A 48736-nucleotide genomic window follows, 5' to 3' on the forward strand; every position below is an offset into this window, starting at 1 on the left:
CTTGCCCGGCGCGCGTGGCGCCGCGCCGGCGTTGGCCGCCGGCACCGACGCCGGGGACTGGCTGGCCTATGGCCATACCTGGGCCGGCACCAAGTGGTCGCCGCTCGCGCAGTTGACCCCGGCCAATGTCAGCGGACTCAAGCAGGTCTGGCGGATGGACACCGGCGACAGCCGCCGCCCGGGGGACCCGGAAGAAATCACTTATGAACTCACCCCGATCAAGGTCGGCGATACGCTCTATGCCTGCACCCCGCACAATATCGTGCTGGCGCTCGACGCCGAAACCGGGGCAGTGCGCTGGCGCTATGATCCGCACATGCAGGTGCCCAGCCATGTTCAGCACCTGACCTGCCGGGGCGTATCGTATCACGATGCCAACTGGCCCGGCGCCACGCGCAGCGCCGATGGATCGTGCCCGCAGCGGATCATCATGGCCACGGCCGATGCCCGCCTGATCGCGCTCGACGCGCATACCGGGCGGCTGTGCCCCGGCTTTGGCAAGGGTGGCGCCGTCAACCTTGCCGTCACCGGCCCCGGCCTCAAGCCGGGCTGGTTCCAGTTCACCTCGGCCCCGCTGGTAACGCGCGGCCTCGTCGTGGTGGGCGGGGCGATCTATGACAACGCGTCGATCCATATGCCCTCGGGCGCGATCCAGGCTTTTGACATCGCCACCGGCAAGCCGGTGTGGGCGTTCGATCCCGGCCGGCCGGAAGACACCGCTCCCCTCGGGCCGAACCATCCCCCCGTGCCCTCCACCCCCAACAGCTGGAGCACGGCGGCGGCCGATGAAGACCTTGGCCTCATCTACCTGCCGATGGGCATGGGCGCGATCGACCAGTGGGGCGGCAACCGCCCGCCCAATACCGAGCGCTTTGCCACCTCGATTCTGGCGCTCGACATCAAGACCGGCAAGGCGCGCTGGGTGTTCCAGACCGTGCACCACGATCTGTGGGACATGGACGTACCGGCCCAGCCCGCGCTGGTTGACCTGACCATTCCCGGCAAGGGCCGCGTGCCCGCGCTGGTGCAATCGACCAAGACCGGCAACATCTTCGTGCTCGATCGCCGCACCGGCTTGCCCGTCCAGCCGGTACACGAAATGCGCGTGCCCGGCGGCGCAGCGCCAGGCGATTTCACCTCGCCCACCCAGCCGATTTCGGCAATCTCGCTGATGCCGCCGCGCATTCGCGAGGCAGACATGTGGGGCGCCACGCTGTTTGACCAGATGGCCTGCCGCATCGCCTTTCGCCGCTATCGCCACGAAGGGCCGTTCACCCCGCCCTCGACCCGCGGCACATTGGTGTTTCCCGGCAATTTCGGGGTGATGGACTGGGGCGGCCTCGCCATCGATCCGGTGCGCCAGGTGGCTTTTGCCCATCCCAACTACATGGCCTTTGTCGATCGCCTGATCCCGCAGCGGCCGGGCGCAGGCAATGGCAAGGACGGGCCGGCGGGTGCATCCGATCGCGGCGGTTCGGCCGAACATGGCTTCAATCCCAACGCCGGCGCGCCGTTCGCCGTGTCGATGGGGCCATTCCTCTCGCGCCTTGGCCTGCCGTGCCAATCGCCGCCGTGGGGCTATGTCGCCGGGATCGATCTTGTCACCGGCAAGGTGGCGTGGCGCCATGCCAACGGCACGATCCGTGATGAAACGCCGCTGCCCATTCCGCTCAAGCTGGGCGTGCCCTCGCTCGGCGGGCCGATGATGACCGGCGGCGGGCTCTCGTTCATGGCCGCCTCGCTCGACTATTACCTGCGCGCCTATGACACCACCACCGGCCGCGTGCTGTGGCGCGCACGGCTGCCCGCTGGGGCCCAGGCCACGCCGATGACCTATCGCTCTCCGGCCAGCGGGCGGCAGTTCGTGGTGGTGGTGGCCGGCGGCCACGGTTCGCTGGGCACACGGCTGGGCGATTCCATCATTGCCTATGCCCTGCCCAAATCCTGATCTCGCCTGAAAGGGCAGCTTGCCGGGCGGGGCGGTAATGGTGCTTTGCTCGGCCATGTCGATCACTGCCCTGCCCCGCCCGCTCGTTGTCCTTGGCCTTGCCGGCATTGCGCCGCAGGCGTTCTGCCTGCTGATGGTGCTCCATGGTGGCGAGGATCGCTGGACCGCGCTGGCCGCCGCCTGCTGCTATGCCGCGCTGATCCTGTCGTTTCTGGGAGGATTGTGGTGGATGGCCGGCATGCTGGCCGGGGTGAAGGAAGCCTGGTTCCACGTCTTGGCCGTGGTGCCCAGCCTGATCGGCTGGGCCATGCTGCTGCCCTGGTGCGTCGGCGCCCCTTGGCCACGGCCGGAACTGATGACGCTTGGCCTGCTGATCCTGGCCAGCCCGCTGGCAGACCGCGCGCTGGCGCGGCACGTGCAGTGGCCGGCAGGATGGCAGAGGCTGCGGTTGATGATGGCAACCGGGCTGGGGCTGCTGACAATGGCGATCGGGCTGTTGGCCTGACCGCATCCCGGATCGCGGCGCTGTTCAGGCCGGCTCTTCGTCCACGCGGTCTGTGGGATAGGCGCCCAGCGTTCCCAGCAGCACCGCAGCGGCAACAAAGCAGGCGATGCCGCCGAAAATTGCGCCGTCATAACTTTTCGTCAGGTCGAACGACCAGCCCGCCAGCGGCGCGCCCAGGGCTGCGCCCAGCGAAAAGCAGGACATGAGCAGGCCATAGATCGCGCCATAGGCCCGCATCCCGAAATAGCGGCTCGTCAGGTAGGCAACCAGATCGGTCTCGGCACCGGCGGCAAACCCCAGCAGCAGGATCGCCAAGGCCGTCATCGGCAGCGAAGGCCCTGCCAGGAACAGCAGCGCCAAGGCAGCGGCGGGCATCAGCAGGACGCAGCGCGCCACCAGGGTGCCCGGCAGCAGATCGAGCAGCAGGCCAATCACCACGCGCCCGACGATGACCGAAATCCCAAGCGATCCTGCCATCTTGGCGGCAAGGCCAGGGGTAAGACCGTGGTCAGCCAGGAACGGCACGAGATGAACGGTCGCGCCCGACTGGGCCACGATCAGAAGGAACACGCCGATGGCAATCTGCCAGAACTGGCGCGAGCGCAGTGCCTGCTGGCGCGTCAGGCCAGAACGGGGGTGCGGCACGGCGTCGCTGCGCCCTGACGGGCCTTCGCGCAGGCCGGCCGCGACCACTGGCATGACCACCAGCACGACCACGCCCGCCATCGCCAGATAGCCGCCGCGCGGCCCCCAGGTGGCGATGATCGCGGCCAGCAGCGGCGGCGCCGTCAGCGCGACAAGCCCAGTGCCCAGCAGCGTGAGGCCCAATGCCAGCCCGCGCCCGCGATCGAACAGTAGTGCGATCGGGCGCGTCCACGTGATCGGCGTTGTGCCAACCCCCAGAAATGCCAACGCGATCCAGGCCGCATAGAAAGCCGGCAGCGAGCCGAGCGCAGCGGCCAGCAAGGCAAAGCCGACGGCAAGGCCTGCCAGCGACACGAGCGCGATGCGGCGCACGCCGAGCCGGTCGATCGCCGTTCCCAGAAACGGCGAGAGCAGGATTGCGCCCAGGCTGAGGCAGGTCATGCCCAGCCCGATCTGGCCGCGCGACCAGCCGTAGGCGGCGGAGAGCGGCGCAATGAACAGGCCGAAACTGTAGAACGGCAGCCCGGTGGTACCCACGCCCACGCCAAGCGCGGCAGCCAGCACGCTGCTCCACCCGCGGCGAAATTCCGACAGAGCCGATGGCGTTGCCGTCACCTGCGGTTTTGCTGCAACGCGCTGATCCATGTACCGCCTGCTCCTGTGCCGTTTGCCAGCTGATCCTAGGAAAATGTTGCCGCAACGCAACATCACCTACGCGCGGCTGATCGCCAGTCGGAGAGTCTTGCGCAAGCATCGGGCCTTCGCGCCGCTGATAGGGCCTATTCATCGGTGAAACGCTGCCAAGGCGTCACAACGAGAAAGACGAGGACAACATGAGGACTGCACTCTCCTTCAAGGGCCTCCTGCTGACAGGGGCCGGGCTTGCCATCCTGACGGCGAGCCCTTCGGCCTATGCCCAGAACGCCAGCGCCGCGCAGGACGAAGCCGCGAGCGACGGCCTGCAGGTGATCACCGTGACCGCGCAGCGCCGCAGCGAGAACCTGCAGGCCACCCCGGTCGCCGTCACCGCCTTTACCGGCGATTCCCTCAAGACCATGCAGGTCAGCTCGGTCCTCGACATGGCCCAGCATGTGCCCAACGTCTCGTTCACGTCGGCCTTGGCCAGTTCATCGAGCGTGGCGGCCTTCATCCGTGGCGCGGGCCAGGCCAACGCCGGCTTCGCCTTCACGGATTCGGCGGTCGGCTTCTATGTCGACGATGTCTATCACGCGCGCCTTTCCGGCACGAACCTGCTGTTCAACGACATCGACCGGATCGAGGTTCTGCGCGGACCGCAGGGCACGCTCTATGGCCGCAACAACCTGACCGGCGCGGTCAAGGTCGTGCGCAAGCAGGCCGACGGCACCACGTTCGGCTCGGCCGAGGGCAGCTATGGCAGCCGCGACTACAACGACCAGAAGGCTACCTTCTCCACCGCGATCGCCCCCGACAAGCTGGCCGTGATTGTCTCGGGCTTCCACCAGTACAAGGGCGACTACTATGATGCGCCCGCGATCGGCGGGAAGCGCGGCAAGGACGAACAATATGGCGCGCGTGTTGGCCTGGCCTGGATCGGCGACGGTCCGTTCAGCGCGAAGGCCAATGTATCCTACACCCATGAAAAGGGCGACGGCGCCGCGCAGATCAACTTCACCGAAGGGCTCAAGGAAACCGGCGGCGCCTTTGGCACCTATATCAGCCCGATCCCGTCTTCCAGTTTCAACGAGCAGATCAATGCCGACCTGACGCTGGGCTATGACTTTGACAATGGCCTCAAACTCAAGGCGATCACCGGCTACATCCGCGGCGACGATCGCTTCCGCTTCGACGTCTATGGCGGGCAGGTCGATGCCACCACCGGCGCCTACACCGCGGGCTTTGACCGCCGCAGCGACATGATCAACCACCAGTTCAGCCAGGAACTGCAGCTCTCGGGCGATGTCGGCGGGAACGTCCAGTTCATTCTCGGTGGCTATTACTTCCACGAGACCATCCGCCAGGTCTTCAACGACACCGTGCTGGGCTACCAGGTCCTGCCCGACACGATTCACCAGGTCACCAACAGCTATGCCGGCTTTGGCCAGGCGACCTGGCGCTTTGCCCCGCGGTTCTCGCTGACCTTGGGCGGCCGCTACACCCGCGAAACCAAGGACATCGACGCCACGCTGTCCAACGGCCTGTTCCTCCCCAGCCAGACGCTGACCGCCGTTGGCGGGCACCTGTCGTTCACGAACTTCAGCCCGAAGGGCGAGATCGATTTCCAGGCAACCCGGGACATCTTCATTTACGCCAGCATCTCGCGCGGCTTCCAGAGCGGCGGCTTCAACGCCTCGGTCGTTGCCAACCCGACGCTGTTCAACACGCCCTATGGCGCCGAGACGGTGACCGCTTATGAGGCGGGGATGAAGAGCGAATTCTTCGACCATCACCTGCGTGTCAACGCGGACTGGTTCGTCAATCGCTTTGGCGAAATTCAGACCAACACCTACATCGGCACTTCGGTGGTAACGCAGAACGCAGGCACGGCGCTGGTCCATGGCCCCGAACTGGAAGTGACGGCCGAGCCGGTCCACGGCCTCACGCTGTTCGGCAACGGATCGCTGACGCTGGACAAGTACCTCAAGCTCAACGCCAATACCGCCGCCGCGCGCGCCAACGCCGATGCCCTGCCGCGTGTGTCGAAGTGGCAATACAACATCGGCTTCAACGCGCGCCATAGCCTGGGCGGCGAGGGTATGGGGACGCTGCACGCGTCGAGCAGCCTGGCCTATCGCAGTTCCTACAACGTGGACCCGGGCCTTGTCGCGATTTCGCAGATGCCGGCACAGACGCTGCTCAATGCCGCAGTCGGCTGGACCTCGGACAACGGCAAGCTGGACGTGACGCTGTCGGCCGACAACCTCACCAACAATCGCTTCTACGTCACCGGCTCCAACTATGGCATCAACCGCAAGTCGCGCCTGCAAAACGAGCCGCGCCTGGTCAAGATCGCGGTATCCTACAAGCTCTAGTTCGCACCTTATCGACCATGCCCTTCCGTCTGTGCCCACGCGGACGGAAGGGCGTGACGCTGGGCGTCTGGTCTCAGATACCCTGGCCGCCATCGAGCGGGATCACTGCCCCGTTGACCATCGCTGCAGCGGGTGAACACAGGTACGCGGCCAGCGCCGCCACCTCTTCACGGGTAACCAGCCGCCCGGCCGGTACGCGCGCTTCCAGGCGGGCCATCAGCGCCGCCGCGCCTTCCGCGCCCAGGGCATTGCCACGCAACATCGGGGTGTCGACCGGGCCGGGGGCAATGGCGTTGATCCGCTGCCCCTTGGCGCCCGCCTCGGTAGCGAGCCCGCGGACCAGGGTCTCGACGCCTGCCTTCGCCACTGAATAGGCCAGCGAGAGTGGCGTCGGTCGGCTGGCCAGGGTGGAGCTGAACAGCGCGACCGAGCCGTGGCGCGACAGCAGCGGAAACAGGAACCGGCAGGCCAGGTAGGCGCTGTGCAGATTGGCGGCGAGATGGTCGTGCCACAGATCGGGCGACAGTTCGGCAAAGGGCAGGTTCGGACGATACCACCCAGCGGCGTGAACCACCGCATCGATCTGCCCGTGGCGCGCCGCAAGCGTTGCGGCCAGCCCCTCCCACGCGCGGGGATCACGCACGTCGCAAAGGTGGGCGCGCATGTCTTCTGCCCCGCCCGGGCGGATCTGGTCGGCGCGCTCGACAGTATAGCCATCGGCGCTGAAGCGCTCGACGATCGCGCTACCCAGCCCCCCGGCAGCGCCGGTCACCAGGGCCACGCGCGCGGCGCCAGGCGCGCTCATACCGCTGCGGCCCCGGAGACGAGCGAGCGCAGGAACTGCGCGGCTTCGTCCTCGCTGACCACGTCGGCGTACTTGGCGTTCATGTCGAACAGGTTGGCCTCGTGCGGGTCGGGATGCCGATCGCCACAGGCCTCTGCCACCACGGCGGTGCGAAAACCGTGCGACATGGCATCGACGCAACTGGCCCGCACGCAGCCCGATGTCGTCAGCCCGGTGAGGATCACGGAATCGATGCCTGCCGCCGTTAGCGTGGATGCGAGCGAGGTGGCGAAGAAGGCGCTGGGATACTGTTTCGAGACCACCAGTTCGTCGGCGCAGGGGATCAGCCCGGGACCGAACGCGGCAGTGGGGCTGCCCTTGAGGAAATTGCGCAAGGGCACTGCCTTTTCAAAGAAGCGCCCGCCGTCCAAGCCACCGGCCTGATAGACCACGTTGGTCAAAACCACCGGAACGCCCGCCGCGCGGGCGAGCGCACGCAGGCGCAGCGCGGATTCCAGCGCGGCTTCCACGGGCGCGTACAGCAGGTTGCCCGGCTCGAAATAGGCCTGGCAGAAATCGATCAGGATCAGCGCCGGACGGTGGCCAAATCCCACGCGATTGTCATAGGCTTTCCGATAGTTGGCCATCAGATCATCATTGTCGCGCATCGGCGTGCCTTTCCTTCGTGCATGCAGGCCATTGCAAAGCCTTGGCGATTCACCTTCAAGCTAGCATCCGGCCGGGGTGCGCCCGGTTTCCCGCCCGGCCTATCCGACTGGTGGTCATCGCGGGCGACCCGATCGACACCACGGCCACAAAGGTAGGTATTCGTCCCGTTGCACCCCATTGGGGTTCGGTCCCGGTTTCAGCAGAGAGTTGCACCATGGAATACGATTACGTCCCGCTGCCGCAGCGCAAGCCCCTGATCTGGCCGAACGGGGCCCGCGTCGCGCTGATCCTGACTTTCAACCTGGAAACGTGGGACCTTACCAAGGACACCGACAAGCCCTACTACGCCGGTGGCCCGTCGATCCTGCCCGACACCCTGCCCGGCAATACGCCCGACTTCCCCAACTATACCTGGCGCGAATATGGCCAGCGCGTGGGCATCTGGCGGCTGATCGAGCTGTTCGACGAAATGGGCGTCAAGGCCAGCTGCACCACCAATGCCGTCACGTTCGAACGCCGCAAAGCGATGACCGATGCGGTGCTCGAACGCGGGTGGGAGCTGCTGACGCACAACTGGGAACAGGGCGAGTTGCTCACCAGCTTTGCGCAAGCACCCGAGAAAGAACGCGAAATCGTGCTGCGCAGCCTGGCGCAGTTCGAAAACTATGTCGGGCGCAAGTCGAAGGGCTGGCTCTCCTCGTCGCTGCGCGGCACGATGCAGACTGCCGATATCCTCGCCGAATATGGCTGCACCTTTTACTGCGACATCATGAACGACGATCAGCCGTTCCTGCTGCGCACCCCGCACGGCCCGATCGTTTCGGTACCCTATTCCAACGAGATCAACGACTTTACGTTCATCACCCGCAAGAACTACACCACCGACCAGTTCCGCGATGCACTGATCGAGGAACTGGACGTGCTCTATGCCGAGGGTGCCAAAACCGGGCGGATCATGAACGTGGGCCTGCACCCCCACGTATCGGGCCGTGCGCACCGCGTGCGCGCGCTGCGGGAGTTCATCGCGCACGCCAAGTCATTGCCCGGCGTGTGGTGGGCCACCCGCGAGGAAATCGCCGAATGGTATCTCGCCAATCATGAAAGCCACATTCCTGGTCAGTTGACGCGCGGCGCCTGAGGCTGGGCGAGCGACAAAAAAGGGGGCGGCATTCACGATGCCGCCCCCTTTTTTCATCAGGCTCACGCCTGGTCAGGCGTGACCCATGACCTCGTTGCTGAGCGCGTGGCTGATCGCGTCGGCGGTCGCCTTCATGTCGGCCAGATAGAGGTTGATCCCCTCGGACAGCTTCATCGCCGCCACGAAGAATGCCAGCGTCATCGCCCCTTCGAAGCGGCCGTTGCGGAAGATCGGCACGGCGATCGACGACGTCTTTCCCGGTGTCAGGTTATGATAGTTGCGCCCCTGCACGGCATAGCCATCTGCCCGGATGCGTTCGACATCGAGGCCGACTTCCGCCGTTGCCAGGTAATTGAGGTCGATGTCCTGCGACACACGCATGAAGCGCAGGATCATCTCGCGCTCCTCGTCCGGCGCAAAGGCCATCGAGACCTTGCCAGACGCGCTGTCGAGGATCGGCAGGGTAAAGCCGGGATAATAGTGCTCGAACGTGAGCGACGAGTTGGAATGCGTGGAATCGCGCAGCATCATCTCGCGCCCCACCCGCACGGCGATCGACACGGGCCAACCGAACCGGCGCGTCAACTCGACAATGTGCGGCCGCGCGGCACGAACCAGCGCATCGTCCTGCTGGTATCCGGTGGCCAGCGTCTGCACCAGCATCGTCGCACGGTAGCGCTTGCGCGCCGGCTCCTGCTCGATCAGCCCTTCATACAGCAGCGTCTGCACGATCCGGCAGGCGGTGGCGTATGGCACCTCCGACGCCTTGGCGATCTCCATCATGTTGAGCGAACCTGCCCGGTTGATCGCGCGCAGCGCCGCGATCGAGCGGGTGATGGACCGAATCGGAACGCCTTTTTCCATGTGACCAATTTCCCCACGTCTTTGACCCGGATCAAAGAGTGACGAGAAAATGACGTTTCACCGATTTTATCAAGGTTTTATCCGACAGGCGGATAAATCAGCCTCACGCCACGCCCAGATAGGGCCGTCCTGCACGGCGCCTAGACGGATGGCCGCGCCCATCGGCGTTCGAATTCGCGCACCTCGTCCATCCCGATCAATGCGGAAAATTCCCTGAAATCAAACAGTCCCTCAGGGTCTCCGGCGCCGGTGTCCTTGAGCGCGCGCAGCACGGTCTCCATCGCCTGCGCCGCAGCCAGACTGGTCAGCGAGGGGTAGATCGCAAAGGCGAAGCCGAGCTTTGCCAGCAGCGTCGGCTCCAGCATCGGGCTGGCCCCGCCGTTTGCCATGTTGACCATGCAGGGCAGCGGCAGTTCGGCGCAGACCCTTGCCATTTCCTCTTCATCGAACAGCGCTTCGGGAAAGAGCACGTCGGCCCCGGCCTCGGCATAGGCGCGCAGCCGCCGCAGCACCCCTTGCTCGCCTTCGGACTGGCGGGCGTCGGTGCGGGCAATCACCACGAAATCGCGGCTGTGCCGTGCCGCACAGGCAACCTTGATGCGCTCGACCATATCCTCCACCGGCACGATCCGCTTGTCGGGCATATGCCCGCATTTCTTGGGAAACTCCTGATCCTCAAGCTGGATCGCAGTGACCCCGGCAGCCTCGTAGCCGCGCACCGTGTGATGCACGTTGATAAGGCCGCCATAGCCGGTATCACCATCGGCAATGACAGCCGCGGTGCTGGTGCGCACAAGGGTCTCCATCCGGTCGCGCATCTGCGTATAGGTCGCGATGCCGGCGTCGGGCAGGCCAAAAGCCGAGGCAGTCAGCCAGTAGCCGGTGCCGTAGACAAACTCGAAACCGACCTTTCGCGCGATCACGGCAGCGATCATGTCCTGCACGCCGGGCACCATGAAGAAGCGGCCCTCGGCCAGGCGCGCACGCAAAAGAGGGTCCGCCATCGAACTTGCCTGCCTTTTCCATCGACCCCGAACTGTAGGGCCCGTTGCCAACGGCGTTCGCATGCGCGGCTGCGCGCGCCGCCGCTTGCCCCAAAAATCGCCGACAGGCGGTGAGCCAGCCGCCCGGGCCAGGCCTCTCCAGCGCTGCCAAGTGGTTGGAAAAAAACGCGTGCTGATCGCCTAACCGGCAGGTGGATAGAGTGCCCGCGTCCTGCTCCTGGCACCGTGGTCGCGTTCATAACCGCCGGGTGTTCACCGGCTCCTGCGATGGGTCGGTGCTGATCGGAGAATGCGGAAATGACAGGGCATAATCGCTGCCAGGTGGCCATCGCCGGTGCCGGACCCGTCGGCACGGTCATGGCGACTCTGCTGGCGCAGGAAGGTATCTCGGTAATCGTGCTCGAGACGGGCGCCGACTGCGCGCAAGACTTGCGCGCATCCACCTTTCATCCCCCGACGCTCGAGATGCTCGACCGCATCGGCATCACCCGAATGCTGCTCGATCGTGGCTTGAAAGCACCGGTGTTCCACTGGCGCGACCGCGCCAGCGGCGAAGTGATCGCGTTCGACCTTTCCGAGATCGCCGACGTCACGCGCTATCCCTTCCGTATCCAGTGCGAACAGTATCATCTCTCGCGCGCACTGGCGGAAGGTCTTGCCCAGCTGCCGCACGCCGACATCCGCTTCAACAGCCGCCTTTTGACATTCCGCCAGGACGAGGCCGGGGTCGACCTGTGGGTAGAAACCATGACCGGCGTCGAGACGATCCGCGCCGATTACCTGATCGGCGCCGACGGGGCGAATTCGATCGTGCGCAAGTGGCTGGGCATCGAATTCGATGGCTTCACCTATCCCGAGCGCTTCCTGACATTGTCCACCGAGGTGGAGCTGGCAGACTACCTGCCCAACCTCGCCTACGTGAACTACGTCAGCGACCCCGCCGAGTGGCTGGTGCTGCTGCGTGTGCCCTCGCTGTGGCGGGTGCTGGTGCCGGTCAACGGCGATGTGGACGAGACGACGCTGCGCTCGGACGCCAACAAGAACGCCATTTTTGACCGCATCACCGGCGACGGCGCGAGCGTGGAAACCCGACACCGCACACTGTACCGGGTGCACCAGCGCGTCGCCAAGTCGTTCCGCGAAGGCCGCGTGATGCTGATCGGCGACAGCGCCCACCTCAACAACCCGCTCGGCGGCTTCGGCATGAATTCGGGCATCCACGATGCGTTCAACCTGTTCGACAAGCTGGCGCCGGCGATCACCGGCAACACCAGTGCCGAGGCAGGCCTGGCGCTGTTCGACCGCCAGCGCCGCACGGTGACGCACACGTTCACCCAGACGCAGACCCGCCAGAACATGGAATTCATCCGCGGCAACCAGGACAATGCGCATGAAGCCCGTCGCCGCGCCATGCTCGATATCCTGGCCGATGACGACAAGCGCCGCGCCTACATGCTGCGCCAGGCCATGTTCGAAAGCCTCGACCTCGCCGCGCAGATCGCGTGACGGCGTGGTGACTACAGGAGACCTGCCAAAATGACCGACGTACTGGGCTGGCGCGCACTGTTCGGCGTGGTCGCGCCCTCGACCAACACCGTCGTCCAACCCGATATGGAGCGGATGCGCCCCGATGGCGTGACCAACCACGTCTCGCGCATCTGGGTGGAAGACCCCTACGCCCTCACCAACGAGGACTTCATCGCCGGCACCACTGCGATCGCGCAAAACACCCTCGATGCGGTGCGATCGGTAATGACCTGCAAGCCCGACTACCTCGTGCTCGGCATGTCGGCCGTCACCTTCTACGGCGGCGTCGATGGCGCACGGGCATGGAAGGCGCAGGTTCAGGAGGTGGCGGGCGTGGGCGCGTCCACCGGCGCGGAATCGGTTGCCGCCGCGCTCCATGCCTATGGCGCAAAATCGGTGAGCTTCGTCTCGCCCTATTATCCTGTCGCCAATGCCGAAGTCCGCCGGTTTCTCGAGGAAAGCGGCTTTGCGGTGAAGCGTGATGTCCCGCTGCAATGCCGCCGCTGGACCGATATCGCCAAAGTCACGCCCGATCGGCTCGACGCTGTCATCGACCATCTCGATGGCGACGACGTGGATGCCATCGTGCAGGTGGGCACCAACCTGTCGATGGTCGACATCGCCGCGCGACACGAGGCACGGTTGGGCAAGCCGGTAATCGCGATCAACACTGCGACCTATTGGCACGCGCTCCGCAGCTTTGGGATCAAGGACCGCATTTCCGGCCTGGGGCGGCTGCTGGCGGAATTTTAGGCCGGCACAATGTCGATCCGCGCCGGCATGCGGTAAGGCTGGCGCATGGTCGACTGGGTGATCCACTCCACCGGCCCGGCCAGTTCGATCCGCACGTCAGGGGCGAACAGCCGGGCGAGCATGCGATGAACCATCAACCGGGCGATATTGCGGCCCGGGCACAGGTGGATGCCGCCGCCAAAGGTGGCGTCATAGCGCCGCATCCGCTCCAGCCTATATGTGCCGGGGTCTTCAAAAATATCGGGATCGCGATTGCCTGCCGCCCACAGCATGGCAATCGCGGTTCCGGCCGGCACCAGCACGTCGTCGAACACGAAGTCTTCCAGCGCATAGCGGTGTGTCACGATGACCGGGGACGACATCCGCAGGCCCTCATCGATCGCGGCGCCAACCCGCTGCGGGTCTGCCCGCACCTCTGCCGCCGCAGCGGGATGGCGGAGTAGCTGATATGTGGCGTTGGCGGCAGCGAGCGCGGCGGTATGGAACCCGTCGATCAGATTGGCGGCCAGCGACAGCGCCACGCTTTCCGGCTTGCCTTCAATCGTGATCGCGTCGAACTCCGCCGCCATGGTGGCGAGCAGCGGATTGTTGCCTTCGGCCAATGTCCGTTCGATCGCCGTGGCCATCAGCGACAGATAGGCGCCGATGGCCGCGTTGGCCTCAACCGTCTCGGCAGCGGTGCGCACGAGGAAAAAGAACGGCGTCATCGCGCGCACCTGCTCGACGACCTGGCGCTGCTCCGATGGCGTAAGGCCGATCAGCGCGCCCCAGAATCCCGCGGTTACCTGTTCGGTGAAGTCGAACCCGAAATCGATCTCGCCCGCCCCGGCAACCTCGGCCAGGACCTTGTCCACCACGCCGCGCACCAGCTCGTCGAACGCGGCCACCTGCTTCATGCCGAATGGCTTGGCCAGCAATTGGCGGGTCGGGCCGTGGAGCGGCGGATTGGCGGTGAACACCTGATTGAAGAGGATGCGGCCAAAGTTCGACACATCGGGCTGGTCGTGCTCGGCCCGATCGTCCCCCGCCTCTTCCATCGCCCGCTCGGCAAGCGCCCGAAGCGGCATGTTGCCCACCGCCGGAAGCGCGGCGATCTTGCGCAGATCTTCGCCACGAAACACGACGATGCGCTTGCTACCCGCCTTGAACAGCCGTTCGGCAGTTCCGAACAGCGCGGCGAAATCCTCGGAAAAACCCGCGTCGAAAGGATGGGGCAGGTCCGCAAGGTCGCTGATCGACCGGCGCGAGACGTCGCCCTGCAATGGTTGCGCTGACATGGAACACTGTCCCGGACAAGCAAGCCCCGGGGCGATGGGCGCGCCGGAACCGAACGTGGAAGGATGGTTGGATGATCCGCGCCCGCCCCGGCCCGCCAGGGTCGAAGCAGGGGCGCTGGAAGGCGCTCAGCCGCGCTCGCCGGTAAACGAGAACGCGCCGAACGGGCCGGCCGAAACGCTGCCGTTCAGGCTGGTTTCGGCCACGGTGCCATCGAACGTGAGCGAGAGCGGCATCGGATTGGTGATGTCGATCTTCCAACGCGCCTTATCGCCGGTGATCTTGCCGTCCTGGATGGGGTGTGGCGCGCCATCTGCATCGGTGGCGGTGCCGGTCAGGCTATCCCCCGAAACCGTGAAGGTGGTCACACTTTTCATCGGCCCCATCGGCGAGTTGACGATGATGTTCCATGTTCCGGCAACAGACATAGATATTCCTTCCCTGGCTCGCCGCGCGGTGGACGCCTGCCCTCCGGCAAGCGGTGTGCCTGTTGCCGCACGCTACCGCAAAATTTCATATAGTAAATACTATTCTTTGTTGGTGCGGCAGATTTCGCCCATGGCGACGCGCGCCAGGCGTTCCGCATCGAGAATCCAGATCACGCGATAGCCCAGCCGCACCATGCCGGCCTGCTCCAGCGTGCCCAGAATGGCATTGGCAGTCTGCCGTCCCATGCCGCAGGTGCCGGCAAGTTCGTCCTGGGTCATCGCCACCGGGGCATCGTCACCCGCGCTTGATGCGAGCAGCACCTTGGCCACCCTGGCGGCGCGCGGCAGGCTGAGGAGATCCTGAATGTGGCTGATCGCCTGGCGCTGATGCGTGCAGGCCAGCCGGCCGATATGCCGCCACAATTCGGGTTGCTGTGCGGCAATCTCCGCAATCGCGGCAAGCGGTATCCGGGCAACCTGGCAAGCCCCTTGCGCGATCGCGTCCTGCTGGCGGGGCGCGGCATCGATGGTCGAGACTTCGCCGAACCACATGCCCTCGGCGGCGAGCAGTAGCAGGCAGCCGACGCCGCCCGGGCTCCACGCGATCAGGCGAACGCGGCCCTGCAGCATGGCGTACAGCCCGTCGGGCGCATCGCCCTGGCGATAGACCGCCTCGCCATCCTTGACCCGGCGCACCTGCGCGGCGGCGGCCAGCTGCGCCTGGATCGGATCGGCCAGGCTCGCAAACCATTCGCTCTTGCCCTGCATGGCCGCAAGGAACTGCGCTTCCTTTGTCATTCGATCATCCTCGGGCCACAAGGAATGTCGGCCAATCGACAAAGCGGCCAGCCGGTCTGTGGCATCCTTGCGGCAATAACCACTGGAGAGACGCATGACCCTGAACGCCACGCAAGCCCCTGATTCCGTGGAAGCGGCGGAACGCCAGATTCGGATCGACCTGGCCGCGGCCTATCGGCTCGTCGCCCATTTCGGCTGGGACGACCTGATCTTCACCCATCTGTCCGCGCGCATCCCCGGCCCAGAGCATCATTTCCTGATCAACCCATACGACCTGATGTTCGAGGAAGTCACCGCGTCCAGCCTCGTGAAGATCGATGTCGATGGCAATCCGGTGAGCCCGACGCCGCACCCGGTCAATCCCGCCGGCTTCACGATCCATTCGGCGATCCACATGGCGCGCGAGGACGCGGCCGCGGTGATGCATCTTCACACCCCGCATGGCCAGGCTGTTTCGGCCATGGAGGGCGGGCTGCTGCCCCACAACCAGACCGCGATGATCGCCGGCAGCGGCCTGGCCTATCATGAATATGAAGGGCTGGCGGTGGATCTGGCGGAGCGGGAACGCCTGGTGGCTGATCTGGGAGACGCCAACCTGATGATCCTGCGCAACCATGGCACACTGGTGGTCGGCAAGAGCGTCGCTGCCTGCTTCCTGCGTCTCTATTTCCTTGAGCGCGCCTGCGAGGCGCAGGTCCTGATGCTGTCGGCCGGTCGCGATGCGCTGCATGCTCCGCCACCCGAAACGCTGTCCAAGGTCGCGCTGCAATCATCGCCTGCCGGCATGGGCCTGGTGGCAGAGCGGCTGGCATGGCCGGCGCTGCTGCGCAAGCTCGACCGTATCGATCCCAGCTACCGCGACTGACGGAAGAGCTGGTGCGCGGGCCAGGCCGCGCACCAGCTCTTGGTCATGATCAGGCGGTCGCGGCGTCTGCGGATGCCGACTGCTTGATCAGCGAGCGCGTCGTCGTTACGGCCTGGAACGCGGCCATGCCCATCAGATTGACGTCGGTGGCCACGGTCACGATCTGGAAGCCTTTCGCCGCCATTTCCGCGGCATAGGCGGCCGTTCCGTTCTGGATGCCAGCGACAAGATTGCGCGCACGCACGGCCGCGATCACGCGATCGTAGATGGCCAGGATTTCCGGCTCCTGACGATCGAGCACGGGCGCGAGCCCCATCGCCAGGCCAAGGTCGCTCGGCCCCACATAGGCGCCACTGATGCCCGGCACATCGAGGATCGCCTCCAGATTCTCCACCGCCTCGACCGTCTCGATCTGTGGCAGAACCAGGACATTGGCATTGGCGATCCCCTGATAGGGCGACGCCGCCCCATAGAAACCGGCGCGAACCGGCCCGTTGGAGCGGGCACCCTGCGGCGCATAGAGGCAGGCATCCACCAGCGCTCGCGCCTGCTCGGCATTGTTGACCATCGGGCAGATGATGCCCCATGCGCCCGCGTCCAGGATCTTGCCGATGATGCCCGGCTCGTTCCACGGCACGCGCGCCAGCGGCACCGGGCCGCGGCCATGCAGGGCCTGCAGGCTCTCTACTGCCGAACGATAGTCATGCAGCCCGTGCTGCAGATCGATCGTCAGGCTATCCCAGCCGGTCTGCGCCATGATCTCGGCAACATAGCTGTCAGGTGCCAGCAGCCACCCGTTGACGCAGACTTCGCCGCGCTTGAGGCGTTCGATAAGCGGGTTTGCCATAATTCCTCTCCAGTTTTTTGTGTGCTCAGAAATAGGTCCGGATCGATCCGACGACGTCGAACGCGCCATCGATCACGTGCAGCACCCGCCACTTGTCGAAAGTGAGGCACGGATGAGAGATGCCGAAGCCGATCATGTCGCCCACCCGCAGCGGGGAATCGCGCGGGATATCGAGAAACCCGTGCTGGTCGTTGAGTGCGATGACCTGATGGTCTGGCGTGAGCGCCTGCGGCGCCGACATGTCTGCGCTGGGGCGATGCCAAAGTTCCGGCTTGGGCATCTCGTCAAAGCCGACATCGCGCTTGCCCATGGTGACGATCGCGCGGCCGGGCTCTGGCATGGATTGCACATAGGCCCAGACGCGCAAGGCCGGGCTTGGCGCATCCTCGGCCAGCAGTTCGGGCGCCCGCATGTTCAGCAGGGAGAACAGGAACGTGTACAGGCCCGAGTCGTGCGTGATGTAGCAGCCGCTGCGCAGCAGCGTGGTAGTGCGGCGCTGCAACCGGGCGGCGTTGAACGCGGTAACGACCAGATCGAAAAAGCCCGATCCCCCCGCGCTCAGCAGCACATCGTCCGAGGCGAACAGCCCTTCCCGGTCACACGCCTGTGCAAGCACCACAACCTGGCCCAGGAAGGCGTTCACGGCGTCGAGCGTGGATTCCAGGTCCGCCTTGCGGATAATACCTTCAAAGCCTTCGACCCCGGCAAGTTCGAGGTACGGCGAGGCCGCCACCGCCCGCGCGACGGCAAGGCCCTGCTCCACCGTTCGGCATCCGGTGCGCCCGCCATCAAAGCCCATTTCGATCAGCACCGGCAGCGCACGACGACCGCCTTTCCCGGCTGCGACGGCGGCGAGCTGTGTGACCAGATCGAGCGAATCGACCAGCGAATAGATGGCAAGCTCAGGGTCCCGCTCAAGCTGATCCAGCACATAGGCGATGCCGCTGCGCCCGATCAGCTGGTTCGCCACAAAGATGCGCCGATGCCCGGCCGCCACGGCAACGGCGATCTGGTGGGGTGTCGATACCGTAATCCCCCACGCGCCATCGCGCATCTGCAGGTCGAACAGCGCCGGGGCGAGCGTGGTCTTGCCGTGCGGGGCCAGCGCCACGCCGTGCTCGGCCGCAAAGCTCCGCATCCAGCGGCTGTTGCGCTCCAGGCTGTCTCCGTCCAGCACCGCGACCGGCAGGGGAAGGTCTTCCCGCAAGAGATTCCAGCGCTTGCCCGCCACGTCTGCCAGCGGGATCGGTCCGCCGCCCCCCGGCACCCCCTTGTCCCAGGGCATGAGCGTGCCCGACAGATCACCATCGAAGCGCAGCGGTTTCTGCTCTGCGCCGCTCATGGATGCACCGCGACAACGGCCTCGATTTCGACCGTGATGTTCCCCGGCAGCGAGCCCACGCCCACCGCCGATCGCGCGTGGCGGCCAGCCTCCTCGCCGAACACCGCGCACATCAGGTCCGAGCAGCCGTCGATCACACGCGAATGCAGCACGAAGTCCGGCGTCGCATTGACCATGCCGAACAGGCGCACCACGCGCCGGACGCGATCGAGCGAGCCGAGTTCCTGACGTATGACGGCAAGCAGCGAAAGGCCCACCAGCCGGGCATGCTCGCGCGCTTCGTCCGCAGAAACGTCGGCACCGACCTTGCCAAAGCGGTAGCCGGCCGCATCGCGCGGGCCTTGCCCGGAAAGATAGAGCAAGCCGCCATCGAGCAGGGCAGGCGCAAAGTTGGCGATGGAGGGGATCGCCGGCGGCAGCACGAGGCCGAGTTCCTCCAGGCGGGCTTCGGGTGAAAGCGATTGGGTCATGCGGCGCTGCCTTCCAAGAATTTGCGCCCGAAGGCGCCCAGGTCAGCCTCCCCGTTGGGGAAGGCAATAAGCTCAACCGCGCGCCCATCGGGATCGCGGACCGAGAAATAGCGGACGCCGAACATCTCGTCGGGCTGGTCCGCCACGCCGATGCGCACATCGGCCAGCGCCGCGAACGCGGCATCGATATCGTCCACGGTGAGCGCAGGCGTGATGGTATCGGTGCCAGCCTTGGCCTCGCGCTGCTCCAGTTCCAGCAGCAGTTGCCCGATCATACCCTTTGCGTTCGGCACCGCCTCGGCCCTGCCGTCGTGGATCACCGCCATGCCCAGGCGATCGCGATAAAAGGCCGTGGTCACCGCCACGTCGGCCACGACGAGCGCGAGATGCGACAATCCCCTGATCCGAAAATGCCCGCCGCCGGCGGCTGTTGCCGCGGGTGCTTCTGGCTCCGCCATGCCCATCTTCCTTCTCCTGTCCGCACCGGACGAACCATCATATCCGCAGACCATTCAATCTGTATAGCTTTCACTATATTTTTTATCTGTCAATCCGCGCGTGGACGCCCTACCAAGGCTTGGGGGCACCTCTGTCAGGGATGCGCCGCTTGCGAGAGTCTCCGCGCAGGCGGCACGCCGGCCCCATTTGGGCGGGGGTGCCATTGCCGTCGGTTCAGAGAGGAAGACGAATGCGGAAGACGAAGGAAAAGATTGTCCTTGTGACGGGTGGCGCAAGCGGCATCGGCGCTGCCATCGCGCGCGCTGCTGCCGCGCAGGGACACAGGGTGCTGATCGCCGACATCGATGTTGCCGGCGCGGACCGCGTTGCCCAGGACATCGGCGAGCGCGCGCAAAGCGTCGCGCTCGACATTACCTCGGACGCGCAATGGTCTGCGGCGCTCGACCTGGCATGGGCGCAGTACGGCCGGCTCGACGTGCTGATCAACAACGCGGCGATCGTGCGGACCGGCTACGTTCGCAACGTGGCGATGGACGATCATGCGCTGACACTCGAAGTCAATGCCATGGGGCCAATGCGCGGCATGGTCGCCACGTTGCCGCGCTTTCGGGAACAGGGGCATGGACACTTCGTCACGGTGTGCAGCATGACCGCGTTCCTGCCCTTCCCCGGGCTCGCCAGCTATGCCGCGGCAAAGTTCGCGCTGCGCGCTTTCCACCTTGGCCTGGCCATGGAAGAGCGGGATTCGCCGCTGAACTTCACGATCGTCCACCCCACATCGACAGAAACGCCCATGCTGGAGGCAGAGGCGGCCAGCGACGAAGTGCCCATGGCATTCCTCTCTGACGCGGTTAGTGCCGACTATGTCGCGCAAGTGGTGCTGGAGGCGATGCGCCGGCGCAAGCTGGAGGTGTTCATGCCCGCAGACCGCGCCAAGTTCGTGCGGCGGCTGGGTGGCAATGCGGCCGAACTGCTGAAGATTGCCGGCCAGGCTGAGCAGTTGGGCGCACATAACCTGGCGGAGCGCCGCAAGGGCAAGAGCGAAGCGGCCTGAAACAGCGTGCCTCGGCCCGCGTGCGCGGACCGAGGCACCTTCTGCAACGATGATCGGTCAGGGCAAGCCGGCGCCGGCCACGTCCATTCGCACGGCATAGACCCGGGCCGTCCGCACGTCGCGCGCGATCGCCGGCGTCCTGCTGTCGGCGGTGAGGATGAACAGGGTGCGCCGGTCCTCACCGCCGAACACGCAGGCGATCGCTTCCTGCTCGGTCGCGATGCGATCGACCACTTCGCCGTCCCGACGCAGGCACAGCACTTCGCGCGATGTAGGCGAGGCAGCCCAGACGCAGCCGGCGGCATCCAGGCAAATGCCGTCGGGCAGGGCATCGTCGGGCAATCGCGCCCAGAGCCGTGGGTCGACCAGCGCGCCATCGGCTGCGATCGTCAGTTCGGTCAGCACGCGCGTGCCGCTTTCGGCAACGATCATCGTGGCGCCGTCGGGCTGGATGACCATGCCGTTGGGAAACCACAAGCCGGCCGCCGCCGTCGACACCGTGCCATCTGCCGTAACCCGCGCGATGCTCGCGGTGCAGGGCGAAATGGGATGGGTGTCGATATCGAAGCCGAAATTGCCGACATAGGCAGTCCCGTCTGGCGCCACGATCATGTCGTTCGCGTGCCACGTGGCAATGCCTGAAAGATCGGCATGCACCTCGAACACGCCGTTGCGGTGGCGCAGGATCCTGCGGTCGTGCATCGACACGACCAGCATGTCGCCATCCGGCAACCAGCCCAGGCCCGAGACGGGACCATCGTGTTCGGCCACAACCTCCCACCCGGTGCTTTCCGAATAGCGCAGCACGCGGTTGGCGTGCATGTCGGAAAGGTAGAGCGCGCCGTTGTGCCAGCGTGGCGCTTCGCCGAAGGCCAGGTCGTCGGCCAGCAGCGTCAGGGTATGGGTCATGGTGGTTCGCTCGCTGAAGAGGGATTGTGCCTGGATCAGAAGTTTATCTTCGCGCCAACGCCATAGGTGCGCGGCGGCGCATAGTTGGGCTGGACGTAGCCGAACGGGCTGATGCTGTTGAACGCAGCGGTGGCGTAGTAGGTGTTGCCGAGATTGCGCACGAAGGCCGACAGCTCAAGCTGCGAGATGGTCAGCGCGACGCGTGCGTCCTGCGTCCAATAGGCCTGCTGCGTCGTATAGGGATCGTTGGTCGCGTCCAGGAACTGCCGGCCCTTGTAGGTGGCGCTATATTGCAGGTCGATCGCCTGGCTTGCGCCAATCGGGATATGGTACTGCGCCTGCAGGAACGTGCTCAACTTGGGCGAGAACGCCAGCTGGTTGCCCGAATAGTCTGGCACGGTGGGATCGGCCACCAGCAGGAACCGCACGAGCTTGGTGTTGAGCAGACCCACCTGCGCGCTCAACGTCAGATTGCGGACCGGGCGAACGGTCAGGTCGATATCCGCGCCATAGGTGCGCGCTTTTTCGGCATTGGCCGCAAGATTGAGCGGCCCGATCGGGCTGGGCACCAGGGCAAACAGCTGCATGTCGCGATAATCGTTGTAGAACAGCGCGGCATTGAACGTGACGGCGCGATCGAGGAACGTCGTCTTGATGCCCACTTCGTAGGTTGTAACCTTTTCAGGCTTCACCGGGCGCTGCTGATAGGCGGCCTGGGCGGGATCGGGGCTGAGAAAGCCGCCATTGAAATCGCCGCCCTTGAAGCCTGTCGTCAGGGTCGCATAGGCAAGAACGCCAGGCATCGGCTTGAAATTCAGGCCGATGCGATAGGAGAATGCGGAATTCTGCAGGCGGCTCGTGCTGTCGGCAACCTGAGCCAGTGGCGTGAAGTTGTCCATGCCGCCGCTCTGGTACTGCACCTGGCTGTTGAACAGGAACGAACGGCGCTCGTGGGTAAACCGGCCGCCGAGCACCAGGCGCAGCGTGCGGGTCAGGTTGTATTCGCCCTGCCCGAACGCGGCATAGGCGTCTGTCACCTGCGTATTGCGGGCAAACTGCCGGCTGGCCAGACCATCGCCCGCGCCAGGACCGTAAAACCGGTCGATGTCGAGCAGAAGCGCGTAATCCTGGTTCTGGTTCAGTCGCTCGTGCAGGTAATAGACACCCGCCACCCAGTTGTAGTTTTCCTTGGTCTGGTTGACGCGCAGTTCCTGGGTGAACTCGTTGCTGTTGTTGCCCCAGTTCACCTCCAACTCGCGATAGGGCGAGGAGTCGCTGTCTTCGGGCAGGAAGCGCTGGTTGTAATTATAGCCAGTCACGGACGTGACGGTGATCGTGCCCGGCGACCATTCGATCCGCCCGACAACGCCCCTGTCCGTCACTTTCAGATGCTCTGTCCGACTGGACGCGATGGAATAGCGCTTGGGGTCGCTCGGCTGGTTGTAGATGTCGACGCACTGCGAGGCATAGGTTGCAGCAACCGAACAGACCACGGGCGATCCGGTTTCGACCGAGCCCGGCTCGAACGCGCCAAGATGCGCGTAATTGTCAGGCAGCCGATCGACATGGGAGACATGCCCGACAACAAGAATGCGCAGATCCGGCGTCGGCTTGTAGAGCAGCGACGCGCGGAAGGACTCATCATCGGCGCCGTTCTGACGGCGATTGAGGAACGTGTTGTAATTGTACCCTTCCGAATAGTTCCGGACAAAGGCAAAGCGGGCCGAGAGCGTGTCGCTCAGCGGGCCGCTGACCGCGCCGCTGATCTGCGAGGTATCGAAATTGCCGTAGCGCGCATCGAGATAGCCCTCGAACGTATTCGTCGGCTTGGCCGTGATGAAGTTGATCGCGCCGCCCGAGGTATTCCGGCCATAGAGCGTCCCCTGCGGCCCCTTGAGCACCTCGACACGATCCAGGTCGAACATAGCGAAGGCCTGCGAGGTGGGAGCGCTGAGATAGAACTCATCCACATAGATGCCGTTCGGCCCGGAATTGTTGGAATTGTTCACGTTCAGCCCGATCCCGCGGATGGTGATCGCGGGCTGGTTTCCTGCGCCTTGCGGCAGGGAGACCACAACGTTGGTCGCAATCTTGCCGAGATCGGCGGCAGCCTCGACGCCCAGCTTCTTAAGCGAGTCACCAGAGAACGCCTCGATGGTGATCGGCACGTCCTGAATGTTCTCGCTACGACGCTGTGCCGTGACCACGATATCACCCTGGCCGACAGCGCCGCTCTGGCTCGACACTGGCGTGGTTTGGCCCGCAGCAGCCGGTGCGGTCTGGCCCAGCGCCTGGCCGGGTAGCAAGGCTGCGACGATCAGCGCCATGGGCGCCGTCGCGCTTGCTGCGCCGATCATGCGATTGGTCTTGGTGCTTCTCCCCATCGATCTGCTCCTCATCTGTTTGTGACAAGTTAGCTAAAACTATCCATTTGGCAATAGGCCGATCGACAGGGAGGATCATGGATGCATTTCCCGCCGCCAGCTGTCGCGTGGCGGCGCTTTTTCGGTTAGGGAAAGGCATGGCAGGAAAAACGGAAACCGTCGCAGACACAGCGACAGGCGAGAATAAAGTTCTCAAGAAAGCGCGCGCATCGTCGGCTGGAAGCAAGGCCGCACGCCCCCGCGCGACTCCAAAGCGAGACGCGGCGCGCAACCAGGATCTGGAAGACACGAAGGTCGTTCCGCGCTCGCGCAGGGCGATCGAAACCTACGAGAAGCTAATCGCCGCGGCCGGCGAATTGCTGGGCGAAGTCGGGTTCGAGCGGCTGACGACCAACGCGATCTGCGAACGCGCGCAGCTCACCCCACCAGCGCTCTATCGCTACTTCGATGACAAGTACCAAATCATCGAGGAACTCGCCACACGGCTGCAAAAGCGGCAGTTCGATGCCTTTGCCGTCTGGCTTTTCAAGAATGGCGCGACGCTGGACACCAGCGAAAACCCGATCCTGCTGGCAGACTGGTTTCGCACCGCGTCCGAGATCATCGAAACGCAGCCAGGCGGCGTGTGGACCATCCGCGCGATGCGCGCGCTGCCCCATCTTGCCCATGTGCGGCTGGAATGGCAGCGGCGGTTCACCGACCAGATGTTCCGGTTTTACCGCCCGGCCATCACCGACCTTTCCGATGAAACGCTGTGGGCCAGGCTGCGCATTCGCGCCGAATTCGGCTTCGTGGTCGATGAACTGGCCCTCGAAGAAGACCGGGTTGCCCGCTCGACCCTGTTCAAGGAAGCTGCCCTGATCCTCACCGGCATGAGCCGCTTGACCACGTCATGAGCCGGACGGCGGCGACACGCCATTGACAGGTGTATAGTTTTAGCTAGCCTCCATGCGTCGGCGGTCCACCGGCGAGGAGAGCGCGTATGGCTACATCGGTGAAGCGTCGGCAGGCCTGGCTGCTCGATCCGCCGTCGCACCGCGAGCTTGCAGCGGTGATGGCGGTGGGGACATTTGCCCTGGTGATCGCCGGCATTCAGCCGCTGCTGTTCGGGGCATTGGTAAACGAAGGCCGGATATCGGCCGCGGGCCTGGGCGGCGCGGTGACGGTGGAGTTCCTTGCTCTTGCCTCCGGGGTGGCGCTGGCCAGTGCCAGGCTCCAGCCGGTTCATCTGCGGCTGCGCGGGCTGCTTGCGGCCATGGCGCTGATCGCTGCCAACGTGATGAGCATGCGCCATGCAGCGCCGCTGCTGTACGTCGATCGCGGGATCGCCGGATTCAGCGCGGGGGTTTTGCTGTCGATCCCTTCGCTTCTGCTGGCGCGCTCGCGCAATCCCTCCAAGCTCGGCGCCGTGCTGATGGTGTTGCAGGGATTGGTCCAGGTGGCGTTTTCGGCGCTCCTGCCGCTCACCTTGATGCCGGCCTGGGGCGCCAACGGCGGGTTCCTGGCGCTGGCCGGCACGTCGATGCTCGCGGCGGTCTTCGTGCTTGGCGTGCCCAACCGGCTGCCCGCCGTCGCCGACGATCAGTCCGATGGGGAGCCCGCGCAAAAGCTGCCTCCGGCCGGCGCGCTCAGCCTGCTGGGCGTGGTGCTGGTCTACGCCTTCGTCTTCGGCTTCTTTTCCTACCTCGGACAAATCGGCACGGAAGCCCACCTCGGATCAGACCTGATCGGCCTCGTCCTCGCGGTGACGGTGGCAGCCTCGATCGTGGGGTCGCTGCTGACCGCCGCGATCGCGCCGAAGGTTTCGTTTTTCCGGGTCTACGGCATTTCGGTGGCGTGCAACGCGGCGCTGATCGTCATCCTGTTTCAATTGCCCGGGCCCATCGGCTTTGCGCTGTGCGCCGTCTGCTTCGGCGTGTTCTGGGGCCTGCTGATGCCGTATCAGCTCAACTTCACCGCCGAAGTCGATCCCACCCGGCGGGCCACCTTGCTCGTCCCCGGCGCCCAGGCGCTCGGTGCCAGCCTTGGCCCGCTGCTGTGTGCCCTGAGCGTTACGGCCACCGACAGCAGAGGGGCATTGATCGTCGCAGGCGCATGCCTTCTCGGCTTCCTGCTCATCGTCATGGGCCTCCATGCCCGCCAGCGCCGGCTTCTGTCCCATCCCGAGCTGTTCCCTTCGACCTGACGCCTTGCTGGTCGTCTGACCGCCGCAGGGCGAAAGCAGGCAGCGCCAGCACTTAGCCGGTGGCGTGCAAGGGCTCGGCCAGGCCCAGCAGCGGCGGCTCGATGCAGTTGCGCCCGCGCTGCTTGGCTTTGTAGAGCGCGGCGTCGGCGCCTTCGATCAGCACATTGAGATCGAAATCATCCGTCAATGCGCCTGTCGCAATGCCGAAACTGGCAGTGACAAAGGGCGGCCCGATCGGTGCCTTGTGCGGTATGCGCCGCGCAGCAATTTCGCGCCGCATGCGTTCGGCAACAAGGATCGCGGTCGGCTGATCGATGTCGATGAGGAAGACAATGAACTCCTCCCCGCCGAACCGGCATACCCGGTCACCCGTCTTGCGCGCCTCGGATACCAGCAACCCCGAAATGCGGCGCAGGCAATCGTCCCCGGCAAGGTGGCCGAACGTATCGTTATAGGCCTTGAAGTGATCGATATCGACCATGACCACGGATACCGGCCGGCCGACATGAACCTGCCGCTGGATAGTGACCCACTGTTCCAGGGCACGCCGATTGCCCAGCCCGGTCAGCGGATCGATGATCGACAGTTCCTCGAAAACCTGCGCGCACAGGCGATCGCGAACCGAACGCAGCCAGCCGCGCCGCTCCATCTTTTCCAGGCTGTAGAGCGCCACCAGCGCGAAACCGGCAAAGGCGAGCGAGAGGAAGGCGGATGCGCCTTTCGACTGTACCGAGGCGTCTTGGAGACTGGCCAGGGTCAGGAGTTGGACAGTCACCGTGGCGGCCGCTGCCAAGAGGGCGTAGCGCCATCGCAGGCGCAGCACCATCACCGTGAACATCATGACGAACAGGATGCCCAGATGGTAGTTCTCGCGCAGCGGGCTCGCACTGGCGACGACCAGCATATAGATGGAAAGCGCCATGATCGTGGAGAGTGCCACCTGCAGCCCCTCGCGCACGGCGGCGGGAGGATGGCGCGCGGTTATCCAGACCGCCGCGACCGTCAGGCTGGTCACCAGCCCGAACCGCAGGACCAACGCCAAGCCAAATGCATCGGGCAGGGAAAAATAGTCGAGCACGATAAGCGAATCGAACAGCGCCAGGGACAAGAGCGCCATGCGCACATACCAGCGCACCCGCACCGGCCCGGTCTCCTGCTCGAACTGCTCTTCCAGCACGCGCGGAAAGCGCAGCGCAAAGCCTCTCTTGTCCAGCGCCTGATCGATCAGCGCGAATTGCAGATCGACCGCACTCTTGCCGTGGAGGTCGTCCATCCCGTGTCTGCCCGCAGCAACTCCCATTTCAGGGTACATCGGCTGCAAGAATGAATTGTTAACAGACGGGTTTTTGAGTGCCTTGATCCACGGCCAATCAGCGGCAGGCGCAATTCTGAATCGGCGTGGCTCTCCAAAACGGCTGACGTATGGCCTCTGCCACCGCTTTCCTCAGCCAGCGGAGGGCAGGATCCTGCGATTGGCGCGCGCGCCACGCGATGTGGATGGCAATTTCCGGCAGGGCAACCGGCAGCTCGTGGATCGTCAGATGGGCCTTCTCCTCCTCGCGCAGGATCGCCGATGGCACGACTGCGAGAAGATCTGACCCGATCACGACGCTGGCAACGATCAGGAAATGCGGCACGCGCAGCATGATGCGGCGGCGCAGACCCATGGTTTCGATGAGCGAGTCGACATTCGCCCCGGTACCTTGGCCGATATCCACGCCGACATGCGGCAGCGTCAGGAAAGCCTGAAGCGTCATTCCGCCAGACAGTGCCGGGTGCGCGCGATCGGCGATGCAGACCATTTTCAGCGTCTGGACAGGCTCGCAGTGCAGGCGTTCGGGCAGGTTGGGAAATACGCCCAGGCCAAGATCGGCCGCGCCGGATAGCAGGTGCTCGGTCCCCTCGCGCGCGCCCGATGCCAGCAGGTCGATGTCCACGCCAGGAGCGCTGGTCCGCAGGCGGGGAATCAGGTTGGGCAGCAGGTGCGCTGCACTCGCATCCGACATGGTAAGCGTGAAGCTGCGCTCCGCCGTGGCCGGCTCGAACTCGGGCTCGGTGTCCAACGCGGCGCGCAGCCGGTCGAGCGCACCGCCGATCGGGTCGGCCAGGGCCAGCGCGCGCGGGGTTGGATCCATGGCACCGCCGCGGCGGATAAACAGATCGTCGCCCAGTACCCCGCGCAAGCGACGCAGGGCGTGGCTCATCGCTGGCTGGCTCAGCCCGACCCGATCACCGGCGCGCGAGAGATGGCGGTCCTTCATCAGCGCATCGAAGATGACCATCAGGTTAAGGTCGAGCGAAGCCAGGTTGAGCGGAGCCGTCATGCCCCCGGCTATAGCAGCAAGGGATCATCACTGAAAACGAGGGAAATGCCCAGATCATTCACCATGCGAATAATGTGGTGCGAACATGCAATTTGCCCAACCCCGGCAAACCAGGCTTAATCGCCCCAACAAGGCCCAAGAGAGCCACGAAGGGGAGAAATGATGAAGGCACTATTGCTGGTCGGCACTGCGTTTGCGGCGGTGTCGCTTCCCATGACCGCTGCCGCGCAAGTCGCCACGCCTGGCGCTGCCGTGGCGCCTGCAGCCACTACCCAGGCCGAACCATCCGGGCAAACCACCGGGCTTGCCGAGATCGTCGTCACGGCGCAGCGCCGGGTCGAAAACGCGCAGCGCGCCGCCGTGGCGATCGATGTCGTTTCGCCAGGGGAACTGACGCGCGCCGGGGTGGTGACGGCAACGACGCTCAACGCCACGGTTCCTGCGCTGACGGTGCAGCAAGGCGGCGGCGCCAACACCACGTTCTTCGTGCGCGGCGTCGGCAACTTCACCAACAACGGCTATTCCGACCCGGCGATCGCGTTCAACCTCGATGGCGTCTATCTGGGCCGGCCGACATCGACCACCGGCACGTTCTTCGATCTGGAGCGGATCGAGGTGCTCAAGGGGCCGCAAGGCACGCTGTACGGCCGCAACGCCACGGGCGGGGCCATCAACGTCATTCCGGCCAAGCCTAAGCTGGGCGAGCGGTCCGTCTCGCTTTCGGGCGGTTTCGGCAACTACAATGCCATTGACGTCGAAGCAGCAGCCAATCTGCCGATCGGTGACAATGCCGCGTTCCGCCTGGCCGGCAAGATCGTGAACCGGGACGGCTACAACCAGGACGGCACGTCTGATGAAGTGGGCCAGGCCATCCGCGCCCAGTTGCTCGTCCGCCCGAGCCCCGGCGTGACCGTAAGGATCAGCGGTGACTATTCGCATCAGGGCGGCCGGGGCGCTGGCGGCAGCTATGTCGGCACGGAAAACTTCACGCCAGGCACGCCCGCAACCGCGACATCCCCGGCGAACTACACGTTCACGCCGGCAAACGTTGATCCGTACAGCGGCCTCCTGTCGCGTTCGGGCAGCGCCTATTTTGCGCAAGCGGTCATTCCCGGCACGTTCATCAATCCGGCGCCGCTGGTGCGCCCCTATCTCAACAACACCTACTGGGGCCTGACCGGCGAGGTGAATGCCGATCTGGCCGGCGGCACGCTCACTATCGTGCCGGCCTACCGGCACTCCAAACTCGACAACCTGTTCAATGGCCCGTCGTTCAGAGGGTCGCTCAACCGCGAGAACGACAGCCAGTTCAGCGGTGAAATGCGCTTCCAAGGTCCGCGGGTCGGTCCGTTCGACTGGTTGATCGGCGGCTACTACTTCGACGAAACCGTCAAGGGGCAGTATGGCATCAACCAGTACCAGATCATCTCCTTCCAGGATTTCACGTCGAAAACCAAGTCTTACGCCACCTTTGGACGGGTAACCGCCCATCTTGGCGATGCCCTGCGGTTTGTCGCGGCCGGGCGCTACACGCACGACAGCAAGACGTTCAACGGTAGCTCCGACACGCTCGTCGAACTGTGCAACAATGCGCCGCCGCCGTTCGGCACCGGCTGCTTTGGCGGGCCATCGCTGCCGGTTGTCCAGACCCTTGCCCAGGTGCCAGGCGTACCTGCCCTGCCCGGGCCAGCCAACGCGGTGCCCTATGGTTCGGCCGGCAACATCCTGTTCTACATTCCCAACCAGGTGAATGCCGCGATCAGCAAGGGCCGCGTGACCTATCGCCTGGCCGCCGAATACGATGTCGCGCGCGCATCGCTGCTCTACGCCAGCTATGAAACGGGCTATCGCTCGGGTGGCTTCTCCAACGCCCCAGGGCACGAAACCTTCGCCCCGGAATATGTCGAGGCGTGGACGCTCGGCTCGAAGAACCGGTTCTTCAACAGCCGCGTGCAGTTGAACATCGAACTGTTCCACTGGCGCTATCGCAACCAGCAGGTGTCGCACTATGGCCTGGATGCCAACAACGCCACCAACTACTTTACAGAGAACATCGGCAGCTCGACCATCAAGGGTGTCGATGTGGAAGCGCAGGTTCTGGTTACGCGCAACACGCGGTTGAGCGGGACTGTCCAGTATCTCGACGCCAAGGCCACCAGCTATACCTACAACACGCCCCGTGATGCGGCTTCACCCCCGCCGGCCGTGGGCTGTGCCGTAACGCCGACAACTGCGGGCGGCGCGGCTGTCTACGCGATCGATTGCGCCGGCAAGCCCAGCTACAATTCGCCGCGCTGGTCGCTCAACGGCGGGATCGAGCAGACGATTCCGCTCGGCGATCGCAAGCTCGTGCTGAACGGCGATGCCCGCTACCGGTCCAACAGCGTCGTCGGTTTCGAATATCTCGCGCAGCAGAACAGCGGTTCGTTCTGGACATTCGATGCCTCGGCCACGTTCGGATCGACCGACGAACGCTGGTCGATCACCGGCTATATTCGCAACATCACGAACCAGGCGGTGCCACTGTTCACACAGTACGTGGCGCCAGCCGGCGGTGTGCTGTCGTCGGTCTATGCCCCGCCCCGGACGTATGGCGTGCGCCTTGGATACAAGTACTGATCAAGCCGGAGAGAACGTGATGCTGAAGATGATCATCGGCGGGCGCCGCCGCGCGGGAATGACTCACCGCGACTATTCCCGCTATGCCGAGCAGGTTCATGGTGCAACGGTGGCGCATAACCCCGGCTACATGACGAGCTACATCCAGAATCACGTTCTCGATGCAGTCTATGGCACCCATGCGGCAGGATGGGTGGCCGGGCCCGACTTTGACTCGTTCAGCGAGATCAGCTTTCCCGACGGGGCAGCGTTTGCCCGTTCGATCGCCGATCCCTATTACCGCGAAACCATCCAGCCCGACGAGCTCAACTTCGTCTGCCACAGTGCCATCATCCTGCTGGCCACCCGGACGCAGGAGGTTGGGGTACGCGTGCCCGGCGCCGCCCCGCTCAAGCTCATGCGGTTCATTGCCAGTAACGATGCGTCGTCGCCTGCCGCGTTTGACCAGGCCTGGGCGCAGGAGGCCGGCCGCATCGCCGATCATCCGGCCCTTGCCCCGTTCCTCCGGCGCATGACCCGCAGCATCAGCATCGCGGGAGAAGCCGACGCCAACCTTCCCGCCAACTTCATCGCCAATGCGCCGCTCAGCCCCTTTGCCGGGGTGGAAAGCCTGTGGTTCGACAGTGATGACACGTGGCGCGCGATCGATGCCTATCGCGCGGTGATCGAGGAACCCCAATCACACCTTTCTGGCCTGCTGGACCGCCGGCAGGAAGCGCTGTTCGTGGTCGAGGAGCGCACGATCGTGGCCGATCACACGGCACCCAACGCAGCAGTGGAGATGACGTGATGGCTCGCTTTGTTCAAAACCGCTGGTATCAGTTCGCCTGGGCCGATGAAATTGCCGATGGTGCCGTGCTGACCCGCACGGTGCTGGATATTCCCATGGTCGCCTTCCGCACCGACGCCGGCAAGATGGCCGTGCTCGACAATCGCTGCCCCCACCGCTTTGCGCCGCTCAGCGAAGGCAAGCGGGAAGGCGACACCATCGCGTGCCCCTATCACGGCCTGGTGTTCAATACCGCCGGCCAATGCGTCCGCAACCCGCACGGCGCGGCGACCTCGACGCTTGCGGTCGCCAGTTTCCCGGTGCTGGAGCGGCATAAGGCGGTGTGGATCTGGGTCGGCCAACAAGAGCCGGACGAAAACCTGCTGCCCGATCTTTCCTTTATCGATGCCGCGCCGGAAACGGCACAGTTGCGCCTGCACACCGCGGTCCAGGCCAACTACGAACTGCTCGCCGACAATATCCTCGATCTGAGCCACGCCGATTATCTGCACGCCAGCAGCCTGGGCAGCGGGTTCAACACACGGGCCAAGTCGACCGTGGAAGAACATGCCGATCACTTCTCCATCGCCTGGCGTTCGGACAGCGACGATGCGCCGCCGGCCTTCAACCTGGAATCGCCGGCCAAACTGTGGACCGAGGTGGATTGGTATGCGCCGGCGCTGATGGTCCTGCGCGCTGGCGGGCATCCGGTGGGCAAGCCCGAGCGCGGCATCGACACGCTCAACCTGCACAACATGACGCCCGAAACGCTGACCAGCACGCACTATTTCAGCTGCAACACGCGCAATTTCCTGATCGATGACGCCGCGTTCAACGCTGTCCTGCGCGAACAGCTGATCCACGCTTTCCAGGTCGAGGACAAACCGATGATCGAGAAGGTCCAGCGGCAGATGGGAACGCCGGACCTGTGGTCGCTGGGGCCAAAGATGCTGCCGATCGACAAGGGCGCCGTGCTGGCCCGCCGCCGTGTTGCCAGGCTGATCGAGGCTGCCGAATAAGGCAGCGAGCCCGGCGCGGATCGATCGCCGCGCCGGGCTTGTCCACTATTTCCGAAACATGTCTATTGCGATGGCATCGGCCATCGCCTGGTAGCCCGCATCGTTGGGATGTAGCCAGTCGCCCGACTGCAGATCCGTTCGCATCCTCTTGCGACGAAGCGGGTCGCGTATAACCGCGTCGAAATCGATCACGGGGCCATCGCCGGGGTTGTTTCTGATCCAGGCGTTCACCGCCTGCCGCGTCGCTTCGCCCGCCTCGGAATAATAGTCGGCGCCTTCGAACGGCGGTATGGTCGCCAGGTGAACCTTGATCCCATGGGCGTGGGCCCGCGCGGTGATCTGTTGATAGGCCGCGATCAGCGCGGCGGCCGGCGTTTCCGGCGCGCTGCCGATATCGTTGATACCCTCCAACACGATCAGGTCGGTAACCCCGGTCATGGCGAACACATCACGATCGAGCCGCGCCAGGGCTGGAACCCCGAAGATCGCCACAGGATCGGGCGCAAGGACGCGATTGCCGCTGATCCCCACGTTGACCACCGCCGCAGACGCAAGGTCCGCCGTGCCATGCAGTCTCGCGGCGAAAAAGTCTGGCCACCGTCGGTCGGCGCCGGGGGTCGACATATAGCCGTCGGTGATCGAGTCCCCCAATGCCGCGATTACCCGGCCCGGTGGGCCCTGCACCTCGACCGCCGTCAAGAACGGGCGCGCCGGAGAGCGGGACGCCGGGGTAAACGCACGCGTGGTGTAATCGCCGGGTGGCGAGAGCAGCGTATAGGCCTGCCCATCGGCGTGGCACGTGCATGCGACCTTCTCGTCTGCGACGTATATCGCCACGCTGAGCTGGGCGCGCGCGGGAACATGGATCGCGATGGCATCGCTGACCAGCGGTGATCCGGGCGCCACGGTAAAGTCGGCGTTGCCATTGGCGGTCACCACGCGCGGCTCGCCAACCGTCTTGGCCCCTGCCGCATCAAGCAGGCGAACCGTCACGCGACCAATGTGCAACGGCGCCGCACCGAACTCGTTGGACAGGCGGAGGCGAACCGCATCGCCACCCGCGCTCAGGCGGATGACCTGAACGATCGTCTGGTTCGCGATGACCGGACTAACGAATTCCGGCGGAACACCCGGGCCCGCCTGCAACGACGGCGCGGGTGATGCAGCCCAGCTCGCCCGCCATACCTGTGCGCCCGCCGGCGCTCCTGCCGCAAAGGCAGCCACGATCAGCGCAGCAGCGCGAACAGCCATCCAGGGCATCGTGCCGAACACTCCTGCAAAAGATCCATCACGCATGGGCCGGCGGGATCACACGTCCTGGCCGACCCATGCTTGCAACGATGCTCAATAATGGAACGAAACCTGCACGCCATAGGTGCGCGGCGCGCCCACCGTCTGCGTGATCATCCCGAACGGCGCCGTCTGGTCGGCCGCGCCGATCGCGTACTTCTTGTTGGCAACGTTGCGGACATAGGCACCGATATCGAAGCCATGCTTGTTCTGGTAAACAATGTTCAGGTTATGAATCCAGTAACCGCTCTGGGTGATATAGGGGTCGTTGGTCGAGTCGAAATACTGGAAGCTGCGATAACTTGAATTCCAGCGGAAATTGAGATCCCCGTTCAACGCGTCGAGCGGAATCTTGTAGCTGGCGGTTCCGGAAAAGCTGAACCGGGGCGCATTGGCAAGACGGTTGCCATCGAGCGGCGTGGCGCCCTCGAACATCGGCAAGCCTGCGCTGATGATCTTGGCATTGAGCCACGCCGGCGCCAGCGTGAAGGTCAAGCCACGAACAGGGGCGGCGGTCAGTTCCACCTCGACACCCTCGGTACGTGCCTTGTGGGCATTGGCCAGAACCTGTGTGATCTGTTCGATCGGCCCGGCCGCGGTGTTCACGGTCTGCGGAACCTGCGCGAAGATCTGCTCGTCGATATAGTCGTTGTAGAACAGGGCAACGTTGAAGATCAGCCGGCGATCAAACCAGCTCGTCTTCGCCCCGATTTCATAGGCCGTCACCCGCTCGGGCTTGACCGGCTGCAGCTGAAACAGCGCTTGCTCGGGGTCGCTGCTCAGGAAGCTGCCGTTGAACACACCGCTTTTGAAACCGGTCGCGACGCTGGCATACGTCAGGATCGCGTCGGTCGGGCGATAGCTGACCGCAGCGCGCCAGGTGGCGTTGGTGTTGGTCTGGGTCTGGTCCGAAGAAATGAACCCTTCCAGCGGGCCGAAATTGCCGCGACCGCCGGACTGGTATTGCCGCGACGCGTCATACTCGAACGTCTTGCGTTCGTGAGTCAGCCGGCCCCCAAGCGTGAACGTCACGTTGCCCAGCGTATAGTCGGCTTGGCCGAACGCAGCCACGGAATCGGTTTTCTGATGGCTGTGGTCATAGGCACGCTGGGCGATGCCATCGAAATTGCCGGCGCCAGCCGGAATGCCGAAGCCGCCGTAGAGATCACCATCGATGAAGAGATCAAGCGGTTGATCCTGCCGGAGATCTTCGTGGAGGTAGTACAGGCCGAACACCCAGTTAAATTTTGCGGAGGTGTACGCCGCGCGCAATTCCTCGGTGTAGGTGTTGGTTTTCACGCCAAATGTCGCTTCGACCAGGTTGGCCGGGTTGGCGTCGCTGTCCTCGGGGAAGTATTTGTCGTTGTGCTGAAAGGCCGAAATCGAGGTCAACGTCACGCGGCCGAGGTCGTAGTCGATCCGGGCGGTTTCGTTGAGATTGAGGTTCCGCAGATACTGCGTGCGATTGTATTGGCCGCGATAGAAGTTGGACGGCGTGCCGAAGCCGAACATATCGACGCAGTTGCCGGCATAGGCATCGGTGACCGAGCACACCACCGGCGCCGGATCGCTTTGCGTGCCAGGCTTCAACGTGCCGATGTGGCGATATTCGTTGGGCACGTTGTTGACCAGGCCGGCGGTCGAGCTGAGCAGGATTTTCAGGTTCGGCGTCGGCTTCCACAGCAACTGTGCGCGCACGGTCTTGCTGTTCGTGCCATTGGCGGAAATGCCGTAGAAGTCGTTGTGCATGAAGCCATCGGAATGATTGTAGACGACCGCAATGCGCGCACTGAGATTGTCCGTAATCGGCCCGCCGACCGCGCCGGTGACAAACGTGGTGTTATAGTTGCCCTGCTCGACATGGACGTCGGCCGTCAGCTGGTCGGTCGGCTTTTTCGACGTGAACAGCAGGGCGCCGCCGCTGGTATTGCGCCCATAGAGCGTGCCCTGCGGCCCTTTGAGCACCTGCACCTGGTCGAGATCGAAAATCGCAAAGCTCTGCGCCGAGGGCGCGCTGATATAGACATCGTCAATATAGACGCCGTTGGGGCCAGCGTTGTTGCTGTCAAAGTCATTGAGGCCAATGCCGCGAATACTGATCAAAGGCTGGTTGCCGACCCCCATGGGGCTCTGGATCATGAGGTTCGGGGTCGCCTGGGCGATATCCTCGGTGCTCTTGACGCCAATCGACTGGAGGTCCTGGCCGGACAGCGCCTGGACGGATACCGGCACCTTCTGAATATCTTCGTTTCGGCGCTGCGCTGTGACCACGATCACACCGACCTGGTTGGAATCCGGGGCCACGGCTACCGCCGTGGTCGCAGGGGCCGCCTGGGCGGCAGCGCTTCCAGCATATCCCAGAACCATCATCGCGCTCGTCATCAACAGCGTTCGATTTAGCAACTGCTCGGACATAAGCCCCCCTCATATTTTATTGTGGACCGTGGCCTTTTCGCAGTGGGCGAATGCGGCCTCATTGCGATAGCTAGTGCTATTGAAACATGTTCGACATACCTTGGCAATAGGGGAATAATGGGGCGGTGGATTTAGCGTAATTGGACCCATCGCAACCCGCACAAGACCGCCGAAAATCCAGCTATCCCGTATCGCCTTCCCGGTGCCCAAACGCAGCAATTATCGCCGTCGCCCCGATTTGAGCAGGACCGCCGATGGCGCGTCCAAACCCGGCAAAAGGGCGACTCGATCGCTGTAGAATCGCCACTTTTTGTGCGTATTTACAGCACTATAGTATGATCACTGCGGATTGCAGGCTCGCTGCCAGACTGGCGCGCCCTGGCGATGTCACCACAAATTTGGCGAATCGAATCACGAATGATCGCTGCAGGATCGGTGACGCTGTGGCACAGGCCCGCGACGCTGCTGAAAAGCAGCCCCGAGCACCACCGAACCCCTTATATTATGATAGTCTATGCAATCGTTATTTTTGGCCGCTTTCGACCTGCCTGACGATCATGCATGGGGCGCGGCCTGGCCGCCTGCGACGCGTGATCGCGTCACATAGAGACCGACGATGAGCAGAGTCGCGCCAATGGCCAGCAATGCGCACAGCTGAAGCACGCGGCCCGCACTGGCATCATCAGCCAGCGTGGATGCAGCGAGCGGCCCCAACCCTGATCCGACCAGGACCGCGGACGGGACCAACAGTGCCGTGCGGCGCGTCGGGTCGTTTTCGATCGACAAGGGCGTCAGGAATGGGGTGATGAAAATCCATACCGCACCAAACAGCGTTTCGAGCACGAAGAAGGCCGTGGCGCCTGGCGGAGTGGACAAAATGAACAGCACGGCGCTCAATGCGATGCTCGAGACGATCAGCGAGACAAACCAGGGCAGGCGCCGGGCAAGAAATATCGCGGCAAAGCCGCCCACCACCTGCGCCCCCAGCGACGCCGGAACCGCAAACGCAACCTGCTGCGGTGTCATGCCGGCCTGGCGGCCAAGCGGCTCGAAATAGACCCATGCCCCAACGATGCAGCTTTGGATCAAGAGCGACGCCGCCAGGACAACCCACCCCCGCAGCGGGGGCAGACCCGATACCTGCGCGGGATCACGCGGCAGCGGATTCAAGCGCTTGGGCAGCAACGGAACCAGCAGCATCGCGGCGACCGCCAGGACGGCGATCGTTACCGGCACGCCATCGCGGGCATTGGGAGCGGCGATGGCAAGGCCGGTGGAGGTTGCGAACTGAACGATCGCCTGGGTCAACAGAAACGCAGCCGACAACGCCGTAGGGCGCGCGGAGCGGACAATGACGCCGGTGGTCATCCACACCAGCACCCCCGCCGACAGGCCGACCAGCCCACGCACGAAAAGAACGCCCAAGCCGCTGGTCCAAACCGTTGCGAGATTGAGCGACGCGACCAGCGCCAGGGCAACGAGCGTGGAGAGCCAGACCGAAACGCGCTCGAGAAACGACTCGGCAATGACGACGCCGATACCGATCGAGACCAGTTCGGCTGCCGCGACATGGCCCACCTGGGCCGCCGAAAGACGGTCAGCGGCGAGCAGCGCCCCGAAGAAAACCGGCTGGACGCCGGCAATGACGAGCCCGACCGTACCGATCAAGAGCGCCGCTGCCATTGCGCCCCGGCTGGAGGCGCTTCGCCCCGCGTTCGCCTGGCTATCTGCTGTCACCGTGCCGCTCCTTTTTGCAAGGTCAAGGTACTGTTATTTCAAACTTCGCTCCGTCGGCATCGGCAACACAGTATAGCCATCGGGTGGCGCGCAACGCCCACCGCCGCCCTGGGTCAACTTGCCTTCTCGTCGCCTGCTGCTGCCTCGACGGTCACACCCAGCAGGTTGCGATAATAGAGACTGACCATGTTCGCGTACTCGCGCCCGATCTCGTCGCCCCACTCGGGCATGTCGGAGATCAGATCATTCGTCGCACTGCCCAGCGCCGTGCTCAGCAGGGTCGCGGCTCTCAACCGCGTTTCGTCCACGCCGGGATATTGCGCGTGGAGCTTGGCAAAGAGCACGTCGGAAACAGCCTGCGTCGAGCCGATCCGCACCTCTTGCAACACGGGCACCGCCCGCATGACCCGCAAGATCCATTCGCCGCCCGGAACTCTGCGCGCGGCCCGCCGCACCTTCGTCAAAAGATCCAGGCGATGTTCGACAACCTGCTCGAGCGGACCATCGAAACCGAGTTGCCCGGTCGCGATCGAGCGGAACACGACACGATCCTCGGCCTTCATCGCCCGATCGCCCATCTCCCTGAGAATGGCATACTTGTTTGGGAAATACCGATAAAGCGCAGGCGGGGTCAGTCCCGCACGCTCGCAGATCATATTGGTCGAAAGACGTTCGATGCCCACCTCGCCAAGCAACTCGCCGGCGACCTTGAGAATGATTTCAAACGTGACCTTGGAGCGATCCTGCGACGGCGCGAGCTTGGTATTGAGTTCGACATCCTGGTCGCTCCCGCTCTTTGCTCTTCTCGGCCGTGCCATCGCTGTTCCTTGAACTTTCAGATTACCTCCTGATCCACTATCCGCAGTGCCGGGCAATATCCAGCAATCGCTAGGAAGACGCGCCGACACTCCGCGACAGCGCCATGGTTTCGTCAAAGCTGGACAGCGCGCCGACCGTGCCCAAGCCCATCGCCACTTGCGCCGCGGTTGCCGTCGCGAAACGAAGCGACGCTTCTTCATCAAGGCCGCGCAGCCGCCCGGCATGGAACCCCACGCAGAAGGAATCGCCGCAGGTTGTCGTGTCGACAGGATCGATGGGCAAAGCGGGCACCTGCACCGCGTAATCCGGCTTCAACAGGATGGCGCCTTCGTGGCCAAGCTTGAAGACGCATCCCCCCGCGCCCATTGCAATGAACCGATCGGCTGCCGCGCGCAGATCGTCATTGCCGTGCAGGTGCAGCACTTCGGCAAGGCTCGGCATGAAGAGATCGACATAAGGCAGGATGCGGGCAAGATCCTCCATCGTCCCCTCACGCGGGGAAACAAGATCGCAGGTCACGAACGCGCCCGCCGCCTTTGCCGCCTTCAGGATCGCGACGGCCTGTTCTCCAATGCCAGGGAAGTTTACCGCTCCCCAATGAATGGCCCGGATCTGGGGCAGCGCCGCTGCCAGGTCCTCATGCAGGGGCGTGACCATGCTCGCGCCGACCATATGATAGGTCGAACGTTGGCCGATGCTGCGCACGGGAAGCACCGTCGAGGAGGTGGGAAACTGCTCGTTGGTGACGAGGAAACGAAGATCGACCCCGGCCTTCTCCAGGCCATGGCGAACCGCAACCCCCTGCAGATCGTCACCGATTGCCGATGCAAGGGCGACCTTCAGCCCGAGCTTTGCGGCAACCATGGCAGCCCCGCCCGCCGTTCCCGCCGGGGAGAGCAGGATCGATTCCACCAACATGCCGCTATCGATCGGCGGCAACTCGTTCACCGGCCGCACCGCGATATCGACTGTCAGCAGGCCGACAGTGAGAAGATCAATCGACTGGTCCATGGTTGTTCCTCGCAGCATGCGTTCAGGCCAGGGCCTGGAGTTCTTCCGCAGCTTTCGCTGCTGCCATTGCCAGGATCACCGGCGAAGGTTGCAACTCGGCCATGCGCGCCCGGGTCGCGGCAAACGCCCCATCCGCCGCAGCAACCGCCATATCGATGTCAGCTTCCGTCATGCAGGCGGCGATGAACATGTTATGCCAGGGATGAATATAGACGCCGCGCTGCAGCATCTCTTCTGCCCAGGCAAAGCCGACGCGCAGATCGGGATCGTCGTCGAACAGCATGATCGGCATTTGCGACGGCCCCGTCTGGCGCAGGCCGAACCCGTGCCGCTCGGCAGCGCTGGCCAACCCGGCCCGCAGCCGGTCACCCATGCGGATCATCTGTTCAAGGTAATCGCTCTCGCGGATGATGCGCAGCGTCTCGAGCGAGGCTGCCATCGGCACGGCCGCGAACCAATAGGAGCCGGTGACGTAGATCGAGCCAGCGCCCTTGCGGCAGCGATCCGATCCCAGCAGGATGGACAAGGGCTGTCCGTTCGCCACGGCCTTGCCCCAGCAGCTCAGATCAGGCTGCACGCCGACAAGCGACCAACTGCAATCCCGCGCCAGCCGGAAACCGGCGCGCACATCATCGACAACCAGCATCGCCCCGGTTTCGTCGCACAGCTCCCTTGCCCGGCGCGCATAGACCGGATCGGGCAGCGCCTGGTCGAAAAAGGCATCGTGCTTGAACGGCGTGGCGAAAATAGCGGCCAGGTCTTCGCCGGCATCGCGAACCGCGGCCTCGAGGCTCTCGGCATTGTTGTATTCGTAATAGCGCAGCATGGCGCGATCTTCGGCCACGACGCCAACGGGATTGGGCGTGCACCAGGGCGCCGCGCCATGATAGGCGCCCTTGGCCAGGAGCACGATCCGTTTGCCGGTTTGCGCGCGAGCGGCGACCATCGCCATGCTGGTGGCATCCGTGCCGTTCTTGCAGAACATCGCCCAGTCCGCATGGGTCACCATCGAAACCAGTGCTTCGGCAAGATCGACCATCACCGGCGATGGTCCGGTCATGGTGTCGCCTTTTGCCGCCTGCGCAGCGGCCGCCGCGTCCACCCGCTGATCCCGATACCCCAGCAAGCTCGGCCCATAGGCGCACATGAAATCAAGATAGCGGTTGCCATCGGCATCCCAGATGTATGCGCCTTCCGCTCGCTCGAAAAACTGCGGGAACGTGGCAGGCAGCGCATGCACCGCCTCGTGGCCATACATGCCGTTGGGAATGACCTTGAGTGCGCGAGCCTTGAGATCGCGATCGGCAGTACGATCCATAGAAACCTCGACAATGATAGTGTGAACTATGTAATTTTGAGCTTGTGAGATTGTCAATTCGCTTTCCGCAAAGGCTGGAAATATCGAACCAGGCCAACCCCATTTGCAACGAAACGACAGAAATCATCCGCTACGGTCGACATAATAAAATCACGCACTCATCAGCTTTCAACAAACGACGGCGGTGCAGATGATTTTCAGCCGGTTACGGAAAATTCCGCCTGAAGAAGATATACCCTATCGTCCGTAGGAAATCTTCGAGATCTTTTCTCGAAACGCGTCCATATCTTCGACCGACAGGTGGTTTGGCTCACCCAACTGCTGCGCCAGGAGGTATTGCCGGCAAAGAATCTCGAGCCGATGGGCGAACATCATCGCAATGGGCATCGAAGGCCCGCGCGCGGTCATGCCGTGGTTGGCCATGAGGCAGGCGTAGCGATCGATCAGCGCGTGCGAGACATCTTGCGCCAGCGTTTCGCTGCCAAAGGTCGAATACGGCACGCAGGGAACGTCGTCCCCACCGAACAGGCCGACAAGGTAGTGAAACGGCGGCAACGAATGGCAATGGCACGACACCGCAACACAATTGTCGGAGTGCGTGTGCACGATTGCGGTGGTATTGACATCGTTGCGATATATGCCGGCATGCAACTGCCACTCGCTCGACGGATCGAGACTTTTGTCCCAGTCCCCCGATGCGTTGACGTAGACAATGCTCTCTTCGCAAATATTGTCGCCATCAGCGCCCGCCGGTGAAATAAGCATGCCATTACCGAACCGGACACTCAGGTTTCCCGAAGACAGCTCGGTCAGGCCGAGGTCCACAACCCGTCGGTAAGCCTCTGCCAGCTGGTTTCTTGCCTGCTTTTCGGTTTGATCGCTCATGAGCCCTCCTTGCGCGAAACGCGCCGCCGAAAGCGCCTTTCAAAGGCACGATTCGCTCCATCCAGATGCACAGATACCGCACCCAATAGAATAGTCCAGACTATTGTTTATGTCGGCTGCATGCGCTACTCTGCCGCTGCGCTTGACGAGAAGGGATGCGACGAATGGACAGTGTCGAGATCGGAAGCCTGGGAACGCTTGCCGAATTCGGTTTCACCGGCGGCCGCGATAGCATCCGCCCCTTTGCAGAGCGCGTTTTTGCCGGCCCGGAGCCTCGTTTCCTTCAGGACCAGGACGGGAACCTGGCGGTTTTCCGCAATGCGGATTTGCAGAAACTGGGCGCCCTGCCTCAGATCGGCAACGTTCCCGCCGGGGTCCTGTTTGGCGAATCGCTCGCGCGGATGGACGATCCCACGCCGCCATTGGGTGCCGAAGTCGCGCGCGTGGTGGCAAACCAGGTCTTCACCGCCAATCCGCCGATCCATCGGCCGGTGCGCAAGGCGCTGGTTTCCCGCCTCGGCCCCAGAGAGGTGAGCGCGATGCGGCCGGTGGCGGAGGAAACCGTACAGCAAATCCTCGATGATCTTGCGCCTTTTGGCGAGATAGACGTTATGAGCGACGTCGCCGAACGGCTCACCTGCGGGTTCTGGGGCCGCATGCTGGAGATGGACGCCGACGAAATCGTGGCAATGCAGGCCTATACGCAGGACCTGACCCGGCTTTTTCACTTCAACCGCAACGCCGAAGACTACATCGTGCTTGACAACGCCATGCGCGGATATTGGCGCGTGATCAGGGCAGCGGCCGAGCGCAGCCTTCGTCGGGGCGAGAATCTCTTCGTCGTTGCCTTGGCCGACGACCTCCGGCGGATCGATCTGCCGGACGATCCCGACGAGGCGGGAATCGTCCCGCGCGATGTTGGCGCCATGCTGGCCGGCAACCTGATCGACGGTTTTCATACCGCGGCCCTTGGCGCCGCCAACACGCTGTTCGCGCTGCTGAAAAATCCAGACGCCCTGGCGCGGGTGGTTGCTGACCGGCAACTTGTGACCAGTGCCATCTTCGAAGCATTGCGCCTCGAGCCGCCCGTGATCCACCTGCCCCGCTGGGCGATGGAGGAGGTCATCTTCGCGGGCGTGCGCATACCGCGCGGCGCGATCGTCTCGCTGATGTGGGGCATCGGCGGCTTTGACCCAGCGGCTGTGACCGACCCGCTGCGCTTCGACCTCGATCGCTCGCGCAAGGGCAGCACGACGTTCGGCGGTGGCCAGCACATTTGCCCCGGCCGGTATGTGGCCGTGATGCTGATCGAAGTGCTGCTCGACGCGGTAATGGCCCGCGGCCTGACGCTCACCCCCGGAACGGCAGCGCCGGAATGGATTCCGGCGCACGCCATGGGCCAGATGGAGCGCTTTCCGCTTCGCCTGGCGCCAGCTTCCTGACTGCACAACGCCTTGCCGACGCAGCGCCAGCACGACCAACAACGATATTTATAGCTACTTTATACACAACCACCCCCGCCTGGTTCGAATGAACCGCGGGCACGCCGATTTGAGAGGAGCCGACATGCGCGAGTACACACGATTTTACATCGACGGCCAATGGGTTGAACCGGCTGGCCAAGAGACCCTCGATGTCCTCAATCCCGCGACCGAGGCGGTCGCCGGCCGTATTGCGCTGGGCACCGCTGCCGACGTCGACAAGGCCGTTCACGCCGCGCGGCGCGCTTTTCCTGGCTGGTCTGCCACCAGCCGCGAAGATCGGCTCGCCATCCTGGGCAGCATTCTGGCGGAATACCAGAAGCGCGCCGACGATCTTGCCGCGGCCGTGACCGAGGAAATGGGGGCGCCGGTCTCGCTGGCGCGCAATGCCCAGGTGCAGATCGGTCTGGCGCACCTCGCCACCGCACTGGAAATTCTCAAGACGTTTCCATTCACGCAGGAGCGCGGGCAGACGTTGATCGCGCGCGAGCCGATCGGGGTCTGCGGCCTGATCACGCCGTGGAACTGGCCGCTCAACCAGATTACCTGCAAAGTGGCGCCGGCCATTGCCACAGGCTGCACCATGGTGCTCAAGCCATCGGAGATCGCACCCTTTTCCGCGCAGATCTTTACCGAGATTCTGGAGGCCGCCGGGCTTCCCGCTGGCGTGTTCAACCTGGTTCATGGCGACGGCATTGGTGTGGGCGTGCCGCTTTCCTCGCATCCCGAAGTCGACATGGTGTCGTTCACCGGATCGACGCGGGCAGGCATCGAAGTGGCGCGCAACGCCGCCGCAACCGTCAAGCGGGTGGCGCAGGAACTGGGCGGCAAGAGCCCGCACATCGTGCTCGACGATGCCTATCTGCCGCAAAGCGTTGCCGGCGGCGTGCAGGGCATGATGATCAACTCCGGCCAGTCCTGCAATGCGCCGTCGCGCATGCTCGTGCCGGCCGCGCGCATGGCCGAAGCGATCGAGAGTGCGCGGGCTGCCGCAAGCAGCATCACGGTCGGGCCGCCTGATGGCAACGCCCAGATCGGCCCCGTTGCCTCGCAGGCCCAGTTCGACAAGATTCGCGGGCTTATCCAGTCAGGCATCGATGAAGGCGCAACGCTGGTCGCCGGCGGGGTCGCGCGCCCCGAAGGCCTGGACAAGGGCTATTATGTCCAGCCCACGGTGTTCGCCAACGTGACGCCTGACATGACCATCGCGCGGGAGGAAATCTTCGGTCCCGTCCTGTCGATCATGGCCTACCAGACGCTCGACGAGGCAATCGAAATCGGCAACGACACCGAATATGGGCTCGCCGCCTATGTCAGCGGGGCAGATATCGACACGGCGCGCAAGGTGGCAGCCAGGATGCGCGCGGGCCAGGTATCGATCAATGGCGCGCGCGATCTGATGGCGCCATTCGGCGGCTACAAGCGCAGCGGCAATGGCCGCGAATGGGGCGATTTCGGCTTCCACGAGTTCGTCGAGGTGAAAGCCGTGCTCGGTTACGCCAGCCAGGGATAAACCGGCGCAGCGCCGCGCTGAACAATTTCTCCCACAATTCCAAATCGACCTGACCAAGCACGCATGAAAAGGATGCGATATGAGCGTTGCAATTTCGGCCCCGGAAACCGGGCTCTTCAATCCCAACCCGTCTGACAACTGGAAACCTGTCGAAGGGTCTCCCACGATGAAGACGTGGCTCGAATTCCAGACGGCAGACAAGACCATGGTGACCGGGACCTGGCATTCCACCACCGGCACCTGGCATTCCGAGAACACGCCCTATCACGAATATATCTATCTGATCGCAGGCGCGATCGAACTGACTGCGGATGGCGGCGAGACGGTCAGCGTCAAGGCCGGGGATGCCTTCATGGTCGAGGCAGGGTTCACCGGAACCTGGAAAGTGACCGAACCGGTGCAGAAGCGGTTCTGCCTGCGGCTGGCGTGATCCCCGCCTGATACGCAGGCGCGCAGACCGCCGTCGCGAGAAGGCCTGCTCCGACCGCATGCCGGGGCAGGCCTTCTTATTTGGGCGCGCAACAGGACCGTTACTGGCGGTCGACGGTATGTTAGGCGATGGGAACGTCGAGACGATAGAATTTGGCAGCAGAGCGCGCGAACAGCCACGATTTCTCGTCTGCCGAGGCGGACCGCGTCAGACGTTTGAACGCGTTCCAGGTTTCGACGTAGTCTGCGCCCCAGCGGTCGACCGGGAAGTTGCTTTCGAACAGCGCACGGTCCGGCCCAAAGGCTTCGATGCAGCTTTCTATATACGGCTGCCACAGGCGCGCGAGAGTCTCGGAGCCAACGCGCTGCGTGGGCCCGAGGCCGTCGAGCATCGTGAAGGGCATGCCCAGCCCGCCCAACTTGACGTGAACGTTGGGGCAGGTCGCCAGTTCGCGGATGGCGCGCTGCCAATCGGGAAAGGTCGCTGCCAGCGTGCCGCGGTGCCGGGCGATCCCCAGCGGCGTGCCAACGTGATCCAGCATGATCGGCACGTGCGGAAACGCACGGGCGAGGTCCGTCACTTCCCCGATCTGCGGCGCGAATACCCAGGCATCGAACGAGAGGTCTGCCTCGGCCAATGCGGCAAAGCCGCGCCGAAAGGCGTCGCTGCCATAGAGCCCACGGGGCGCTGGGGCGACCGGGCCGAGTACGCGTTCGTCGTCATGCGGGCCGATGTTGCGGATGCCGCGCAGCTTGCCCGCGCCGGCCGCTTTCGCGCGCGCCAGCGCCGCAGCGGCATCATCGCTGGTCAGATCGACATAGCCCACGATCGCCGCGCACGGCTGGCCTCCCGAAGGATCGCCCGCGCATGCCCGCGCGATTTCCACGACCCGTTCGATCTCACCCAGCGCGCGATCGTTCTCCGATCCGTGTTCGTGGTAGAATGCGCCGCATTCGACATAGACCGTGGCGATGATGTTATGGCCGGTGCGCAAGTCCGCCACGAACTCGTCGCGCAGATACACAGGGTCTTGGACAAAGATATCGTTGAACGGATGCACCGCCTTTGCCGCATAGTGGCTTTCGGGATGATCTTGCCAAAGATGATGGTGCGGATCGATGATCGGCAGATCGGGATCGATCGCGTCCTCGCGCGGCATTATCCGCGCTGCGTTACCCAGCCCCATGCTATCGCTGTCCTTTGCTGTGGCCAAACACCGCCCCTGCCCCAGCGCCTCGGCCATCTTGACCCTGTGAAATGCGGTTCCGGGCCGGCAAAGCGGCTGGCGCTCATATTAATAGCTATCGCTATTGATTGGGTCAAGCCGGTGCGGTAGCATGCGCACTACGCATAGCGGCCCGGAAACTGGGCGCGGCGAGGCCCAGCCGGGATCAGCGCCGCGGTTGTAATAACGATAGCGATTGATGGACAGGAGAACTGAAATGGACACGCTCGCGCCGGCAGACCGGACAGCCGCACAGACCGATACCGCATCGCAGGAATGGCAGATCCGCGTAGAACTGGCCGCGCTCTATCGGCTTGTCGCCCTGCACGGCTGGGATGACGCGATCTATACCCACATTTCGGCGCGACTGCCCGGGGATGATCACCACTTCCTGATCAATCCCTATGGGATGTTTTTCGAAGAGATCACGGCCTCGTCGCTGGTCAAGATCGATCTGGATGGCAAGATCATCGAGCCGACGCCGTACAAGGTCAACCCGGCCGGCTTCACGATCCATTCGGCGATCCACGGCGCGCGCGAAGACGCCCGGTTCGTCATGCACCTCCACTCCGATCACGGCGTTGCCGTGTCGACCCACAGCGAGGGGCTTCTGCCACTGACTCAGCATGCGCTCATCGCGCTGCCCTCGATCAGCTACCACGGGTATGAAGGGATCGCGCTCAATCTTGAGGAGCGTGAGCGGATCGTCGCCGACCTGGGGGACAAGAAGACCATGATCCTGCGCAACCATGGCACGCTTGCGGTGGGAGAAACGGCGGCAGAAGCGTGGCTCGGCATGTATTACCTTGAAAAGGCATGTGCCCAGCAGGTGGCTGCGCTGTCGATCGGGCGAGACAACGTGATGCTTGCGCCAGCCGCTGCGCAGGAAGAAGTGCGGCAGCAGGTGAGTACCGGACGCGCAAAATCGGCGATGCTGGCTTGGCCGGGCTTCCTGCGCCAGCTCGATCGCCGCTTGCCCGGTTACGACAGCTGAGGTCCTGCCGGTTTAGCCACGGCGGGGCAGCGTATCAGGCTTTGCCCCGCCTTTGCTGCCGCGGCAACTGTACGTGGAACACCGCGCCACCATCCGGGCGGTCGCCTGCCAGGACTGTCCCGCCGTGCGCCTCGACAACCGCTTTCACCACGGCGAGGCCAAGGCCACTGCCTCCGTGCACCCGGCTGCGCGACGGTTCACCCCGCCAAAAGCGGCGAAAAACCTGATCGGGCTCGTGCGACGGCAGACCGGGACCACGATCGGTAATGATCAGCAAGGCGCTGGCACCATCGATTTTCGTTTCGACTTCGACCACCCCACCTGTTGCGGCATGCCGGCGGGCGTTGTCGACAAGCGCGAGCAGGACCTGTCCCAGCCGTTGCTCATCCATCTCGGCCAGGGTCGGCGCGAGGCGCGTTTCCAGGCGCATGCCGGCGCTGGCCAGGATCGGCTCGAGGGCGTGCAGGTGCGTGGCGGCGAGCAGCGCCATATCGGCCAAACGCACATTCAGTTCGAGACGGCCGGTATTGGCCAGGCTGAGCGTCTGCAAATCCTCAACGATGCGCGCGAGCAGATCCACCTCCTGGATCAGCGCGGCGATCGCGGGACCATCGGTGGCAAACACGCCATCCAGCTGGCCTTGCAGCCGCCCGCGCAAGATCGTCAGCGGGGTGCGCAACTCGTGCGCGATGGCCGCAGAGCCTTCGCGCAGATCACGGTCATAGGCTTCCAGCGCCTCGGCCATACTGTTGAAATCGGACAGCAATTGCCGTAGCTCGCCCGCGCCAGGCGGCCCTTCGGCCGCCCGCGCCGACAGATCGCCCGAGGTGATCGCGCGCGCCGCGTGGCTCACTGCCTCGATCGGGCGGGCCAGGCGGGTGGCCAGCGCCAGGCCAACCGCGATGCCGAACATCGATGCCAGCGCAGCCAATCCGATCAGCAGCACGCTCTGTTCGTGGTCGATGGTCTGCGCGATCCGCACCCGTTCCTTGTAGAGCGCGACAGCAGCTGGCGCCGGCGGGC

General features: G+C 64.1%; 42 protein-coding genes. 17 read left to right on the forward strand and 25 right to left on the reverse strand.

Annotation, left to right across the window (positions count from 1 at the left end; translation table 11 throughout):
- Together H926_RS0118890 and H926_RS0118895 are read left to right on the forward strand one after the other, a co-directional pair.
- A partial coding sequence (locus H926_RS0118890; protein WP_022677683.1) for a membrane-bound PQQ-dependent dehydrogenase, glucose/quinate/shikimate family occupies positions 1-1948 on the forward strand: 1948 nt, incomplete at its 5' end.
- A gap of 55 nt (positions 1949-2003) precedes the next feature.
- Positions 2004-2453, forward strand: coding sequence for a DUF3429 domain-containing protein (locus tag H926_RS0118895; RefSeq protein WP_028658232.1), 450 nt, complete (start codon positions 2004-2006; stop codon positions 2451-2453).
- A gap of 24 nt (positions 2454-2477) precedes the next feature.
- Here H926_RS0118895 and H926_RS0118900 read toward each other — a convergent pair whose 3' ends face one another.
- Complete coding sequence (locus H926_RS0118900) at positions 2478-3743, reverse strand: MFS transporter (RefSeq protein WP_022677685.1); 1266 nt, start codon at positions 3741-3743, stop codon at positions 2478-2480.
- Positions 3744-3931: 188 nt separating this feature from the next.
- On the opposite strand from H926_RS0118900, the gene H926_RS0118905 reads away from it, so the two are divergent.
- A complete protein-coding gene (locus H926_RS0118905; protein WP_022677686.1) occupies positions 3932-6109 on the forward strand; it encodes a TonB-dependent receptor in 2178 nt (725 codons plus the stop codon).
- Positions 6110-6182: 73 nt separating this feature from the next.
- Here H926_RS0118905 and H926_RS0118910 read toward each other — a convergent pair whose 3' ends face one another.
- Positions 6183-6914: an SDR family NAD(P)-dependent oxidoreductase gene (locus H926_RS0118910; RefSeq protein WP_022677687.1), complete on the reverse strand. Its 732-nt coding sequence runs from the start codon at positions 6912-6914 to the stop codon at positions 6183-6185.
- The gene (locus H926_RS0118915; RefSeq protein WP_022677688.1) at positions 6911-7561 is read right to left on the reverse strand and encodes an isochorismatase family protein; all 651 of its coding nucleotides are present in this window, start codon (positions 7559-7561) and stop codon (positions 6911-6913) included. Before H926_RS0118915 ends, H926_RS0118910 begins: the two co-directional genes overlap by 4 nt.
- Before the next feature lie 215 nt (positions 7562-7776).
- Between H926_RS0118915 and H926_RS0118920 the strand changes: the two genes are divergently transcribed.
- Positions 7777-8700 carry a polysaccharide deacetylase gene (locus H926_RS0118920; protein WP_022677689.1) on the forward strand — a complete coding sequence of 308 codons (924 nt, stop codon included), beginning with the start codon at positions 7777-7779 and terminating at the stop codon, positions 8698-8700.
- A gap of 72 nt (positions 8701-8772) precedes the next feature.
- Here the strand turns inward: H926_RS0118920 and H926_RS0118925 are convergent, their stop codons facing one another.
- Together H926_RS0118925 and H926_RS0118930 are read right to left on the reverse strand one after the other, a co-directional pair.
- Positions 8773-9564, reverse strand: a complete 792-nt coding sequence (locus H926_RS0118925) for a helix-turn-helix domain-containing protein (RefSeq protein WP_022677690.1) — start codon at positions 9562-9564, stop codon at positions 8773-8775.
- A 140-nt stretch (positions 9565-9704) separates the two neighbouring features.
- A complete protein-coding gene (locus H926_RS0118930; RefSeq protein WP_028658234.1) occupies positions 9705-10568 on the reverse strand; it encodes an oxaloacetate decarboxylase in 864 nt (287 codons plus the stop codon).
- Positions 10569-10865: 297 nt separating this feature from the next.
- Here H926_RS0118930 and H926_RS0118935 point away from each other — a divergent pair, with 297 nt between their 5' ends.
- The gene (locus H926_RS0118935) at positions 10866-12074 is read left to right on the forward strand and encodes an NAD(P)/FAD-dependent oxidoreductase (protein ID WP_022677692.1); all 1209 of its coding nucleotides are present in this window, start codon (positions 10866-10868) and stop codon (positions 12072-12074) included.
- A 30-nt stretch (positions 12075-12104) separates the two neighbouring features.
- On the forward strand, positions 12105-12848 hold the full coding sequence (locus H926_RS0118940) for an arylmalonate decarboxylase (RefSeq protein WP_022677693.1): 744 nt from the start codon (positions 12105-12107) through the stop codon (positions 12846-12848).
- Here H926_RS0118940 and H926_RS0118945 read toward each other — a convergent pair.
- The 3 genes from H926_RS0118945 to H926_RS31070 form a co-directional block, all read right to left on the reverse strand.
- A complete protein-coding gene (locus H926_RS0118945) occupies positions 12845-14125 on the reverse strand; it encodes a cytochrome P450 (RefSeq protein WP_028658235.1) in 1281 nt (426 codons plus the stop codon). The genes H926_RS0118940 and H926_RS0118945 overlap by 4 nt on opposite strands.
- Positions 14126-14251: 126 nt before the next feature.
- Positions 14252-14551 carry a hypothetical protein gene (locus H926_RS0118950; RefSeq protein ID WP_022677695.1) on the reverse strand — a complete coding sequence of 100 codons (300 nt, stop codon included), beginning with the start codon at positions 14549-14551 and terminating at the stop codon, positions 14252-14254.
- Between the two features lie 99 nt (positions 14552-14650).
- Positions 14651-15349, reverse strand: a complete 699-nt coding sequence (locus H926_RS31070; protein ID WP_022677696.1) for a Crp/Fnr family transcriptional regulator — start codon at positions 15347-15349, stop codon at positions 14651-14653.
- 94 nt (positions 15350-15443) lie between these two features.
- On the opposite strand from H926_RS31070, the gene H926_RS0118960 reads away from it, so the two are divergent.
- Positions 15444-16214 (forward strand): class II aldolase/adducin family protein, encoded by a 771-nt coding sequence (locus tag H926_RS0118960; RefSeq protein ID WP_022677697.1) that lies wholly within the window; start codon positions 15444-15446, stop codon positions 16212-16214.
- Positions 16215-16263: 49 nt separating this feature from the next.
- Here the strand turns inward: H926_RS0118960 and H926_RS0118965 are convergent, their stop codons facing one another.
- The 4 genes from H926_RS0118965 to H926_RS0118980 are packed head-to-tail and all read right to left on the reverse strand — an operon-like array spanning position 16264 to position 19331.
- Positions 16264-17061, reverse strand: coding sequence for an HpcH/HpaI aldolase/citrate lyase family protein (locus H926_RS0118965; protein ID WP_022677698.1), 798 nt, complete (start codon positions 17059-17061; stop codon positions 16264-16266).
- A gap of 25 nt (positions 17062-17086) precedes the next feature.
- On the reverse strand, positions 17087-18403 hold the full coding sequence (locus tag H926_RS0118970; protein ID WP_022677699.1) for an amino acid deaminase: 1317 nt from the start codon (positions 18401-18403) through the stop codon (positions 17087-17089).
- Positions 18400-18873: a RidA family protein gene (locus tag H926_RS0118975; RefSeq protein ID WP_022677700.1), complete on the reverse strand. Its 474-nt coding sequence runs from the start codon at positions 18871-18873 to the stop codon at positions 18400-18402. Before H926_RS0118975 ends, H926_RS0118970 begins: the two co-directional genes overlap by 4 nt.
- Positions 18870-19331 carry a VOC family protein gene (locus tag H926_RS0118980; RefSeq protein ID WP_158442020.1) on the reverse strand — a complete coding sequence of 154 codons (462 nt, stop codon included), beginning with the start codon at positions 19329-19331 and terminating at the stop codon, positions 18870-18872. Before H926_RS0118980 ends, H926_RS0118975 begins: the two co-directional genes overlap by 4 nt.
- 230 nt (positions 19332-19561) lie before the next feature.
- Here H926_RS0118980 and H926_RS0118985 point away from each other — a divergent pair, with 230 nt between their 5' ends.
- Positions 19562-20386, forward strand: a complete 825-nt coding sequence (locus H926_RS0118985) for an SDR family oxidoreductase (RefSeq protein ID WP_022677702.1) — start codon at positions 19562-19564, stop codon at positions 20384-20386.
- 57 nt (positions 20387-20443) lie between these two features.
- Here H926_RS0118985 and H926_RS0118990 read toward each other — a convergent pair whose 3' ends face one another.
- Both H926_RS0118990 and H926_RS0118995 read right to left on the reverse strand, forming a co-directional pair.
- Complete coding sequence (locus H926_RS0118990) at positions 20444-21295, reverse strand: SMP-30/gluconolactonase/LRE family protein (RefSeq protein ID WP_022677703.1); 852 nt, start codon at positions 21293-21295, stop codon at positions 20444-20446.
- A 35-nt stretch (positions 21296-21330) separates the two neighbouring features.
- Positions 21331-23679, reverse strand: a complete 2349-nt coding sequence (locus H926_RS0118995; protein WP_028658238.1) for a TonB-dependent receptor — start codon at positions 23677-23679, stop codon at positions 21331-21333.
- Here H926_RS0118995 and H926_RS28960 point away from each other — a divergent pair.
- Positions 23637-24575: a TetR/AcrR family transcriptional regulator gene (locus tag H926_RS28960; protein ID WP_202804765.1), complete on the forward strand. Its 939-nt coding sequence runs from the start codon at positions 23637-23639 to the stop codon at positions 24573-24575. The two genes, H926_RS0118995 and H926_RS28960, sit on opposite strands and share 43 nt — an antisense overlap.
- Before the next feature lie 86 nt (positions 24576-24661).
- On the forward strand, positions 24662-25864 hold the full coding sequence (locus H926_RS0119005; protein WP_022677706.1) for an MFS transporter: 1203 nt from the start codon (positions 24662-24664) through the stop codon (positions 25862-25864).
- A 52-nt stretch (positions 25865-25916) separates the two neighbouring features.
- On the opposite strand, the gene H926_RS0119010 is transcribed toward H926_RS0119005, so the two are convergent.
- Positions 25917-27137, reverse strand: coding sequence for a diguanylate cyclase (locus H926_RS0119010; RefSeq protein WP_022677707.1), 1221 nt, complete (start codon positions 27135-27137; stop codon positions 25917-25919).
- A 97-nt stretch (positions 27138-27234) separates the two neighbouring features.
- Complete coding sequence (locus H926_RS28965) at positions 27235-28188, reverse strand: LysR family transcriptional regulator (protein ID WP_022677708.1); 954 nt, start codon at positions 28186-28188, stop codon at positions 27235-27237.
- 162 nt (positions 28189-28350) lie between these two features.
- On the opposite strand from H926_RS28965, the gene H926_RS0119020 reads away from it, so the two are divergent.
- From H926_RS0119020 to H926_RS0119030, 3 genes are read left to right on the forward strand one after another with little or no spacing between them, the layout of a single operon-like run.
- Positions 28351-30807: a TonB-dependent receptor gene (locus tag H926_RS0119020; RefSeq protein WP_022677709.1), complete on the forward strand. Its 2457-nt coding sequence runs from the start codon at positions 28351-28353 to the stop codon at positions 30805-30807.
- Positions 30808-30826: 19 nt separating this feature from the next.
- Positions 30827-31597 (forward strand): EthD domain-containing protein, encoded by a 771-nt coding sequence (locus H926_RS0119025; RefSeq protein WP_022677710.1) that lies wholly within the window; start codon positions 30827-30829, stop codon positions 31595-31597.
- Positions 31597-32595: an aromatic ring-hydroxylating dioxygenase subunit alpha gene (locus H926_RS0119030; protein WP_028658239.1), complete on the forward strand. Its 999-nt coding sequence runs from the start codon at positions 31597-31599 to the stop codon at positions 32593-32595. Before H926_RS0119025 ends, H926_RS0119030 begins: the two co-directional genes overlap by 1 nt.
- Before the next feature lie 45 nt (positions 32596-32640).
- On the opposite strand, the gene H926_RS28970 is transcribed toward H926_RS0119030, so the two are convergent.
- The 7 genes from H926_RS28970 to H926_RS28985 all read right to left on the reverse strand — a co-directional run bounded on the left by H926_RS28970 (position 32641) and on the right by H926_RS28985 (position 42070).
- The gene (locus H926_RS28970) at positions 32641-33855 is read right to left on the reverse strand and encodes an SGNH/GDSL hydrolase family protein (RefSeq protein WP_043610490.1); all 1215 of its coding nucleotides are present in this window, start codon (positions 33853-33855) and stop codon (positions 32641-32643) included.
- 84 nt (positions 33856-33939) lie between these two features.
- Positions 33940-36255: a TonB-dependent receptor gene (locus tag H926_RS0119040; protein ID WP_202804767.1), complete on the reverse strand. Its 2316-nt coding sequence runs from the start codon at positions 36253-36255 to the stop codon at positions 33940-33942.
- A 600-nt stretch (positions 36256-36855) separates the two neighbouring features.
- Complete coding sequence (locus tag H926_RS28975) at positions 36856-37983, reverse strand: MFS transporter (protein ID WP_022677713.1); 1128 nt, start codon at positions 37981-37983, stop codon at positions 36856-36858.
- A gap of 167 nt (positions 37984-38150) precedes the next feature.
- Positions 38151-38855, reverse strand: a complete 705-nt coding sequence (locus H926_RS28980; protein ID WP_022677714.1) for a TetR/AcrR family transcriptional regulator — start codon at positions 38853-38855, stop codon at positions 38151-38153.
- Positions 38856-38925: 70 nt separating this feature from the next.
- Positions 38926-39867: a carbohydrate kinase family protein gene (locus H926_RS0119055; protein WP_022677715.1), complete on the reverse strand. Its 942-nt coding sequence runs from the start codon at positions 39865-39867 to the stop codon at positions 38926-38928.
- 22 nt (positions 39868-39889) lie between these two features.
- Positions 39890-41185, reverse strand: a complete 1296-nt coding sequence (locus H926_RS0119060; RefSeq protein ID WP_022677716.1) for an aminotransferase class III-fold pyridoxal phosphate-dependent enzyme — start codon at positions 41183-41185, stop codon at positions 39890-39892.
- 237 nt (positions 41186-41422) lie between these two features.
- The gene (locus H926_RS28985; RefSeq protein WP_022677717.1) at positions 41423-42070 is read right to left on the reverse strand and encodes a class II aldolase/adducin family protein; all 648 of its coding nucleotides are present in this window, start codon (positions 42068-42070) and stop codon (positions 41423-41425) included.
- Between the two features lie 164 nt (positions 42071-42234).
- Between H926_RS28985 and H926_RS0119070 the strand changes: the two genes are divergently transcribed.
- The 3 genes from H926_RS0119070 (at position 42235) to H926_RS0119080 (ending at position 45494) form a co-directional block, all read left to right on the forward strand.
- Complete coding sequence (locus H926_RS0119070) at positions 42235-43512, forward strand: cytochrome P450 (RefSeq protein WP_022677718.1); 1278 nt, start codon at positions 42235-42237, stop codon at positions 43510-43512.
- Between the two features lie 124 nt (positions 43513-43636).
- Positions 43637-45064 (forward strand): aldehyde dehydrogenase family protein, encoded by a 1428-nt coding sequence (locus tag H926_RS0119075; protein WP_022677719.1) that lies wholly within the window; start codon positions 43637-43639, stop codon positions 45062-45064.
- Positions 45065-45143: 79 nt separating this feature from the next.
- Entirely contained in the window at positions 45144-45494 is a 351-nt protein-coding gene (locus H926_RS0119080) for a cupin domain-containing protein (RefSeq protein ID WP_022677720.1), read from the forward strand.
- Positions 45495-45615: 121 nt separating this feature from the next.
- Here H926_RS0119080 and H926_RS0119085 read toward each other — a convergent pair whose 3' ends face one another.
- Positions 45616-46680 (reverse strand): amidohydrolase, encoded by a 1065-nt coding sequence (locus H926_RS0119085; protein WP_237741108.1) that lies wholly within the window; start codon positions 46678-46680, stop codon positions 45616-45618.
- Positions 46681-46936: 256 nt separating this feature from the next.
- Between H926_RS0119085 and H926_RS0119090 the strand changes: the two genes are divergently transcribed.
- Positions 46937-47713, forward strand: a complete 777-nt coding sequence (locus H926_RS0119090) for a class II aldolase/adducin family protein (protein ID WP_022677722.1) — start codon at positions 46937-46939, stop codon at positions 47711-47713.
- A gap of 34 nt (positions 47714-47747) precedes the next feature.
- On the opposite strand, the gene H926_RS28990 is transcribed toward H926_RS0119090, so the two are convergent.
- Positions 47748-48736: ATP-binding protein (locus H926_RS28990; RefSeq protein WP_202804769.1), on the reverse strand; the 989-nt coding region annotated here is incomplete at its 5' end.

Origin of the sequence: Novosphingobium sp. B-7 (assembly GCF_000410615.1) — a bacterium.
Classification (GTDB): Bacteria; Pseudomonadota; Alphaproteobacteria; order Sphingomonadales; family Sphingomonadaceae; genus Novosphingobium; species Novosphingobium capsulatum.

Bases quoted from the DNA above. Each gene is read 5' to 3' on its own strand.
- H926_RS0118975 (WP_022677700.1), bottom strand. From the start codon at position 18,873: ATGACCCAATCGCTTTCACCCGAAGCCCGCCTGGAGGAACTCGGCCTC.
- H926_RS0118970 (WP_022677699.1), bottom strand. From the start codon at position 18,403: ATGAGCGGCGCAGAGCAGAAACCGCTGCGCTTCGATGGTGATCTGTCG.
- H926_RS28985 (WP_022677717.1), bottom strand. From the start codon at position 42,070: ATGAGCGATCAAACCGAAAAGCAGGCAAGAAACCAGCTGGCAGAGGCT.
- H926_RS0118925 (WP_022677690.1), bottom strand. From the start codon at position 9,564: ATGGAAAAAGGCGTTCCGATTCGGTCCATCACCCGCTCGATCGCGGCG.
- H926_RS28965 (WP_022677708.1), bottom strand. From the start codon at position 28,188: ATGACGGCTCCGCTCAACCTGGCTTCGCTCGACCTTAACCTGATGGTC.
- H926_RS0118910 (WP_022677687.1), bottom strand. From the start codon at position 6,914: ATGAGCGCGCCTGGCGCCGCGCGCGTGGCCCTGGTGACCGGCGCTGCC.
- H926_RS28975 (WP_022677713.1), bottom strand. From the start codon at position 37,983: ATGGCAGCGGCGCTCTTGATCGGTACGGTCGGGCTCGTCATTGCCGGC.
- H926_RS31070 (WP_022677696.1), bottom strand. From the start codon at position 15,349: ATGACAAAGGAAGCGCAGTTCCTTGCGGCCATGCAGGGCAAGAGCGAA.
- H926_RS28970 (WP_043610490.1), bottom strand. From the start codon at position 33,855: ATGCCCTGGATGGCTGTTCGCGCTGCTGCGCTGATCGTGGCTGCCTTT.
- H926_RS0118965 (WP_022677698.1), bottom strand. From the start codon at position 17,061: ATGGCAAACCCGCTTATCGAACGCCTCAAGCGCGGCGAAGTCTGCGTC.
- H926_RS0119040 (WP_202804767.1), bottom strand. From the start codon at position 36,255: ATGATGGTTCTGGGATATGCTGGAAGCGCTGCCGCCCAGGCGGCCCCT.
- H926_RS0118905 (WP_022677686.1), top strand. From the start codon at position 3,932: ATGAGGACTGCACTCTCCTTCAAGGGCCTCCTGCTGACAGGGGCCGGG.
- H926_RS0118935 (WP_022677692.1), top strand. From the start codon at position 10,866: ATGACAGGGCATAATCGCTGCCAGGTGGCCATCGCCGGTGCCGGACCC.
- H926_RS0118900 (WP_022677685.1), bottom strand. From the start codon at position 3,743: ATGGATCAGCGCGTTGCAGCAAAACCGCAGGTGACGGCAACGCCATCG.
- H926_RS0118940 (WP_022677693.1), top strand. From the start codon at position 12,105: ATGACCGACGTACTGGGCTGGCGCGCACTGTTCGGCGTGGTCGCGCCC.
- H926_RS0119060 (WP_022677716.1), bottom strand. From the start codon at position 41,185: ATGGATCGTACTGCCGATCGCGATCTCAAGGCTCGCGCACTCAAGGTC.
- H926_RS0119030 (WP_028658239.1), top strand. From the start codon at position 31,597: ATGGCTCGCTTTGTTCAAAACCGCTGGTATCAGTTCGCCTGGGCCGAT.
- H926_RS0119010 (WP_022677707.1), bottom strand. From the start codon at position 27,137: ATGGACGACCTCCACGGCAAGAGTGCGGTCGATCTGCAATTCGCGCTG.
- H926_RS0118895 (WP_028658232.1), top strand. From the start codon at position 2,004: ATGTCGATCACTGCCCTGCCCCGCCCGCTCGTTGTCCTTGGCCTTGCC.
- H926_RS0118920 (WP_022677689.1), top strand. From the start codon at position 7,777: ATGGAATACGATTACGTCCCGCTGCCGCAGCGCAAGCCCCTGATCTGG.
- H926_RS0118950 (WP_022677695.1), bottom strand. From the start codon at position 14,551: ATGTCTGTTGCCGGAACATGGAACATCATCGTCAACTCGCCGATGGGG.
- H926_RS0118990 (WP_022677703.1), bottom strand. From the start codon at position 21,295: ATGACCCATACCCTGACGCTGCTGGCCGACGACCTGGCCTTCGGCGAA.
- H926_RS0119020 (WP_022677709.1), top strand. From the start codon at position 28,351: ATGAAGGCACTATTGCTGGTCGGCACTGCGTTTGCGGCGGTGTCGCTT.
- H926_RS0118915 (WP_022677688.1), bottom strand. From the start codon at position 7,561: ATGCGCGACAATGATGATCTGATGGCCAACTATCGGAAAGCCTATGAC.
- H926_RS0118945 (WP_028658235.1), bottom strand. From the start codon at position 14,125: ATGTCAGCGCAACCATTGCAGGGCGACGTCTCGCGCCGGTCGATCAGC.
- H926_RS0119075 (WP_022677719.1), top strand. From the start codon at position 43,637: ATGCGCGAGTACACACGATTTTACATCGACGGCCAATGGGTTGAACCG.
- H926_RS0119080 (WP_022677720.1), top strand. From the start codon at position 45,144: ATGAGCGTTGCAATTTCGGCCCCGGAAACCGGGCTCTTCAATCCCAAC.
- H926_RS0118930 (WP_028658234.1), bottom strand. From the start codon at position 10,568: ATGGCGGACCCTCTTTTGCGTGCGCGCCTGGCCGAGGGCCGCTTCTTC.
- H926_RS0119085 (WP_237741108.1), bottom strand. From the start codon at position 46,680: ATGGGGCTGGGTAACGCAGCGCGGATAATGCCGCGCGAGGACGCGATC.
- H926_RS0119055 (WP_022677715.1), bottom strand. From the start codon at position 39,867: ATGGACCAGTCGATTGATCTTCTCACTGTCGGCCTGCTGACAGTCGAT.
- H926_RS0119025 (WP_022677710.1), top strand. From the start codon at position 30,827: ATGCTGAAGATGATCATCGGCGGGCGCCGCCGCGCGGGAATGACTCAC.
- H926_RS0118960 (WP_022677697.1), top strand. From the start codon at position 15,444: ATGACCCTGAACGCCACGCAAGCCCCTGATTCCGTGGAAGCGGCGGAA.
- H926_RS28980 (WP_022677714.1), bottom strand. From the start codon at position 38,855: ATGGCACGGCCGAGAAGAGCAAAGAGCGGGAGCGACCAGGATGTCGAA.
- H926_RS0119070 (WP_022677718.1), top strand. From the start codon at position 42,235: ATGGACAGTGTCGAGATCGGAAGCCTGGGAACGCTTGCCGAATTCGGT.
- H926_RS0118995 (WP_028658238.1), bottom strand. From the start codon at position 23,679: ATGGGGAGAAGCACCAAGACCAATCGCATGATCGGCGCAGCAAGCGCG.
- H926_RS0118980 (WP_158442020.1), bottom strand. From the start codon at position 19,331: ATGGCGGAGCCAGAAGCACCCGCGGCAACAGCCGCCGGCGGCGGGCAT.
- H926_RS0118985 (WP_022677702.1), top strand. From the start codon at position 19,562: ATGCGGAAGACGAAGGAAAAGATTGTCCTTGTGACGGGTGGCGCAAGC.
- H926_RS0119005 (WP_022677706.1), top strand. From the start codon at position 24,662: ATGGCTACATCGGTGAAGCGTCGGCAGGCCTGGCTGCTCGATCCGCCG.
- H926_RS0119090 (WP_022677722.1), top strand. From the start codon at position 46,937: ATGGACACGCTCGCGCCGGCAGACCGGACAGCCGCACAGACCGATACC.